The sequence below is a fragment of the Burkholderia sp. BCC1993 genome, assembly GCF_905339865.1.
Lineage (GTDB): Bacteria > Pseudomonadota > Gammaproteobacteria > Burkholderiales > Burkholderiaceae > Burkholderia.
Genome location: NZ_CAJPGZ010000002.1, coordinates 283,766 through 341,103 on the forward strand (window position 1 = coordinate 283,766; position 57,338 = coordinate 341,103).

A 57,338-nucleotide genomic window follows, 5' to 3' on the forward strand; every position below is an offset into this window, starting at 1 on the left:
TCGTCCGTCGTCAGTCCCAGCATGGTCGCCGTGTCGGTATCGGGCAACGCGCACGGCGCGGTTTTCGGCATACCCGCGTGCGGCGCGGTGAACGTCCATACGTCGCCGGCGGCACGCACGTCGACCACGGCGGCCTTGAATTCGAGCGCGAGCGCGTCGCCGGCCTTCAGCAGGTCGCGCACGACGTGCGCGGTGCCGAGCGTCGGATGGCCCGCGAACGCCATTTCATGGCCGGGCGTGAAGATGCGCACGCGTGCGTGCGCGCGCGTCGACGGCAGCACGAAGGTGGTTTCCGACAGATTGAACTGCCCGGCCAGCGCCTGCATGGTCGCGTCGTCCATGCCGTGCGCATCTTCGAATACGCATAGCGGGTTGCCGCCGAACATGGATTCGGCGAATACATTGAGCAGGCGGAACGCGTACTGGGTCATCGGGATCTCGCGTGAGTAGGGCTTGCGTATCGAGCGGCGCGGGCATCCGCCGCGTGGCGCGATGCGTCGGCACGATCCTCCATTCTGCCGGACACGGTGCGTCGAAGACGCGGCCGTTCCGAATTTCATTTTTCGTGCATCATCGGGGTGCTCCGATTCGTCGACCGAGATGCGGCCCCGGCATGCGTATTTCCGCAATGATCGCAGCAATTTTTGCGCCGGCGCAGGCAGTCGGCTGCGAACCCGGATGCGTCCGGCTCGATGACAGCGACGCCGCGCCCGTGCCGCACATGTCGGGTTCAGTGTCGCTCGGCCCTTGCGGGAGCGGGCGTGCAGGAGGACCACATGGCAACCGACGGAAGCGACCCGACACCCGACAGCGAGGTTGCGCATGCCCGTGCGGGCAGTGCGTCGCCGCCGCCGGCGCTGGCCGCGCTCGCACGCGGCGTCGAAGGCCTGCTGATTCCCGCCGACACGCCGTGGCCCACGGCGCAGCTCTACCTCGCGGACAACGACGGACAGTGGAAATTCTCGGCCGTCCTGGTCGCGATCGTGACGCGGCCCGAGCCCACGATCCTGTTGACCAAGCGCGCGTCGGGGCTCAGCGAATACTCGTCGCACGTGAGTTTCCCCGGCGGACGCCCGGCGGCGTCCGATCCCAGCATCGGCGCGACCGCGCTGCGCGAGGCGTTCGAGGAAATCGGCCTGGCGCCCGACACGGTCCGGATGATCGGCAGCCTGCCGATCCACAAGACCCGAAAGCGCAATCACGCGATCTTTCCCGTGATCGGCTTCGTGCCGGAAACGGCCGTGTGGGAAGCCGCGCCGGCCGAAGTCGAGGCGATCTTCGAGTTTCCGTTCTCGACGCTGCTGAATCCCGACCTGCCGCGGCAATACAGCGACGGCGAACGCGCCGGCGGCTGGTATTGGGCGGACCAGCCGCAGGACATCTGGGGCGTGACCGCGGTCATCCTGAAATCGATGGCCGGGCTGGTGCGCGATGCGACGCGCGGCGGGCACGCCGATGCCGGCATCGCGTCGGCGTCATGACACGTTCGCTGTTTTCCGCTACAACAGCAAGGTGCCGCATCGACCGGCGCGGTGTGCCGCCGCGCCGCAGTCCGTCACCGGCCCCCGCCCGGGCGGCCGGCCGGCACGTGACGTTCACCTACCCCAAAGGAGCCTGAAGCCATGCCTTACATCACCACGAAGGACAGCGTCGAGATCTTCTACAAGGACTGGGGCCCGAAGGATGCGCAGCCGATCATGTTCCACCATGGCTGGCCGTTGTCTTCCGACGACTGGGATGCCCAGATGCTGTTCTTCGTTCAGAAGGGCTATCGCGTGGTCGCGCACGATCGTCGCGGCCACGGCCGGTCGGCGCAGGTTTCCGACGGCCACGACATGGATCACTACGCGGCCGACGCGTTCGCGGTGGCCGAAGCGCTCGACCTGCGCAACGCGGTCCATATCGGCCACTCGACCGGCGGCGGCGAAGTCGCGCGCTACGTGGCCCGCCACGGCGAGCCGGCAGGCCGCGTCGCGAAGGCGGTGCTGGTCAGCGCGGTGCCGCCGCTGATGCTGAAGACCGACGCGAACCCGGAAGGCCTGCCGCTCGAGGTCTTCGACGGCTTCCGCAAGGCGCTTGCCGACAATCGCGCGCAGTTCTTCCTCGACGTGCCGTCGGGTCCGTTCTACGGCTTCAACCGGCCGGGCGCGACGGTGCATCAGGGCGTGATCCGGAACTGGTGGCGCCAGGGGATGGAAGGCAGCGCGAAGGCGCACTACGAAGGCATCAAGGCGTTCTCGGAAACGGACCAGACCGAAGACCTGCGGTCGATCTCGGTGCCGACGCTCGTGCTGCACGGCGAAGACGACCAGATCGTGCCGATCGCCGATTCGGCGCTGAAGTCGGTCAAGCTGCTGAAGAACGGCACGCTGAAGACGTATCCGGGCTATTCGCACGGCATGCTGACGGTCAACGCCGATGTGCTGAACGCCGATCTGCTGGCCTTCGTCCAGTCGTAACGCTGGCGGCGCAGGCCCGCTTTCGCGGGCTGCGCCGCGCTGGCCGGTGATGCCGGCCAGCCGCATCCCGCTTCGCCGGCGGGTTTGACCGGCCACGCAGAACGATGCTGCCGGCACGACACCGCGAAGTCGCCACGACGCCGCGCAGCGTCCGGCTCGCTACCGTCGATTCTCCCCTCGATGCATCGCACGATTGCAGCCGCCGCCCGCCACCCGCCGCCCGCCGCCTGCCGCCCAACGCCCACCGCCCACCGCCCACCGCCCACCGCCCACCGCCCACCGCCCACCGCCCACCGCCCACCGCCCACCGCCCACCGCCCACCGCCCAACGCCCAACGCCCAACGCCCACCGCCCACCGCCCACCGCCCACCGCCCACCGCCCACCGCCCACCGCCCACCGCCCACCGCCCACCGCCCACCGCCCACCGCGGCCGACGCGGCAATCCGTGTCCGCGCATCACCGGCTCATGCGCGTGCCGACACCCGGCGAAATGCATGTCCACTCACTGTAGACGCAACCCCACCTTGATTCCGGATCGTATGAATTAAGATGCAGCCGGCACTTCGGGGTGTCCGGCGTTGGTCGACAGAGGCAGTACGCAAGCCGTCGTCCGTACCGGAAGCAAAGGCCGTCCGCGCGATCGAACCGGGCGAGGCTCGACGAAAGCGCGGCATTCCATATCCATTGAATGGCACTGCTTATCAATATGCGCTGCGGGTTTGACCTGCTGCGTATGCAAGCACATGCCGTCGATCCAGAACAAGAGGATTGTGATGAAACCCGTTACCTGGACGGCCATGGCCGTCGTTCTCGCGTTGACCGCATGCGGCGGCGACGACGTCTCGACCAAGAGCGGTGCGTCGCAGTCGACGCCGACCTCTCCCGGATCGCCTTCCGGCACGACATCGCCCGGCGGCGGCTCGAATGGCGGGCCGACGGGCGGCGGAACCACGCAGCCGCAGGCCGGCTGGTCGACGGCCGTCGCGGTGGACGGCAAGGGGCCGGAAGGTGACCCCAGCGTGACGATCGACGCGAGCGGCAATGCGCTCGCCACCTGGATGACCGTCGACCCGGCCAGTCCGTACGGCAACGAAATGTGGGGCGCGCGTCATGTCCCCGGTTCGGGCTGGCAAAGCGCGACGCGGCTCGACACGAGCGACGGTACGCATTCGATGAACGGGTTGACCGGCGTTCCGCCGCAGCTGGTCGGCAATGCGAGCGGCCAGGCGGTCGCGTTCTGGACCGAATGGATGCCGGGCCCCAACACGTACGCATTGTGGGCGCGCCCGTACAGCCCGGGCGCCGGCTGGGGCACGGCGTCCGAACTGGCAGCGGACATGAGCGCGTCGTCCTATACGGCCGGGATCGACAGCCAGGGCAACGCGCTCGTCGCCTGGACGCAGTCGATCAGCCTGCTCGATACGCGCATCGCCTGGACGCGCTATACGCAGGCGGGACAGTGGTCGCCCACGGCGCTGATCCAGATGCCGGTGCAAACCGGGCCGGGTGCGGTGACCGGCGATACGGACAACGTGAGGCCGATGATGTCGGTCCTGTCGTCCGGCCGCGCGGTGCTCGCGTGGCGGCAGACCAACCATACGCATTCGGCGCTGTGGACGGCCACGTATGACGCGACCAACGGCTGGACCGACGTCAACCAGGCAGTATCGAACACGAGCCTGTTTACGACGATCATCTCGCCCGCGGCCGGCATGGACGCGAAGGGCAACATCACGCTTGTGTGGGGGCAGCTCGACGTGACCGGCGGGCATCTCGAGACGACCACGATGGCGCAACGCTTCGTCGCCGGCGCCGGGTGGCAGCCGGCCGCGCCGGTGGCGCCGGCGATCACGGAGCCGACCGGCTTCATCGCGACGCCGATGCTGACCGTCAACGACAACGGCATCGCGGCCGTGATGTGGGCGGAGGGCGGCGCGGTGCTGCAGGCGAGCGTGTCCGATGCCAGCGGAAACTGGGGCCCGCTGCAGCGGCTGACGGAACACCTGAACGGGGCGGCCGCCCAGTACCCGCCGCTGGTGATCGACGCGGCGGGCCACGTGACGGTCGCATGGCAGGACACAGGCTTGCCGGGCGCGTCGGCCGTCATCGCGGCCAGCTACCGGAACGGGGCGTGGAGCGCGTCGACGGTGGCGGCACAGAGCGCGTCGTGGCCGGCGCTGGCCGTCAACGCGACGGGGTCGATGGCACTCCTCTGGCAATCGTACGTCGCGAGTATCGGCAGCCAGCTGCAGTCCAGTTTCTATACCCCGGGCTCGTGATCGCGTTGCGCGGGAAACTGAAGGAGAAGCCATGAAGAAGACCTTGCATTGCACCGTACGGGCCGCGCTGGGCGCCGCCGTCGCTAGCCTCGCGCTGGCCGGCTGCGGCACGACGCAGATGAACATGACCGACGTGCAGACATCGACCGCGAAGACGATCGGCCTTGCGTCGTCGGACGAAATCACGATCGCCAACGTGCAGTACGGAAAGAAGAACGGGCTCGGCGGCCAGCAGGTGAGTTACGACGCGACCACCGGCAAGGGGCGGCGCTTCACCTGCACCGTGTTCATGATTCCCGGCCTCACGCCGATCGACCGGCCGACGTACAACGACTGGGAATGCCACCCGCGTCGCTGACGCCCGCGCTGCCCGCCGCGCGCATGTCGATCGACGGCGCGGCGGGCACTGCGACGAACCCGCTGTCCACCGCCGCATTTTGGTCCGATAATCGACGAACCGATCCCTTCCTTTCCTGTCGGCTCGAATGAAACCTGCCATGGATCAAGCGGATGCCATCCCCGTCTTCAAGTTTCGCACCACCGACTATCCCGTGCGGGACCGATTCCACGTGTGGGTCAAGGACATGCTCTGCGACTACCGGCTGGACGACCTCGGCGGCTACGGCGCGTTCAACGCGGAAGCGACCGGCGCGGCGCTCGGCCCGCTGATCTTCTCGAGCCGGCGCTGGCGGTCGCGCGCGCCGACCTACTCGGTGCACCGGACGACGCGGCGGATCCGGCTCGACGGCCAGGATTCGATCCGCTTCACGCTGCTGCTGGGCGGGCAGCTCACGTGCCGCACCGGCGGGCCGGAGCTGGTCAAGCGCGCGGGCGACCTGTTCGTCTATGACGTCGCGCAGGTCAACGACTGCCGGGTCGAGGCCGGCGACGTGATCAGCCTCGTGGTGCCGCGCTATCTGCTGCCGGCCCATGCGGCGAACGCGCACGGGCAGACGCTGGCGAGCGGTATCGGGCGGCTGCTCGGCGACCAGATGCTGTCGCTGCACCGCAACCTGCCGAACCTGCGCACGCACGAATTGCCGAGCGTCGTGCAATCGTTGCTGCTGCTCCTGAGCGCGGCGGTCGCCCCGAGCGCACAGGCGTTCGACGATGCGCGCGGCCCGATCGACAACGCGCTGATCGAGCGCGTGCGGCGCTATATCGACGCGCACCTGCTGGAGCCCGACCTCGCACCCGAGCGGATCTGCCGGGACATCGGCGTGTCGCGGGCGCGGCTTTATCAGTTGTTCAAGGAAGAGGGCGGCGTGATGCGGCAGATCACGCGCAGGCGGCTGCGTCACGCGTACCACGTGCTCGGCGATCCGCAGCGCCGGCACCAGCGCATCGCGGAGATTGCATGGGCGCACGGCTTTCCGGACGAGAAGTACTTCCATCGGCTGTTCAAGGCCGAGTTCGGCCATACGCCGAAGGAAACGCTGGCATGCGCGGCGGCGCCGGTTCTGCTGCCGTTCGGCGCGGACGATGAAAGCCGCTGGGGAGATGGCGGGCGACTGAAGGGCTGGACACTGCCGTTCGGGGTACTCAACAACTGAATGGATGACGCGTGACGATTCAACGCGGAAGTCGCGCAATTCGTGCGATTCGTGCCATTCGCGCTCGCACGTCACGCCTCGTTCGCAGCGCTGTCGCCCATGTCGCCTTCGATCGCGGCCATCAGATCGTCGACGCCCACCATCAGCGCCCGGACCTGCCGCAGTGATTCGTACTGGTGCAGCACCGTGCGCCATGACGGCAGTTCCAGCAGCGCTTGCCAGACGGCGCCGAGGCCGTGCGGATCGGCATCCGTGCACTGCGCCAGCGCGCTCGCGTATTCGAGGCTCGCCGGCGCCGACAGCAACTGCATCCGGCTTGCGGCACCCAGCAGGCGCGGCGCCGGGTCTGCCGACGCATCGCAGCAGTACAGCACTTCGCGCTGCAATGCCGCGTCGTCGATCGTCAGCGCGTGCAGCGACGCGCCGTGCAGGCGTACCGTGCCTTCGCGCGTGTCGAACGCATAGACGGTGTCCGGATCGGCTTGCGCGAGCAGGCTCAGGCCGCGCAGCAGGCGCGGCAGATCGGTCGTCGCGGCATCCGCGGACGCTTTCGCTTCGACGAGAAACACGACGTGCCACGCGGCCGACGGATCGTCGCCGCGCGCCCGCCCGAGCAGCACCGCATCCCACTCGGTTTTCGCGCGGTCGTGCTTGGCCGGTATCGAGGCCGGCACGCGCATCGACGTGACCACGCGATACGTGCGCTGCGCATCGCTCGCATCGAGCTGCGCGGCCAGGGCGTCGAGCGCCTGCGCGGCCAGCGCTTCGACGGCCGCGCCCCGCTGTTGCGACGTGGCACCTTGCGCGACGGCGAGCGCGCTGCCTTCGAGCGGACCCTGGCGGCTCCACAGCGTGCGGTACTGCCGGACGTCCGGATCCGGCGACAGCGCATCGAGACGCCGCAGCCGGGCGAGCGCGGCGCTGTCCTTCAGTCTGGCGACGTCCTGTTCGAACGCGGTGTCGGTCGCCATCTCCGGCTGCGCGAGCAGCTGCCGCAGCGCGGCGTCGAGATCGTCCCACGACGCGCCGGCCGCAGCCGCATGCAGCCGCGCGAGCGGTTCGCGTTGCCATGCCTGCGCATGCCGCTCGAGCCGGGCCGGATGCGCGATCGTGTTGACGGCCGAGCGCAGCGCGCGCCGGTCCTGCTCGGCATGCGCGGCGAGCGATGCGTATTCGCGCACGGCCGCCGCGCGATGCCGAAGCACCGCGGCCTGGAAGGCGGGGTCGCCGGATTGCGGGTCCATCGCGTCGCCGATCATCCGCGCGAGCGCATCGATGAAGCGGCGTTGCAATGCGGGGTCGGGCGTGCGGCCGTCGGCCTGCATCCGGCGCGCTTCCTCGATCGCGACGGCGATGACGACGGCCGGGTTCGCGGCGTCGGTCAGCGACGGCGCGCGCACGAGCGGCGGCAACCGGTAGCGGCGATCGACGGTGCGCAGGACTTCGTCCAGCAGGGCGGGCAACGGTGTCGGCGGCATGGCGAATGTCGGAAAGGCACGCGGTTCAAGCGTGACGGGCGTTGTGCAACGGTATCACGCAGCGTCGGCAGGCGGGGCGGGCGCCGCGTTCGTCGCGAGCCGCACGCGCCGCTGAACGTCAGGCCAACAGGCGCGTCAGCCCATCAGGCCGTCAGCGTCACCGACAGGCTGCCGAGTTCGCCGAAGCGCACCGTCAGCGCATCGCCGAGCGGCACGTCGATCGCGCCCGCATACGAACCGGTCGTCACGATCTGGCCGGCCCGCGCGCCGTCGCCGCGCGATGCGAGGAAATTGACCAGCCATACCAGCGGCTTGAGCGGATCGCCGTCCGGATGACGGCCGTCGATCGTGCGATTCAGCGCACCCTCGAACGACAGCGCGAGCGTCGCGAGCGGCGCGTTCAATCCGTCGGGCACGACGGGACCCACGCACAATCCCTGGTTGAACTGCCCGTCGGCGAGCAGTTCGAACTTCGATGCGCGCGCGGGCTCCGCATAGCGGCAACCCAGCACCTCGAGCACGATGCGCACTTCGCGGATCGCGCCGCGCACGTCGTGCTCGTCGTACGGCTGCGCGCGGGCGGGCAGGTCGCGATCGAGCACGAACGCGATTTCCGGCTCGATCCGCACGATCGGGCCGCCGACGACGCGGTACGGCGCATCGGCTGCGCGGATCGTCGACGCGAATATCGGCGCGACGATCACGCGGTCGGGCGGCGGCAGTGCACATTTCCATCCGCCGATGGATTCGCCGAGCAGGTCGGCGACGCGATGCTGGATCGCGAGCGCGGTGTCGACGTTCTCGGGGCGCAAGGCGTCGGGCAGCAGCGGGCCGGGCACGCCGGCATGGCGGGCGGCGACGAGATGCTGGGCGGCGCCGTCCACGCGTTCGGTAGTCGTTGTCATGTCGGTTGAGCGAGTTGAAAGTGAGCCGGCAAAAAGGGGCCGGACGAAGGTCGTAACGTCGATGATAGCGCCTTCGGCGGCATGGCCGCTCGGCAGCACGGTTCGGCCGCCGGGACGGCGCCCCGGCTTTCCCGCGTGGCGCTTTGCCGCACGACCCGCTTTCGGGGAATCTTGATCGCCATCAACCTTCGAACCGGCCGTCCGCCGATGATGGGTACATGGCCGCGCGCGACCGCGCCCGGCAACTCACCCCAGCGAGGTTCGCATGTACAAGAAGATCATGGTGGCCGTCGACGGCAGCGCTTCGTCGAAACAGGCGCTTGCCGAGGCAGTGAAGGTGGCACTGGCGGGCGACACGCACGTCAGCGTCGTCTATGTGGTCGACACGTCGGTGCTGTTCACGTACGCGGGCCGTTTCGACCCGCACGCGCTCATCGAGGAAATCCGCGACGACGGGCGCAAGGTGCTGCATGAAGCCGAACAGATCATCGCACTGGCCGGCGCGAAGGGCGAGGCCGAACTCGTCGAAACCGAGAGCATCGGCGAGGACGTAGCGGAACGCCTGCAGCGTTACGTGAAGGAGCACGGGATCGACCTCGCGGTAGTCGGCACGCACGGGCGGCGCGGCATCCGGCGCGTGCTGCTCGGGAGCGTCGCCGAGCGCTTCGTGCGCGGCTCGAAGTGCCCGGTGCTGCTGATTCGCGGCGACGATGCCGGCGAGCCGGCGTCCGCCGCGGCAGCCTGACGCGAGCGCGCGATGATACGTCGCCAGTACCGGATCGTCGTCGCGGCGATCGCCGTGTTCGTGTCGCTCGCGGGGATGATGGCCGTCGTGACCGGGCTGCTGTTCGACGCAACGACCGCGCTGCGCGGCGGCGCGATCGCGTTGATCGTCGGCGTGGCCTGCTTTGTCGTGATGCTCAACCCGGGGCCGAAGGGCGAGGGGTGACGCGCGGCCCGCGTCGGTTCTGCCCGTGCGGCGCACGCGTATGACAGGTTGACCGTTCCCGCGCGAAGCCGCAAACCCCTGCATCGCACACGTGTCTTGCAGCGCTCGAGACGTTTTCGAGCGTCGGCAGTTCTGTCAAACTGGCGCCCATGACACCGCGCCTCGCCTCACCGCCTTCCTCCGAATCCGCGCCTGCGCCCGCGGGCTTTCCCGACGCCGACGAACTGGCCGCGCTGCGTGCGTGGTATGCGGGCATGACCGTGCGCCAGGCCGTCGAGCGCTATCTGCCCGATCGTCTCGGCGAAGGGCGCTCGGCGCGCGGTGTGATCGGCGGAATTCGTCGCGGCCTCGTGCGCGTCGCGCGGCAGGCCGGGCGACCCGACCTCGCGGAGCAGCTCGGTCATGCCGACAGCGCGCGCATCCAGATGGCGAAGGCCGCGACCGATGCGATCGGCGTGCTGCGCCATGCGCGCGCGCCGGTGCCGCAGATCAGCGACGACGTCGGCTTGTGGCTGCCGGCGCGCGCCGTCGTCGCGCTGCGTGCGCACGGGATCGCGACGCTGGCCGACCTGACCGTGCGGATTCCGCGGCGGCGTCAGTGGTGGCGCGCGATCGCGGGGCTCGGCATGGCGAGCGCGCGGCATATCGAGGCGTTCTTTTCCGCGCATCCCGACCTGACCGAGCGGGCGCGCGCGCTGATCGCGGCGACGCCGCGCAGCGGCATCGTGCCGTGGGAGCAGCTGAAGCTGCCGCACGAAGTCGACGGATCGAACGGTACGTTCCGTGCGCCGCGCGCAACCAGCACGCTCGACGCGGACAACGATTACGCGGCCGTGCACGCGTGGCTGTCGCTGCACGAATCGGCCGCGACGCGCCGCGCGTACCGGAAGGAAGCCGAGCGGCTGATCCTGTGGGCGATCGTCGAGCGCGGGCGCGCGCTGTCGTCGCTGACCACCGAGGATGCGGTCGCGTATCGCGCATTCCTGCGCAACCCGGCGCCGCACGAGCGCTGGGTCGGGCCGGTGCGGCCGCGCGGCGCGCCGGACTGGCGGCCGTTTTCGGGCGGGCTGTCCGCGCGCTCGGCCGCGTACACGCTGTCGGTGCTCGGCGCGCTGTTCCGCTGGCTGATCGAGCAGCGCTACCTGCTCGCGAATCCGTTCGCGGGCGTCAAGGTGCGCGACACGCGCGGCGCGAATGCGCTCGACACGTCGCATGCGTTCACCGAAGGCGAATGGCTGCTCGTGCGCACGATCGCGGACGGGCTCGAGTTTCGCAAGGACAAACCGTCCGGCGCGCCGCAGTCCGGCTGGACGCCGGCCGCCGCGCAACGGCTGCGCTTCATCCTCGATTTCGGCTATGCGACCGGGCTGCGTGCGAGCGAGCTGGTCGGCGCGACGCTCGGCGACATCGAAACGGACCCGCACGGCGATGCATGGCTGAAGGTGATCGGCAAAGGCAGCAAGGCCGCGCGTGTCGCGCTGCCGCCGCTCGCGCGCACGGCGCTCGATCGGCATCTGGTCGCGCGGCGGCTGCCGGTGACGCCGGTGCGCTGGCGGCCGGATACGCCGCTGATTGCGAGCCTCGCGGAAGACGGCGCGGCCGGGATCACGAGCGTGCGGCTGTGGAAGGTGATGCAGCGGTTTTTCGCGCAGACGGCCGCGCTCGTCGATGACGACAATCCTGCGCTCGCGCAGAAGCTGCGGCAGGCCAGCCCGCACTGGATGCGCCATACGCACGCGACGCATGCGCTCGCGCGCGGCGCGGAGCTGACGACGGTGCGCGACAACCTGCGCCATGCGTCGATCTCGACGACGTCGATTTATCTGCATGGAGACGATGTGAAGCGGGCGCGGCAGATGTCGAGTGCGTTTTCGGCTGACAAATGAGCAAGCGGGGAGCAAGCGAGCCGGCGCACGGACGCTTGCATGCGAAACGAACGGAACGACAGGGCAGCGATGGCGGTCAGACGGTTTATTCGGTAACGCAACGGGCACGCAATCCGTGCGCGCCCTCGGCAGGAGCACAAGAATGGAGACATCCACCCCCCCGCAAGCCCCGCGCTACGCCCGCCGCGCCTGGCACGCGCTCGTCGCGGTGCTATGCGTCGGCTGGAGCGCGCTGTCGTTCGGCGCGGACGGTGCCGACGGCGCGGCGGCACTGCTCGACCGTTACCACAGCCTCGGCGAGCAACTGAAGAACAACCCGTTCCACCGCCCGCTGTACCTCGAATCGTCCGAGGCATCGTCATCGCTGAAGGGCGATATCTACGCGGTCGTCGACTATCCGTTTTCCGTCGTGAACGGCAGGCTCAACGATCCCGCACAAGGCCCCGCGAACTGGTGCGCGGTACTGATCCTGCACCTGAACACGAAGTACTGTCACGCGTCGACGGGCGGCAACGCCCCGGTGCTCGACGTGAACCTCGGCCGCAAGATCGAGCAGAAGCTGTCGGACACCTACCGCGTGCAGTTCCGCTACCGCGTGGCCGCCGCGACGCCCGACTACTTCCAGGTCGACCTGACCGCCGACAGCGGCCCGATGGGCACGAAGGATTACCGGATCGCGCTGGAGGCCGTGCCGGTCGGCGCGTCGCGCACGTTCCTGCACCTCACGTATTCGTACGGCTTCGGCACGGTCGGCCGCATGGCGATGAAGACCTACCTCGCGACGGTCGGCAGCGACAAGGTCGGGTTCACGGCCGCGAGCGGCGCGTCGGCTGCGCAGCCGCAATACATCGGAGGCGTGCGCGGATTGCTGGAGCGCAACACGATGCGCTACTACCTCGCGATCGACACGTATCTCGCGACGCTCGACAAGCCGCTCGACCAGCGCCTTGCGCGCTGGTTCGACGCGACCGAGCAGTATCCGCAGCAACTGCACGAAGTCGAGCGCGGCGCGTATCTGCAGATGAAGGCGCAGGAGGTGCAGCGGCAGCAGACGGCGCGGTAGGCGGCGCGCATGCGTGGAGCGCGGTGGAAGGATGCTTGGATGTGAGTTGTGGACTCAATCCGACACCGTTTTTCAAGAGTCTGCCGGAGCGATTATTCTCAACCACTATCCGGAAATCGCCCGGCTCGCGCACCACCTGTTCTTTTCAGTGCCGGAGGACCTTCTCCAGCATGACTTACCTCAGTGTGCGCATGGCTGCTTCCGTGCCAGACGTATGGTCCATGTCGGAAACAACCTTGAGCGGTACCTCGCCAACACCCATCGCGCGTTCGATCAGCAAGTCGTCGCCGTGCTGTGCCAGCAACGCCTGCAATCGACCGAACTCGCCACACCAGAGCGTTTCGACATCCTTGTCGCGGGCAACGTCACGATTCGCGACGAGGGATACGGCCCGAACCTGCAGGCGACCGGATTGCGCCTGACCGCCGACTTCGACACCATAATCCGGCACGGAAGGTTTCTTTACAACAACCCGGCCGTCCTTCGCCCATGCGGTCGTCATGCCCTCATGCACTTCATAGCCGAGTCGCGCCAAGCCGCTCAGAATTGCGTTGCGCCGAGCCTCCGCTGCTTGTTGCTGCCGCACCCGAACGATCAGGTCCTGCCCGGTTCGGGTCAGCTCGGCCACGACGTCAGGCGACGTGGCGATATCGCACTGTCGAGCGCGTTCGATAAAAATTGCCGCGTCTGCCGTATTGCAAGCCCGAATCTCCGCCGTCACTTCCTCCAGTACCGAGATAGCCGTGCGACGTGCGCGGGCCGCCTCGATTGCACTCGACAGGTCGAGGATCAGGCTGTCGAGCAACAGGCTTCTTCGCGCGTCGCTCTCCTCGTCTTCGAGGGCATCCAGTCGCGACAAGAATCCCTTGACCTCTTGCGGTTCCAGGAATACCCGTGCTTCGCCGATCCGTCGATCGAGACGCTCGATCGACGGATCACGAGACGCAGTCAGTTGCGTTGCTTTCCAGGTCTGGAAGTCCGCCGATGCTTCCGCTGGCAGCAGCCGATTCGCTAGCGCCCGTTGCGCATCGTTGAGTGTTCGTTCTACAGCAGGCGTTAGAAGGGCGAACCCTTGCGCTAGCAATGCATCGGCATTTTCGGGCATGTTGCCCGAGCGCAAGCGATCAAGCTGGCCATGGAGTTCAGCCGGAATTTCGATGCCTTTCGCTTTCAGTGCGCCGAGCAATGTCGTTGCGCTGTGCCGTCCTTGCCGTCGCCTTTTCGCTGCCTGCTCGGCCTGGTCTATCGCTTCCTGTTGGCGCCGGGCGAGATCCGTCTTCAGGAAAGCGATCTCGTCGGGCACTTGCTTCTGCAAATCCATAAACGCGTCGGCGGCGATCAATGCTCCCAGCGCGTTACGGCGTGCCTGGGTCGCCGCGACCTCTTCGTCTGACAGCTTGCCGGTACCTCGACCTTCGGCAATCCATGTGGCGATTGTCTGGTCAAGGCGCTGCAGATGTCCCTCGCAGATCGCGACGATTTCCTCGCGCGTCACGATCCGGACCACTTTCGGGCCGCTCATGCCATTACCTCCTGGCTCAGGGCTAGCTCTACGGCTGTTTTCAGGCGTGCCTTCTCTGACTCCGGTTCGTGGTACCAGGCCTGCGATGAGACGCGATGCAGTGTCGGAATGGCTCGTCCCAGCACGGACGGCCGCCAGATTTCCCGGGCACGCGCATGTTCGAGCAAGGGATGACGCGGCGCATCGCACTCGATGCCGATCGCATAAAGACCGGTTTCCGGATTTGCGATCGCAAAATCAAGCCCGAAAGCATCGCCTTCCTGGGCTGGCACCGGTGATAGACCGAGGCCCTGCAGATATGCAAGCACATCTGCCGCGAATCCGTCGGCGACACCGGTCTGCCGCAGCTTCGCGTGCGCTCGTTCGCTACTCATGCGGCCAAGCAATGCACGCCCGGTGGACAGCTCACCGTTCGACATTGCGCGTGCGTATTCCATATAACCCTGAAGATAATCGCGTGGAATCGCCGGCTTGCGCTGCGTCGTGAGCATATCGGAGATCTCGCGGATAGGCATCGACGTAATGAGCACAACTTTATGGCGGGCACGCGTCACTGCCACATTGAGCCGCCGCTCGCCACCGCTCTGGCCAAGCACGCCAAACATGCGCCGGAAGGTTCCCTGGCCGTTTCTCCCGAAGGTCGTGGAAAAGACGATGATGTCGCGTTCATCCCCTTGGACATTCTCGACGTTCTTCACGAATACGGCCATGTCCTCGCCACGATCGGTTCGGTCGAGTTCCTCGCGATAGGCATCGCGGAATGCTTCGTCCACTTCCGCCCGCTGCTCCAGGCGCTCGAGGATGAGGTCTGCTTGCTTGCGGTTGAACGTGACCACGCCGACGGAGGGGCGCTGATCGTAGGGCTGTTGCCACAGTTGCGCTAGATAGGCGACCACGCGATCTGCTTCGTCGCTGTTGGTCTGCTGCTCGTAAAGACCATTCACCTGAACGAGTTCTAGCGGCTTGATCTCGCGGACCGTGGCATCCGGATGGCGGACCGGCACGCTGAGGTTGTTCTCATAGAACGCGGCGTTTGAATAGCCGATCAACTCTCGATACGACGAACGATAGTGAATCTGCAGCGTCGACACGGGTAGTGCGCTACGTGCCAGCTGCAGCAGGTCGGGGCAGTCCTTGATTTCGCGTCGGTTCCAGGTTTCCTCGAAGCGCTCACGTTCGTCTTCCGTCGCCGCCTCGTCGGGTTGTTCGCCGTCGAAGATTTCCGTTTCGTCGCTATCCGTTCGGCTCGAAAAGAACGCCGTTGGCGGCATTTGCTTTTCGTCGCCGCTGACGATCGACAAGTTGCCGCGGAACAGGGTCGGAATTGCGTATTCCACCGGCATCTGCGATGCCTCGTCGTAGACGACGGAATCGAACAGCCCTGATTTCAGCGGCAGCACGCGGCTGGCGACATCGGGGTTCATCAGCCAGACCGGCCGCAGCGCCATCAGGCCTAGCCCCGTCCCGAGTTCGATGAATTCGCGCAGACGCCGGGAGCGCCGACCGGTCAAACGCGTCACGTCTTCCCAATCACGCGCTGAACCCAGTCTGCCGAGGTCGATACCGTTGCGAAGCGTCTCGCGGTTCAGACGACGCATTTCCGCGTCGGCAGCCGCGAGCGCGTCGATCTTTGCGGTCGTTTCGCTTTGGTCGAGCAGCAACTCGGGATTGTCCTGCTCCATGCGCCGCTTCCATCCTAGGCGTGCCTCGCGGTTGATCATGCGTCGCACTGCGTCGTCGAGATGTTCAGGAGGCAGGCACGTCAGAGCATCTTCCCGGTCGCGCATGATGGCAAACACGTCGAGTCCGTCGCTTGAGACGTGCCGTGCTCGGGTCCGGAATTGCTGATATGCGGCCAATGTCGGCAACGCATCGCTGATTCGGTTCAACGGCGCCTGATAGCTGATGTTCTCGGAAATCGCCTGCCGACAGGCGGCGACGAGTTCTGTCGAGAGCCACTCATCGAGCGGTCGCAATGCACGAAGACTATGCTGGCGTGCATTGTGCCGCACAAACGCGGTTTCAAAACCGTCGAGCAACTGTTCGACGGGCGCTCGATCTCCGGTCATCACGGCCGAGTCGAACTCGTCGCCGCGTGGCGCGATAGCAAGATGCTGCGCGAGTTCGCGGATTTCCTCGAACTGGCGCAAGCGCGTCAGGCAGGCATCGGCGAGTGCTGGCCCGCAGGTAGGCTCAACTGTCTCGAGATGCAATGCACGGCTGATCGTGTTCAAAGCGTCGCGCAGCGGCCTCCGGGCCTTTTCGAGCCGGGTAGCAGTCAATAGCTTGCGAAGCGTCTCGTCTGTCGCGGGAGCACCGCAGCCAGTGACGAACTTCATCAAGCGACCACGCCGCAGATACGTGACCGGGTTCAGGCGACGCAATAGAGACGGGGCGCGAGTTGCCAACGTCGCCTGAGTCTCGAGCTTGCGGAGCTCTGGATCCGGCAAGCGCGCAACGGTATCAGACAGTACGGCATCGAAGCCGCTGGCCTCGACGGTCAACAGATCGCGATGCAGGGCGCCGAGCGCCGTGTAGTACCGATGGCCTTCAGCATCGGCATGATCGGCCGGTCGAAACAACGGCAGCCATTGTGCAAGCCGCTTGCGTTGCGTGTCGTCCAGCGCGACAAGGCGGGCGGCATTGGCATCGAGCCAAGCCCGATACGGGGCAGGGTCGTCGACATCGAATCGCGCGGGATGCGCGGCGAGCGTCTCGATTCGCAGTCGCTCCGCCTCGCAGAAATCCGCGAAAATCGCATTGAACGTTTCGAGCGTGGCAGCATCTGTCGCGAAGGACTTCAATTGCACCAGCGCACTGCCCTCGAACTTCGATGGTAACCAGTAGCGGGCGAGCGGTGCGCATTGTTCTTCCAGCGTTGTCAGCGCCGAAATATCCAGCGTGGCAAGCCGTGTACGCAATCGCGGCATGTTGACAGGCGGTGTGCCGGCTTCGAGCTGGATCAGCTCGCCGAGCAGTGCCCGATAACTGAGACCGGTTGACTCATCGGCGCGATGCAGTGCTGCATGCTGGCGATCGAGTTCGCCCTCGAGGGTCTCGATTCTCGCAGCCATGCGTTCACGCTGGCGTGCCAATCCGTGGTCGAACAAGGTGCTGCGATAGATCGCATCCAGTTGCTCGCGGACTGCTCGGATGGTTGGCTCGCGGTCCTTGTTGACGTCGTTGAGCATCACGATGCGATCGCCCAGGCCTTCCGCGACGAGACGCTTGCGAACGACTTCCAGTGCGGCATGCTTCTGGCAGACGATCAGCAGGCTTCGCCCTTGTCCGATCGCGTCGGCGACCATGTTGACGATTGTCTGACTCTTGCCGGTACCGGGCGGCCCTTCGACCAGCAGTCCGGGGCCCTGACGTGCCTGCAGGATTGCTGCTTCCTGCGATGGATCGCTTGCCACCGTCAGGAATCGGTCGAGTTCGATCGGGGCCGCCTCTGATGCCTGGTAGGCGGATTTGTCCTTGAGCCGCAGCATCGATTCGAGCGCCGTGCCGGAAGGCGACAATTGCTTGAGCTGGCGCAGATCCTCGCCGATGGCTTGGCCGGCGAAGTCGACGTGAAAGAGCACGCCGGCGCAGGCGATACGCGCCGCGCCGACGGGGACGTCGACGGTCGGCAACGGTAGCGCACCGAGTTTCCGACTTTCCACATCGGCCAGCAGACCGAACGCATCGACCACGTCGGCCGCTTTCAACGCGGAACGTCCGAGCACTTCGTCGGCTGCGACACGCCATGCCTTGACGGCCTCGCGTCCCAGCAGGCCCTCGAGTGCCGGATTCAGGCGAACCTCCTCACGCTCGCCGTCGAAGGCCATCGCGACCTGGCCTCGCGTGCCGAGTTCCATCAGCAGTTTGACCGGCCACAACAGGACGGGGGCGATACGAGGGCGTGTCGTGCTGCGATGATCCTTGTAAAGCAGGAATGGGAAGCCGAGATAGAGGCCGTCGATGCCGGTATCCCGCTTGTAGAGCGAGGTCTGCCGGTACAGCGTGTTCAATCGGCCTTCGAGTGTTCCGCTTGTACCAAACACGGCCGGGTCCACCGATACCGCCTGTACATTGCGCTGGAGCAGATGGTCGAGTAGCGCGGTGCTGGCGAATCGTTCGCCGTTCAGTTCGTGAAGATCGACCCGACCCGTGGTTTTGCCGATGGTCATCCGTACCAACGGACCACGCAAAACAGCTGTGGCGACTTTCTTCTCGAAGAAGTCGAGGATTTGCGACACGTATTGCTGCTTCTGCGGCTCAAGCCACTGCTCTGCGGGCACGGACAAGAGAACGACCACTTCGTGCAGTGGCAAGCGACGTTCTAATCGGAACTGCTCCGCCCATTCATCGACTGTCTGGTTTCCGGTCCGCGCAAATCCGGCGATTCGGTCATCGATCGCGTGGAACAGATCGACGCGTGGCAGTACAAGCGCGGTCCGGGCAGCCTGGCGGTCGAACACCAGAATCTGCTCTCGCTCTGCGATGGCCGCCGCTTGTTCGAGGATCTCGTCGACCGAACGAAACTGTGAAATTGCCGCGCTCAGCAGAACGATCAGGTCTTCCTCGCTGAGGACGCGGCGCTCCGACAGCGACAACAGACCGTGATGGTCCGAATCCGGCAACAGCAGGCGTCGCTCTTCCCATTGCGCGGCCAATTGAGCACGTGAGGTGGAAAGCAGCGCGATGCGCACCATGTCCTCGTCCAGTTCGATGCCAAGATGAGCGGCACGGTGTCGTACTTCATCGGCTCGAGAGCGTAGCCTGGACAGCCAGCTTTCCGTACCCAGCCGTTCCAGGAGCGTTGGTACCGGCCCGGTCACCAGGTCGTAACCCTCCAGCGGGTTTTGCAGCAACCAACCGGGCGTGACAATGTCGCCGCGCAGAATAAGCGGCATGTCAGGATTCAACAGCTTGAGCGCGATCATCAGACGGCAATCATCATCAACGCCGTCGAGTTGAGCAACCTGACGCAGGCCGGCCAGCGCTTTCGCACTGGCGCCGGCTTGTTCTGCCCATGTCAGCACAACGCCGCGATGCAGGTGGTCGCGTGCCGCTTCCCAATTCTCACGCTCCGCAGCGGCGAGCGCGAAGACCGCCGGCTTGCGATATTGCCTGGCGCCCAATGCGATGCTGGCACCTTCGTTGCCATCTGAATCAACCATCACTGCCGACGGCGCATCTACCGGTTGGCCGTCCAGCCAGGCTTTGACTTGGGACCATTGCCAGCGTTGATGTCGGTCACGCGCCAGCAGGCCTCGCAGTAAGAGGTGAAGCGACGGATCCAGATCGTCCGGTAGAGTGACGCCGTTGGCCAGCACGTGAATCAGAAACGCGCGCGGGTTGATGCCCTCGAAGCAGCGGCCATCGGTCAGTTGCTCGAGCAGGATCATGCCGAGGCTCCACCAGTCGGACGCTGCAGCAACACCACCTGCAATGGCTTCGGGCGCCATATAGCGCGTCGTTTCGAGCGGTGAGACGATATCGAGATCGAATTCGGACAGCCGTGCCGAACCGAAGCCGCTGATGACGAGGTCCAGAGGTTCGCGACTGCGCACGAGCAGCGTTCCGGGCCGCAGGTCCCGATGCCGAAGACCTACGTCCGAAAACGCTTGCAGGGCCTGGCCAAGTTCATCGACCACGTGGCGGATCGTCTCGATATCGCGTACTGCTATGCCGAGATCCGCCAGCGTCCCGCCACTCATCTCTTCAGAAACTTCGTAAGCACGTTGATCCCAGCGTCCGGTAGCGATGATGTCCGGCACGTGCTCGCGCGGTAGGCGGCGGACCACATCGTAGACCGCCGGATCCGGTTCCGCGCCCGGTCGATAAAGCGTCAGGACTGCCGTCCGGCCGGTCTCGTCCTGCTGGGCCACGTAGCGTTCGCGCACACCGTCCGTGCTGGAAATCTGACGCAATAATCGCCAGCCGTCGATCCGCGTTTCTTCGACGGGCGCCGGAGGTGAACTCTCTGTCGAGCGATCTGCGGAAACCTCAACGTCGATACCGAGAAGCTCCGCGTCAATTGGCACGGCCGGATCCGCGCCACATTCGAGGCACATGAGGTCGCCGTCGTTCATCGGATGGCCGTTCGTGCACGACAACAATGTCCGCACGGTGGATTCGGATGTCTCCGAAGCCACTTGCTGGCTGACAGTCTCGACCGTGATCACGTCCTGGGGGCGCCAGCCGGTCGCCCGGATCGGGACGCTTGACAAGTCCCAGTTGCACATGGCCTCGCCGACAGAGCCGGCACAGAACCACTCGTCGACTGATCGCTCGGTTCGGCAATTCGGGCAAAAACGCATCATGGCTGACATTTCCTGTCTTATCTATTTCTCGCCTTGTCGGCACTGGTCAGGACGTGATGGCCCTGATCGTTCAATAGGTCTCTCAATCGGTGAAAATCGTCACGGTCCGGTATCCCCGCGAACCAGACGCTACCATCCTCGTCGAACATGACATCCAGTGCCTTGCCGTCGTTCCGTGGCATATGTTCGTACTGTGCAAAACGCGTGTGGCCGAGTGCCGTAAGGCAATGCAGCCGCTGATTGTCGCTGCCGCGCAGCGGGCGCGTCTGCGGGGCGTCGATGTCGAACGGATCAGAGATCAGCGCATCGATGAGGCCGTCGGCACGGGCCAGCGTGTCGGCCAAGGATTCGATCGTGTGGCCGCTATAGACGAGTATGTCGCCTGCCGATAGCTGCCGTAGGCCATGCAGAAGTGTAATCAGCGCATCGGCTTGATCGAACGGTTCCCCACCCGAGATCGTGATGCCGGTGGATTCGGGCAACCAGATTCGGACCTGCGCCAATATGGCGTCTACAGTCGTTTCGCCTCCGGCGTTTACCCAGGTATCCATCGAAATACAGCCTGGGCATCGGATCGTGCAACCCTGAAACCAGATGCCGATCCGCTGCCCCGGCCCGAGCGTCGTCACGGGATAGTGCAGGCGCGAAACGCGGATTTCCATGGCCTAGCGCTTTTGCAACTGGAACGAACCCGAGCCGATACCCGAGATGACAAACCGATCGCCGGCGTTCGCATCCTGATCGAACAGGCCACGTGCCAGCGGGTTGAGCAGGTGCGCTTCGATCTGGTTTCGGATGCCGCGGCCGCCGTTGGATAGATCGCTGAGGCATTTCGCTTGCAGCGCTATCTTGGAACTGGCGTCCAGATCGACGGCGATGCCCTGGGAGGCGACGTCGTCGAGCACGGCGCGGACCATCTGCTCGAAAATTTCCGTCGCGATATCCTCGCGGATGAAGTCGAACACGATGATGTTTTCGCCGATGCGGTTCAGGATTTCGGGCCGGTTCAGGATCAGCTTGAAATGCTGCTGGATTTCCCCGAGTACTTTCTTCTGGATTTCCGCAAAGTCGTTTCCTGGTTGGACGTTCGCCACGCGTTGACCTGATTCGTCCTGGCGGTAAATGCCGAGGTTCGATGTGAAAACGATCAAGGCTTCGGAAAAGTACACGCGGTCGCCGCGCCCCGACGTCAGCACACCGTCATCCAGGATTTGCAGAAACTTGTCGAGAATGCGCGGATGCGCCTTTTCGATTTCGTCGAAGAGCACCACGCTGAACGGGCGTTCTCGAATCGCATTCGTCAATTCTCCGCCTACGTCGTAGCCAACGTAGCCGGGCGGAGCGCCGATGAGCCGCTGGTCGGCGTGTTCCGCGCTGAATTCAGACATGTCGAAGCGGATGTAGGCACTTTCGTCACCGAACAATAGGCTCGTGATTGTCTTGGCGAGTTCCGTTTTCCCGACGCCGGTCGGGCCGGCGAGGAATGCGACACCGCGCGGCCGGTTTCCTTTCCGCTGAGAACCCACACCGGTCATGGCACGCTTGACGAGGTCAAGCATGTGCGTGACTGCGTGCGCTTGCCCTTTAACACGTCGGCGGATGAAGGCGTCGGCGTGACGGATCTTGTCGCGGTCGATTTGCTGCCACGGATCCTCGGTGACGCCCACTTTATAACGACGCACGGCGTCGGCAATTTTATCGAGGGGAACTTGCTCGACGCGGGCGAGCGTGGCGATTGCATTCATGTCGGCGAGCAGCAATCCCTCGGAACCGTCGACGAATGCGGATTCTGCCTCGGAAAGACTTTCCGGCGTAGCGGCCTGGGCACCGGGTACGCCACGCAGCAATGCGCCGGCCAACGCCCGACGCGCGGCGCTATCGGGTTTTGACACGGGAATATGCCGTATGCGCGGATTGTCGATCAGCAACCAGTCTGGCAGATCGCCTTCCTTATCGACGATCCAGATCACGGTATTGAAAAACGGACGTCGCAGTTCTCCCGCGGGGCGCGGTGCTGCCATATGCGCCAGCACCAGTGCGCGCGTGAACAGTGTGTGCTCGGCAGGGTTCAGCGTTTCGGTGCGAATCGCCAGTCGAGAAGCAAAATCAACGACGATAGCAATTGGCGGGCCGGGCAGCGTTACATGTCGTTCAAGGCATGCAGTGAGCACGTCGATGCCGCCTGGAACCTTGCCATCGACTGGTGTCAAACCAAGACGTCGTAGGGTTTCATCGGCAGGCTCTGTTGGTGGCACGCGACTGTCGGGTACCGTGAAGCCTGAAATCGGGTTCCAGACGACCAACTGCGCATAGCCCGTCTCCCGGAGATTATCGCCGAGCGTACTCACCAAAGGCTGCGCTGTAACAACTTCGGGGGCAACTTCACATGCCTGTAAATCGCGTACGTTTCCTGATAGCACGAACTGGCTTTTCAACGGAAGGAAACGAAGCAGATCCCGTAACCATCTTGGTTTGACGTAGGCAGGCATGTCGTGAAGGCTTGCAAAGAATGCGAAAGCAAAACGTTATCACAGCCGCCCAGCCGATATATGCCGAATGAATAGGGGTACCGGAAACGAATCGCCATATTTTTACCCCACGAGAAATGAATATCGATGGTCACGCTTATTTTTCTGTTCAGCGCCCAACAAGTTCGCGACGACATCGACGAACTGCAGCAGCAGTGCTTTGACGTAAGGCAGTCGCGGTACGCGCGCAGCGGCAATGGTGATGGCTCGCCTAGCGCGAGTTCGGTAGGTTTCAGGTTGCTTGCACGCTGGTTCGACGCGACCGAGCAGTATCCGCAGCAACTGCACGAAGTCGAGCGCGGCGCGTATCTGCAGATGAAGGCGCAGGAGGTGCAGCGGCAGCAGACGGCGCGATGACGCCGCCTGCCGCGCGCTGCTCGGCGTCGATCAGTTCGACGCGCCGCCGACCGTGCGAATGCTGTGCCACTGCCCCTGTTCGACGCGGAACAGCGTGTAGGGCGGCTTGATCAGGTCGCCGCGCTCGTCGAACGAGATCTTGCCGGTCACGCCCGTGACCGACACGCCCGGCAGGCTCGCGACGATCTTGCTGCGGTCGAGCGAATCGGCCTTGCGGATTGCCGCGATCATCGCGAGCGTCGCGTCGTACGCAAACGGCGCATACAGCTCGACGTCCTGGTTGAAGCGCGCCTTGTAGCGCTGCGCGAACGCGATCGCCGACGGCAGCTTGTCGAGCGCCGGCCCCGGCTCGAGATCCTGCGTGCCTTCGCCCGCGTTGCCGGCGATCTTCAGGAACGCATTGCTTTTCAGCGCGCCGGCGCCGAACAGCTGCGCGCGGATGCCGAGCGAGCGCATCTGCTTGACGAGCATCGCGCCCTGTTCGTCGAGGCCGCCGAAGAACAGCAGGTCGATGTTGTTGCTCTTCATCGTGGTCAGGATGCCGCGGAAATCGACCGCCTTGTCGTTCGTGTATTCGCGGCCGACGATGGTGCCGTGCGCGTCCTTCACGCCTTTCTCGAATGCGTCCGCGAGCCCCTGGCCGAATGCGGTGCGGTCGTCGATGATGCCGATCCGCTTCGCCTTCAGCTGCTCGACCGCGAAGCGTCCGGCGACCACGCCGCCGACGCCGTCGTGCCCCATCGTGCGGAACACGTTCTTGAAGCCCTGCATCGTCAGCTGCGGATTGGTCGAGCCGGGCGTGATCATCGCGACGTTCGCCTGCTTGTAGACGGCCGACGCGGGGATGCTGCAGCCCGAGTTGTAGTGGCCGACCACGCCGACCACGCCGTCGTCGACGAGCTTCTGCCCGACCTGGATCGCGATGCGCGGATCGGCCTGGTCGTCCTGCACGTCGAGCACGAAGCGCACGGGCTTGCCGCCGATGGTCGGATGTTTCGCGTTCTCCTCGTCGAGCGCGAGCTGCGCGCCGTATTGCAGGTCCTTGCCGACGCGCGCGACCGGGCCCGTCAGCGGGCCGGCGAAGCCGATCTTGACGGTTTCCGGGTCCGCGGCCTGCGCGGACGCGGTGACCGTGCCGATCGAGCAGACGGCCAGCCATGCCAGCCAGTTACGACGATTCATGATGCCTCCTTGCAGTGGTGGAAGTCGCGGCGCGCGTCAGAATCGCGCGGCCCGGTAGGGGGTGAGATCCAGCGGCGGCGCGCGTTGCGCGACGAGATCGGCGACGATCCGCCCGGTGATGCCGGCGAGCGTGACGCCGAGATGCTGGTGGCCGAACGCGTGGATCACGCGCTCGCTGCGCCGCGCGCGGCCGATCACGGGCACGCCGTCCGGCAGCGTGGGCCGAAAGCCGAGCCAGCTGCGCGTCGGCGCGCCGAGCGATGGCAGTGCTTCGCGCGCGGAGCGGGTGAGCAGCGCGACCAGCGAGCGGTTCATGCCGGCGTCGAAGCCGCCGAGTTCGACGGTGCCGGCCGCGCGCAATCCTTCGTCGAGCGGCGTCATGTAGAACCCGCGTTCGGCCCAGCCGACCGGCCGCGTGACGATCTGCTCGTGCGCGGCGAACTGCACGTGGTAGCCGCGCTCGGTGTCGAGCGGCACGGTGTCGCCGCACGCGGCGGCGAATGCGCGCGAGCGGGCGCCGGCGGCAATCACCACATGATCGAAGCGGCGCACGGTGCCGCCCGCATGCAGGCTCACGCCGTCGCCGACGGGCTCGATCCGTTCGACCTGCGCGCGTTCGAGCGTCGCGCCGCCGGTTGCCAGGTGCGCGAACAGTTCGCCGAGAAACCCGCAGGGATCGGAGAAATGCCAGCTGCCGTGGAACAGCACGCCGCGCGTGAAGATCGGCGCGAGCGCGGGCTCGAGCCGGCGGATCGCGTCCGCGTCGAGCGTGTCGAACGGCACGCCGAGCCGGCGCCGCAGCGCGAGCGACGGCTGCGCGGCGTCGAACGACGCCTGCCGCGCATACAGGTACAGGCATTCGCGCGGCCGCACGAATGCCGCGAGCCGCGACGGCGCGAGCAGCGGCGCATAGCCGTCGGCGGCGCGCGTCAGCAGCGCGGCCAGCGCGCTCGCGCTGCGCGCGTGATGCGCGGGTGTCGACGCGACGAGGAACCGTGCGAGCCACGGCGCGCCGCGCAGCAGGTAAGGCCAGCGAATGCGCAGCGGGCTGTCGGCGGCGAACAGGAAGTGCGGCATGTCGCGGAACACGGACGGGCCGTTGACGGGCACGCAGCCATACGGCGCGAACGTCGCGGCGTTGCCGAACGACGCGCCATGGCCGACGCCGGCCGGATCGAACAGCGTGACGCGGTGCCCGTCGCGCTGCAGCCAGGCCGCCGCGCCGAGTCCGATGAAGCCTGCTCCCACGATGGCGATGTTCGCCATGACACCTCTCCTTCGCCGCACCTGATTCACACAAAGATGGGATCAAGAATCACACAGTAAATTTTTGTGTGCAATCAAAAATCGATTGTGTGGTGCTAGCGTTTACCCGGTTCCAATCGCCTGATTCGGCAGACTTTTCGGCAGACGTTTGACCGGAAGGGGATGTCATATACAATCGCTGGACAGGTTTAAACGGCAGACAAACGCTTTTTGTGTGGGCACAGGCGACAGATGGCAGCAGACAAATTTTCCGGTGAGCACGACGGCGACGCGCCGGCGCAGGCGAAGCGGCCGACCTATGTCGAGGTATCGAGCTCGATCGAGGCGGAAATCCGCAACGGCATGTACCCGCCGGGCAGCCGCCTGCCGCCGCAGCGCCAGCTCGCGACCGAACTCGGCATCAACGTGTCGACCGTGTCGCGCGCGTACAAGGAGCTGCAGCTGCGCGGCCTCGTGATCGGCAGCAAGCGGCGCGGGTCGCTCGTCACCGGCGGCGCGATGCCGAGCATCGAGCCGGCCCGTGCGTCGCTCGCGGCGGGCAACGGGGTGATCGACCTGACGGTGAACCGGCCGGCGACCGGCGAGTTTCTGGCGAGCCTCGCGCAGACGTTCGGCACGCTGCCGGCCGATCCACGGTTCGCCTCGCTGCAGGAATACCAGCCGCCGCAGGGCCCCGACTGGGCGCGCGCCGCGGGCGCGCAGTGGCTGGCCGCGCCGGGCTTCACGCCGTCGCGCGACCAGGTGGTCGTCACGAGCGGCGCGCAGCACGGGCTTTATGCGGTGCTGAACAGCCTGATCGGCACCGACGGCGTGATCGTCGCCGACCGGCTCACGTATTACGGCCTGAAGGCGCTCGCGCCGGTGTTCCAGTTCGAGATCGTCAGCGCGCCGGCCGACGACGACGGCCTGCTGCCCGACGAGATCGAGCGGATCTGCCAGCGCATGCCCGTCAAGGCGATCTTCGTCGTGCCGAACCTGCAGAACCCGACCGTGACGACGATGAGCCTCGCGCGCCGCATGGCGCTCGTCGACGTCGCGCGCCGCCATCACGTGACGATCATCGAGGACGACGTGTACGGGCCGCTCGTGCGCGACCGGCTGCCGGCGATCGCGGGCTTGTGTCCCGAGCTCACGTTCCATATCGGCGCGACGTCGAAGATCCTCGCGCCCGGGCTGCGCCTCGGCTACCTGAGCTGCCCGCGCGACAGCGTCGCGCTGTGCGCGGAAGCGGTGCGCACCACCGCGTGGATGCCCGCGCCGACGTCGATGCTGATCGCGACGGTGTGGATCGAGAACGGCACCGCCGAGCGGATCATGAGCGCGCAACTGGCGGAGATCCGCGCGCGCGTCGATCTTGCGCGGGAACTGCTGCCGGCCGGTCACCTGAAGTCGGATCCCGCGTGCATGTTCGTGTGGCTGCGGCTGCCGCCGCCGTGGCGCGCCGACGACTTCGCCGCGAACGCGAAGGCGCGCGGCGTGATCGTGATGCCGTCGTCGACGTTCGCGGTCGATCGCGCGGAAATCGAGCACGGCGTGCGCATCAATCTCGCGTGTCCGGCGACCCGCGACGAGCTCGTGAACGGGCTGCGGATTCTGGCCGGCACGCTGAAGGACCGGCCGCGCGCGCTGTTCGGGTCGATCTGACGCGCGCCGCCCGGCCGGGCCAACCCGCGACGACTTCGACGATCCGCCGCGGCAGCGGCGCTGTGCCGTCACGCAGGCGCGATATCGCGTGCAGCGGTGGCGGCTAGCGGCTGGCGGTTCGCTGCCTGTATCGGGCCGGCCGATGGTGATCCTCACGCCGGGGCGTCGGCGAACGGCCCGAGTGCCTTGTCCTCACCGGCGCGCGGCCGCACCTCGTCCGGGCCCGATTCCTCGACCATCGAGACACGCGCTGACGCGCGTGCCAATCGCCGCGGCGTTCTGGCGTGATTTTCACGGCGGGACGATCGCAGGTCGGCGCGACCCATCCCTGCTGGGCCAGTACTGCATTGCCGGATGCCGCAGACGCAACTGCGAACTGCGCGATCACGCGGTACCGCCCTCGAATCCCCAGCCACCGTATCAATTTCCCGGCCTCTGCGCCAATTCATAAGACGTACAGTTCGCCCGAAATCGCCGATTCGCGCCGAACTGTACTCTTGTGTGCGTATCCGATGTGTGTACTCCGCGCCAACTGTTCTGCTTTTAAGATTCGACCATCAAGTGCACAGTGCCGCAGGCCCAGACGTCACGGGCCGCCCGGCGCATCTTCAAAAGCGAGCCACTGCGATGGAAAAGGCAAAACCGGAGGGAGCAATCAGGCATCACGACAGCCCGGTCGGCGGGCGGCACACGCGCGTATCGGACGCGCACGGGGCGGCGGCGCGCATGCGCAGGCCGGCGGGGAGCATGCGATGAAGCTCTACGAAAAACTCGCGGACGACATCGAACGCCTGATCCGCCAGGGCGTGTACCGGCACGGCGACCGGATTCCGTCGGTGCGGCAGGCGAGCCAGCAGCACCGGATCAGCATCACGACCGTGCTGCACGCATACCTGCTGCTCGAAAGCCGCGGGCTGCTGGAAAGCCGCCCGCAGTCGGGCTACTTCGTGAACCTGCGGCGCGACGACAACCATGCGCCGGTGCGCGAGCTGCGGCCGTCGAAGCCGATCGCGATCTCGTCGTCGGTCGACATGAGCCGGCTCGTGCTGTCGACGCTGCGCTCGATCGGTACCGACGACGCGGTGCCGCTCGGCTCGCCATATCCGGACCCGAGCCTGTTTCCGTTCGAGAAGCTGAACCGCTACGCGTATGCGGCCGGCCGCGACAAGTCGCTGTGGGGCGTGACCGACGGGCTGCCGCCGGGCCATCCGCGCCTGATCCGGCAGATCGCACGGCGCTACCTGGAAAACGGGATGTCGGTCGACCCGAACGAGATCATCGTGACGGTCGGCGCGACGGAGGCGATCAACCTGTGCCTGCAGGCGGTCGCGAAACCGGGCGACACGATCGCGGTGGAGTCGCCGACGTTCTACGCGATGCTGCACGCGATCGAGCGGATGGGGATGAAGGCGATCGAGGTCGCCACGCATCCGGAATACGGAATCGACATCGCGGCGCTGGCGGCGATCGCGAAGTCGCAACCGATCGCCGCATGCATGGTGATGCCGAACTTCCAGAACCCGCTCGGCTTCCAGATGCCCGACGAGCGCAAGCGCGAACTGGTGGAGTTCGCGACCCGCGTCGACATGCCGATCATCGAGAACGGTGTGTATAACGAACTGTATTTCGGCGAGTCGCATCCGAGCACGCTGAAGTCCTACGACCGCAGCGGGATCGTGCTGCACTGCGCGTCGTTCTCGAAGAGCCTGACGGCAGCCTACCGGATCGGCTGGGCGTTGCCGGGCCGCTATCGCGATCAGGTCGAGAAGCTGAAGTTCCTGAACACGCTGGCGACGCCGTCACTGCCGCAGCTGGCGATTGCCGAGTTCCTCGAGCGCGACGGTTACGAGCATCACCTGCGGCGCTTGCGCAAGGCGTATGCGCAGCAGGCGAACCTGATGCGCGCGATGGTGTCGCGGTTCTTCCCGGAAGGCACGCGCATCTCGAGCCCGGCGGGCGGCTACGTGCTGTGGGTCGAGTTGCCGGCGCAGGTCGATGCGATGCGCTTGTACCAGCTCGCGCTGGAGCAGGGCATCACGATCGGGCCCGGCTACATGTTCTCGATCACCGACAACTACCGCAATTTCATCCGGCTGAACTACAGCAGCCCGTGGTCGCCGGAGATCGAGCAGGCGGTGATCGCGGTCGGAAAGCTCGCGGCCTCGTGCATGCGGTGAAGCGCAGGCCGGTGCGCGTCGCATGCGCCGGCCTGCTCGATGCCGATATCCGGGCTGAACTGCGCGCCCGGGCGTCGGCGTGCGGCGATCAGCGGCTGCCGCGCGCGATGGCCAGCATCACGCCGAAGCTGACGAGCAACACACCAAACGTGCGATCGATCCAGTGACGCAGGGACAGCAGGCGATCGCGGACGGCGTCGGCGGAGAAACAGAGCGCCACGAGACTGAACCACCCCGCGTGCGCCAGCGCGATGAACAGGCCGTAGCCGATCTGCACCGGTAATGGCGTGTCGGGGCGGACCGCCTGCATGAACAGGCTGACGATGAACACGGTGGTTTTCGGATTCAGCGCATTCGTCAGAAAGCCGGTGCGCAGCGCCGCCAGATCCGACAGGGGCGCGGCCTGCGTCGCGGGGCGGCCGTCCACGGGTTTCGCCGCGAGCATCTTCGCACCGAGGTAGATCAGGTAGAGCGCGCCGACGAGCTTCACGGCATTGAAGAGCCACAGCGACTGGCGGATCAAGAGGCCGACGCCGAGCAGCGTGTAGCTCACGTGAACCGTCACGCCCAGCCCGATTCCCCACGCGGTGAGCAGGCCCGAGCGGCGCGACAGCATCAGGCTGTTGCGCGTGACCATCGCGAAATCCGGCCCCGGGCTGATGACGGCCAGCAGCGTGATGGTGACTACGACTATCCATTCCGTCATTGCATCGTCCTTTTGAAATTCATCGTGATGAGCGAATATTAGGGATCACGATTCGCGAGGAAAAGCGATGTTTTCTGACCAGGATGGTGAGCCTGACTCACATGAGGTTCGAGCCAATCTGCCGTCGTTGATGGCCCTGCGCTGCTTCGAAGCGGCGGCGCGCCACGAGCATTTCAGCCGTGCGGCCGATGAACTGCATCTGACGCACGGCGCCGTCAGTCGCGCGGTGCGTCTGCTCGAGGACGATCTGGGCACGGCGTTGTTCGAGCGGCGCAGTCGTCGTGTCTTCCTGACCGATGCGGGCCGAAAGCTGGCGCAGGCCGTTCATGACGGCCTGCATCTGATGAAACAGGCCGCGCATGAATTGCGGACCGAGTCGGCTCGCGCGCAGCGTTGGGTGCTGTCGTGCGAACCGACGCTGCTGATGCGCTGGCTGATTCCGCGCTGGCCGGATTTCCAGGCAGCTTACCCGGGTGTCGATATCCATCTCGCCGCGGCGGGCGGCCCGTTCTCGTTCGACAACGGCATCGACATGGCGATTCGCCGCAATGACTTTGCGTGGCCCGCCGGCTATCACGCGGCGCGACTGTTCGCGGAGCAGGTCGGTCCGGTGTGCCGACCCGACAAGGTCGATACGTGGTTTTCAGGCAGTCGGCATGACCGCGCGTTGAAGCGGGGCGCGCCGCGACTGCATACCCGGACGCGGCCGGACGCATGGAAGGAATGGGCGGCGGCCGCGCATCAGCCGGCGGGAAGCGGACGCGGGCAGGTATTCGACCATTTCTATTTCAGCCTTCAGGCGGCCGTCGCGGGGCTGGGTGTCGCGATCGGGCCGTGGCATCTCGTTCGCGACGACCTCGAAAGCGGCGTGCTGGTCGCGCCGATGGGGTTCGTCGAAGACGGCTCGCACTATTGCCTGCTGACGCCGGAGCCCGTGAAGGACGGAAGCGCGCAGTCGGATCTGCTCGGCTGGCTGAAGGCGATGGCCTGACGTGTGAGCCGGACCGTTTTATGGCGCCGGCGACATCCAAAAAAAATGGCGCCGCGGCCATTCAGCCCGCGGCGCCATTGCGTGTTGCCACGACGGGCATCACCCGCCGTAGCGCGACAGCATGCTTAGATCTGCACGGTGTCGGCGACTTCCTTGAAGTCTTCGATCTGGTCGAAGTTCATGTACTGGTAGATCTTGTCGCCGTTTGCCGTGAGCACGCCCATGTCGGCCATGTACTCTTCCTTGGTCGGGATCTTGCCGAGACGCGAGCAGATCGCCGCCAGTTCCGCCGAGCCGAGGTACACGTTCGTGTTCTTGCCCAGGCGGTTCGGGAAGTTGCGGGTCGACGTCGACATCACCGTCGCGCCTTCACGCACCTGTGCCTGGTTACCCATGCACAGCGAGCAGCCCGGCATTTCGGTGCGGGCGCCGGCCGTGCCGAACACGCCGTAGTGACCTTCTTCCGTCAGCTGCTTCTGGTCCATCTTGGTCGGCGGCGCGACCCACAGCTTGACCGGGATGTCGCGCTTGCCTTCCAGCAGCTTCGACGCGGCACGGAAGTGACCGATGTTGGTCATGCACGAGCCGATGAACACTTCGTCGATCGTGGCGCCGGCGACCTCCGACAGCGTCTTCACGTCGTCCGGGTCGTTCGGGCAGGCGACGATCGGCTCGTGGATGTCGGCCAGGTCGATTTCGATCACGGCCGCGTATTCGGCGTCGGCATCCGGCGACAGCAGTTGCGGGTCGGCCAGCCACTGCTCCATCGCCGCGATACGGCGCTGCAGGCTGCGCGGATCCTGATAGCCCTGCGCGATCATCCACTTCAGCAGCGTGACGTTGCTGTTCAGGTACTCGATGATCGGTTCCTTGTTCAGGTGCACCGTGCAACCGGCTGCCGAACGCTCGGCCGACGCATCCGACAGCTCGAACGCTTGCTCGACCTTCAGGTCGGGCAGGCCTTCGATTTCGAGGATGCGGCCCGAGAAGATGTTCTTCTTGCCTTGCTTGGCGACCGTGAGCATGCCCTGCTTGATCGCGACCAGCGGAATCGCGTTGACCAGGTCACGCAGCGTGACGCCCGGCTGCATCTTGCCCTTGAAGCGGACCAGCACCGATTCCGGCATGTCCAGCGGCATCGTGCCGGTGGCGGCCGCGAACGCGACCAGGCCCGAGCCTGCCGGGAAGCTGATGCCGATCGGGAAGCGCGTGTGCGAGTCGCCGCCGGTGCCGACGGTGTCGGGCAGCAGCATGCGGTTCAGCCACGAGTGGATCACGCCGTCGCCCGGACGCAGCGCGATGCCGCCACGGGTGCTGATGAAGTTCGGCAGCGTCTGGTGCGTCTTCACGTCGACCGGCTTCGGATAGGCGGCGGTGTGGCAGAACGACTGCATCACGAGATCGGCCGAGAAGCCGAGGCACGCCAGATCCTTCAGTTCGTCGCGGGTCATCGGGCCCGTGGTGTCCTGCGAGCCGACCGAGGTCATCTTCGGTTCGCAGTACGTGCCCGGGCGCACGCCCTGGCCTTCCGGCAGGCCGCATGCGCGGCCGACCATCTTCTGTGCGAGCGAGAAGCCCTTGCCGCTGTCGGCCGGCTGGTGCGGCAGGCGGAACAGCGTCGACGGCGCGAGGCCGAGCGCTTCACGTGCCTTCGCGGTCAGGCCGCGGCCGATGATCAGCGGAATGCGGCCGCCGGCGCGCACTTCGTCGAACAGCACGTCGGACTTGACCTGGAATTCGGCGATCACGTTGCCGTCCTTCAGTGCCTTGCCTTCGTACGGGCGCAGTTCGACCACGTCGCCCATTTCCATCTGCGACACGTCGAGCTCGATCGGCAGCGCGCCGGCATCTTCCATCGTGTTGTAGAAGATCGGGGCGATCTTGCCGCCGAGGCACACGCCGCCGAAGCGCTTGTTCGGGACGAACGGGATGTCTTCGCCGGTGAACCACAGCACCGAGTTGGTGGCCGACTTGCGCGAGGAGCCGGTGCCGACCACGTCGCCGACGTAGGCGACCAGGTGACCCTTTTCCTTCAGCGATTCGATGAACTTGACCGGGCCGCGCTTGCCGTCTTCTTCCGGCGTGATGCCGGGGCGCGCGTTCTTCAGCATCGCCAGCGCGTGCATCGGGATGTCCGGGCGGGTGGTGGCGTCCGGGGCCGGCGACAGGTCGTCGGTGTTGGTTTCGCCCGTGACCTTGAACACGGTGATGGTCAGGCTTTCCGGCACTTCCGGACGGCTCGTGAACCATTCGGCGTCGGCCCAGCTCTGCAGCACGGCCTTCGCGTGTGCGTTGCCCTGGTCGGCGAGTTCCTTCACGTCATGGAACTGGTCGAACATCAGCAGGGTTTTCTTCAGCGCGTCGGCAGCGACGGCCGCGACCGCTTCGTCGGACAGCAGCTCGATCAGCGGCTGGATGTTGTAGCCGCCGAGCATCGTGCCGAGCAGCTCGGTCGCGCGCTCGCGCGAGATCAGCGGGCAGGCCGTCTCACCCTTCGCGACGGCGGCCAGGAAGCCGGCCTTCACGCGAGCGGCTTCGTCGACGCCGGCGGGCACGCGGTGGGTGATCAGGTCGAGCAGCGTCTGCTCTTCGCCTGCGGGCGGGTGCGCCAGCAGTTCCACCAGTTCGGCGGTTTGCTGGGCCGTCAGCGGCAGGGGGGGAATACCGAGCGCGGCGCGGGCGGCCACGTGAGCACGAAAGTTTTCAAGCATGGGGGGACCTGCTGAGATTGCGTTTCAGGGGAAGGGCTTTCCAGGCACGCCGAGGCTGCTGTTCCGGACACTGCTTCACTGCTTGGACGGGATTCTAGTCGCAATATGGTGAGGCGTCAAATGTCTTATGTCTTATATAAGAGTTGAGGAGGGCGCCTGACCGCGCATCGGACACAGGGGGCATCCGGCAAGGGGATTTCGGGGAACGATGGTGGGGCGTGGCGGGCTCGTCAGGCTGTTGCGCGTGTCGGATGCGGCGCGGCCATTCACCGGACAAACAGGGGCGACGACCGCCGCAGACTCGGGCGGCCGACATGCCGTGAGACCGTTGTTTCAGTGGCCAACCCGATAGACGCGCCCGCTATGCACACCCTCCACGCTGCGTCGATAGGCCATTGCCACGCGTGTCGCCGGCACGCCCTCGTAGCCGGGAAAGAACGGACCAAACCGGTCCATGGATTCGATCAGCATGGACGGACTGACGGCATTGATCCGGATGCCCCGGCGGAAATCGCATGCGGCGGCACGCACGAACCCTTCGATCCCGGCATTCGACGCCGCGGCATGGGCGCCCTGCGCAATCGGATCGTCGACGGCGATCCCGGAGGTCAGCGTGATCGAGCCGCCGTCGCTCAGGTAATGCTGACCGATCAACGCGACGCGCACCTGACCGAGCAGTTTGTCCTGCAAGCCGCTATGGAAATCGGCTGCCGTCATTGTCTCGACCGGAGCCAGAATGACATTGCCTGCTGCAACGACGATGGCATCGACGGGGCCGATCTGCTCGAACAGCGCGCTCACGCTGTCATCGCGGGTGATGTCGACTTGATGGTCACCCCGGGTCCGACCGACGCGAATGACCTGGTGTTTGGCGTCACGCGCAAGCTCCTCCACCACGGAACGACCCACGTCCCCACCGGCACCGATTACGACGATCTTCATGGAACACTCCTTTTCGAATTCAGGTTGAAACGTCGCCATTCTTCCCCGAACCGAAGCTCCCATAAATGTGCTCTAATTTTCGACACTGCTAACCCACAGTTCGCAATATGGACAGACTGCGTGCCATGGAAACCTTCATTGCCGTCGTGGAGGGAGGCAACTTCACCGAAGCGGCGCAACGGCTGCACCTATCGGCGGTCATGGTCGGCAAATATGTGCGCGAACTGGAAGAGCGTCTCGGTGCGCGCTTGCTTGAGCGCACGACACGGCGCCAGAGTCTGACTGATGCCGGCCGCGTTTTCTATGAAGATGCAAAGCGTGCGCTCGAATACATGCGTATCGCCGAAACGTCGGTCGAGCGGCTACGCGCGTCACCGTCCGGCACGTTGCGCATCAGCGCGCCGCTCACCTTTGGCGCTTGTGTCGTTGCCCCGCTGGCCGCGACGTTCCGGCGGATGTATCCGCTTGTGCGCGTGGAACTGGAATTGAGCAATCGCAACGTCGACTTGATCGACGAGGGATTCGATCTGGCGATCCGCATTGGTGAATTGGGCGATGCCGACCTGGTCGCGAAGCCGTTGACCCTGTACCGCATGGTGATCTGCGCGTCGCCGGGCTATCTCGCTCAATACGGGTGTCCGGAGACGCCGCAGGATCTGAGCGCCCATCATTGCCTGTCTCATACGGTATGGAACAGCCGTGGCGGCTGGCAGCTCGATGAGGGGGACAGCCCGCGCTTCGCGACGGAATCGGTGTTCACGTGCAATGACGGCAACGGCTTGCGCATGGCTGCAATCGCGGGAGCGGGATTATTGCTGCAACCGGAGGTCCTGGTGGCCCACGATCTGGCAAGCGGAACGCTGATACAAGTGCTGCACGCCTACTCGCCTCAACCACACCCGGTCCACATCGTGTATCGACACGACCGGCGCCCGCTGCCGAAGCTCACCCGATTTGTTGAGCATTTGCTCGAGCATGTGCCGCAACGAGAGGCGTCCTCGCGCGCTTTTTCCGCTTGACGAGCATGCGGATCATCCGCCCGTCACCGGCGGGAAAAACGCCACCTCGCTATCCTCCCGCACGACGAACCCGCCGGTCACCATCTCGAGATTCACGGCCGCCCGCACGGGCCGGTCCATCCGCAGCGCTTCGCCGCTGCGCGCGTCGCGTGCGGCGAGCATGCCGCGCAGCGCGTCGACGGTGACCTCGTGCGCATCGATCTCGACGACTTCCTGATCGATATGCAGCTGTTCGCGAATGCTCGCAAAGTATTTGATCGTCAGTTTCATTGAAATGTCCCGGGCGAAATCGGCGAAATCGGCGAAATCGGCAAAATGGGCGGAATCGGCAACGCATTGACCGGCACGCTCAACCCCATCGCCGCATCGCCTGATCGTCATGCGCCTTCGGCTCGACCCAGCCGGCCACGCCGTCGTGCCGGATCTCCTTCTTCCAGAACGGCGCATGCGTCTTCAGGAAGTCCATGATGAATTCACACGCATCGAACGCCGACGCACGATGCGCGGCGGCCACCACGACGATCACGACCGGCTGGCCGAGCGGAATGCGCCCGACGCGATGCACGATCCTGACCGCTTCGAGCCGCCAGCGCGCGCTGGCTTCCTCGACGATGCTCCAGAGCGCCTGCTCGGTCATCGTCGGATAGTGCTCGACTTCGAGCGCGATCACGTCGTCGACGTCGCCTTCGTTGCGCACGACACCGAGGAAATTCACGACCGCGCCGACATTCGGATTACGAACGATCGGTGCGATCTCGGTGCCGGCATCGATCGCCGCGTACTGCACACGCACCTCGAAGCCGGCGGCAATCGCCGGCGGCGGCTCGGCGTGCGGGTCGGCGGGTTCGGCATGGGTGGCGTCACGCAACGGATCGTCGGGTGACGCGGCACGGGATTCGGTGAAACTCGTCATGACGGTTCTCCAGTAAGCGGTGCGCGCAGCCAAGCGCGGCAGCCGTCAGCCGCCGACGAGCGACATGCGCACGGTCGGATAGGTCTTGCCCGACGGCCGGGCCGCACGCGTGGCGCGCCGCTCGGAATAGCGGTCGTCGCGGCGCGTCCATCGCGCGCGCACGGTGTCGGCGAGGTGGTCGACCGATGCGCCGTCGTCGAGCCATGGCCGCAGGTCGGTGCCCTGCGTCGCGAACAGGCACGTATAGAGCTGGCCGTCGGCCGACACGCGGGCGCGCGAGCACGTGCCGCAGAACGGATGCGAGACGCTCGCGATGAAACCGACCTCGCCCGCGCCGTCGATGTGCCGGCAGCGGATTGCGGTGGCGTCGTGACCAGGTTCGCCGACGAGCAAGAGCGGATAGCTCGCGTCGATGCGTTCGCGCATCCGCGCGGCCGGCACGACCTTGTCGCCGGACCACGCGCTCGCGCCGCCGACGTCCATGTATTCGATGAAGCGCACGGCCACGCCGCTATGACGGAAGTGGCGCACGAGCGGCAGGATCTGGTCGTCGTTCGCGCCGCGCTCGATCACGGCGTTGACCTTCACGGGCGCGAGCCCGGCCGCCTGCGCAGCCTCGATGCCGGCCAGCACGCGCGCGACCGGCACGTCGGTGTCGGTCATCCGGCGGAACACGGCGTCGTCGATCGCGTCGAGGCTCACGGTCACGCGAGACAGGCCCGCATCGCGCAGCGCGCGCGCCTTCGCGGCGAGCAGCGAGCCGTTGGTCGTCAGCGCGATTTCGACGGGCTTGCCGTCGACGGTCGTCAGCGTCGCGAGCCGTTCGATCAGCGCTTCGAGGTTGCGGCGCAGCAGCGGCTCGCCGCCGGTGAGGCGGATCTTCTCGACGCCGAGCGAGACGAACGCGCGCGCGATCTTCTCCAGTTGCGCGAACGACAGCCGCTCGGACGACGGCATGAACGCATAGTCGGGCCCGAAGCTGTCGCGCGGCATGCAATAGCCGCAGCGGAAGTTGCACTGGTCGATGACGGACAGCCGCAGATCGCGCAGCGGCCGTGCGAGCGTGTCGAGCGGGCGGGAGAAGGCGCCGGGCGATGCGCCGCCGGATGCAGTGGCGGCCGGTGCGGAAGCGATGGCATTCACGATCGGTTTTTCGACCTGCATGAAGTGAGCGGAACGGCGTCGCCGATCGGCCGCCTATGTGCCGACGTGTCGGCGCACAGGTCGTGACGAGCCTCTTCGTGAGGATAGTCCGCCGGATTTTCCCGACAGAGACACAATCCCGCCCGAAATGCAGGAATACAGTTCGTGATCCTGCCTGCACGCAAGGCGGACATGACGCGCATGGGCATGCTCACGCGAGCCAGTGCGCGAAATCGTAATACGGCACCGCGTCGCCGCGCGCGATGCGTCGGCCGGCCGGCAGCCGCGCGAGCCCGCTCGCCTGAACGAGCGATTGCAGCGTGCCGGCGCCTTGTTGCCGCAGCGTATCGAGTACGGGCGCGCCGTTGGCGTCGAGGGTGCGGCGCACGCGGACGAAGCGCTCGCGCTGGGCATCGGGTTCGACGTCGATGTCGATCGGCAGCGACGGTGCGGCCGGCAGGCAGTCGTCGCGCCCCTGCAGGCAGCGGATCAGCGGCGCGACGAACAGCGCGAACGCGATCGTCGCGGCGCCCGGATTGCCGGGCAGCAGTACCACGGGCCGATCGTCGAGCCGCGCGAGCGCGACCGGCTTGCCGGGTTTCATCCGCACGCCCGACACCACGAACGACGCGCCGAGCGCGGTCAGCGCGGGACGCAGCAGGTCCTTGTCGCCGACGGATGCGCCGCCGACGCAGACGACCAGGTCGCAGCGCGCGGCCATGCCGCGCAGCGCCTGATCGACGGCGGCCGGCGTGTCGGCGGCGTGCTCGCTCGCCGCGACGCCGGCACCGGTTCCCGACACCAGCGCGGCGAGCATCGGCGCGTTGCTGTTGTAGATCTGCTGCGGCGCACGCGGCTGGCCGCACGGGACGAGCTCGTCGCCGGTCGTCAGGATGCCGACCCGCAGTGGCGGCCGCACGTCGATGCGCGCGCAACCCTGCGCGGCGGCGACGCCGACGTGCATCGCGCCGAGCCGCACGCCGGCAGGCATCAGCAGGTCGCCCGCGCGCGCTTCCTCGCCGCGGCGGCGGATATGCGATCCGCGGCGCTGCGGTGCGTCGAACCTGGCCCAGCCGTCCTGTTCGTGCGCGTGCTCCTGCATCACGACGGTGTCGGCGCCGGGCGGAATCAGGCTGCCGGTGAAGATCCGTGCCGCCGTGCGCGGTGCCAGCGGCGCCGGCGCGTCGCCCGCATAGCAGCGCTGCGCGACGCGCAGCGGCTCGCCGTGTTCGAGGTCCGCGTGACGGACGGCGTAGCCGTCCATCGCGCTCTGGTCGGCGGGCGGCTGGTCGAGCACGGCGGTGAGCGGCGTGGCGAGCACGTGGCCGGCCGCCTGCGCGACCGGGATGGAGACAGCCGCATGCGGCGGCGCGAACACGCTGGCGAACTGCCGTTGGGCGGTGTCGAAATCGGTCAGGGGTTTCATCAAGCGGTGAGCGCCTGCGGTTGCGCAGGCGCCGGTTCGGGTAACGGGAGCGGGTCGGGCGACACGTATTCGACGAAGCCGTCGTTGCGGCAGAAGCCGAGCAGCCGCACGCCGGCTTCGCGGGCGACGTCGATCGCGAGCGAGGTCGGCGCCGAGATCGTCGCGATCATCGGGATGCCGACGCGTGCCGCCTTGCGCACGAGCTCGTAGCTCGCGCGGCTGGACAGGAACACGAAGCCCGCGCCCAGGTCGGCGCGGCGCCGCGCGAGCCGGCCGATCAGCTTGTCGAGCGCGTTGTGGCGGCCGACGTCCTCGAAGACTTCCAGCACCGTGCCGTCGCGTTCGCACCACGCGGCCGCGTGGATGCCGCCGGTCGCGCGCATCAGCGGCTGCCGCTCCGGCAGCGCGCGGGCGGCGCGCGCGACGGCGTCGGCGCCGATGCCGGCCGCCGCGCCCGCGGCCGCGATGCGCGGCGGATGCAGGTCGAGCTGCGCGATGCTCTCGATCCCGCAGACGCCGCAGCCGGTGCGGCCGGCCAGCGCGCGCCGGTGCGCCTTCAGCGCCATGAACGCCTGCTGCGCCACGGTGAGCCGCACTTCGGCGCTGCCGGGCCGGCATTCGCTTTCGATATCGAAGACGTCCGACGCGCGCTCGACGATCCCTTCGCTCAGCGCGAAGCCGAGGCCGAACGCGTCGAGGTCGATCGGCGTCGCCATCATCACCGTGTGCGCGATGCCGTTGAATACGAGTGCAACCGGCGTTTCGTCGACCACGCGATCGACGGTGGCCCGCGCGTCGCCGGCACGATGACGCGTCACATGACACGCTCGGGTGCCGGCCGGATCGTCGGGGCGGTCGCTGGGTTCCATGCGGGTTTCTCCAGGGGGATCGGCCGGCGCGGGCGCCGGGCGATCGAAACGGATTCTGCGGGGGTGGTGCGCGGGGTCGCGCTCGCTCGCCACGGGCAGGCTAGGAGCCGATGGTACGGGCGTTCGGCCGTGCCGCGGATGCACAGCGTTGCAGTGCGGAAAGCAGTACAGCTGACGCCCTCCGGCACGCGAATCGACTTTTCCGTGCACACATCTCCGGCCCCCGGAAAAGCACAGTTTCAGCGCACGTTCGCGCGATTGCGAGTATCGTCTGAAACGCGATATCGTCATTCACGCTTCGTTGCCGTGCACTGCGATCCGTCGTTGTGTGCACGTGCCGTCGCGAAGCCGTCGCGCGATTTCCTGCTTCGAGCTGACGTCCTCACAACCACGAGCAAATTACGGTCATGGAAATCTTCGATGCGTTCCATCTCGCCCGATTGCAATTCGCGTTCACGGTGTCGTTCCACATCGTGTTTCCGGCGATCAGCATCGGCATGGCGAGCTTCCTGGCGGTGCTGGAATGGCGCTATCTCGTCACCGGCGACGCCGCCTACAAATCCATGTTCCAGTTCTGGTCGAAGATCTTCGCGATCGGCTTCGGGATGGGTGTCGTCTCCGGCGTCGTGATGGCCTACGAGTTCGGCACGAACTGGGCGGGCTTCTCGCGCGTCGCGGGCAACATCACCGGCCCGCTGCTCACTTACGAAGTCCTGACGGCCTTCTTCCTCGAAGCCGGCTTCCTCGGCGTGATGCTGTTCGGCTGGCAGCGCGTCAGCCCGCGTGCGCACTTCTTCGCGACGCTGATGGTCGCGGTCGGCACGCTGATCTCGACGTTCTGGATCCTCGCGTCGAACAGCTTCATGCAGACGCCGCAGGGCTACAAGATCGAGAACGGGCTCGTCGTGCCGGTCGACTGGTTCAAGATCATCTTCAACCCGTCGTTCCCGTATCGCCTCGTGCACATGACGATCGCCGCGTTCATCGTCGCGGGCTTCATCGTCGCCGCGTGCGGCGCGTGGCACCTGCTGAAGGGGCGCCGCGACGAGCCGGTGAAGCGCAGCTTCTCGATGGCGCTGTGGATGCTGCTGCTGCTCGCACCGATCCAGATCGTCGTCGGCGACGCGCACGGGCTGAACACGCGCGAATACCAGCCGGCGAAGATCGCGGCGATCGAGGGGCTGTGGGAAACCGAGAAGGGCGGCACCGCGCTGAACCTCGTCGGCCTGCCCGACATGCAGGCTGAGACGACGCGCTATGCGATCCAGGTGCCGCACCTCGGCAGCCTGATCCTTACGCACAGCTGGAGCGGCGAGATTCGCGGGCTGAAGGAATTCCCGGCGCAGGACCGTCCGTATTCGCCGATCGTGTTCTGGACCTTCCGGATCATGGCCGGCCTCGGGATGCTGATGCTGCTCACCGCGCTGCTCGGCCTGCTGCTGAGAAAGGGCGGACGCCTGTATGAAACGCGCTGGTTCCAGTGGTTCGTCGTGTGCATGGGGCCGTCGGGCATCGTCGCGCTGCTGGCCGGCTGGATCACGACCGAGGTCGGGCGGCAGCCGTGGACCGTATACGGCGTGCTGCGCACCGTCGATTCGGTCGCGCCGCTCAGCGCGCAGCAGGTCGGCGTGTCGCTGCTGATCTTCGTGGTCGTGTATTTCCTGGTGTTCGGGACGGGTATCTACTACATGCTGAACCTGATGAAGCGCGGACCGGCTGCCCATGCCGGATACATCGAGCTGCACCGGCATCCGGGGCTGCGCAAGAGCGCGCTGTCCACGCCGCTGAACGTCACCGAAGCGGAGTAAGCCATGCAGATCGATCTTCCTGTCGTGTGGGCCGCGATCATCGGCCTCGGCGTGTTCATCTACGTGATGCTGGACGGCTTCGACCTCGGCATCGGCCTGCTGTTTCCGTTCTTCGACGCCAAGGTCGAACGCGAAGTCATGCTGAATACCGTCGCGCCGGTGTGGGACGGCAACGAGACCTTTCTGGTGCTCGGCGGCGCGGGCCTGTACGGCGCATTCCCGGTCGTCTACTCGACCCTGTTGCCGGCGAACTACCTGCCGCTGATCCTGATGGTGGTCGGGCTGATCTTCCGCGGCGCGGCGTTCGAGTTGCGCGCGAAGGCGAACCGCACGCAACACCTGTGGGATCTCGCGTTCATCGGCGGCTCCGCGCTGGCCGCGTTCTGCCAGGGCGTCACGCTGGGTTCGCTGCTGCAGGGCATCCGGATCGTGAACAACCAGTTCGCGGGCGAGCCGTTCGACTGGCTGTCGCCGTTCAGCCTGTTCTGCGGGATCGGCGTGCTCGTCACCTATGCGACGCTCGGCTGCGGCTGGCTGATCCTGAAGGTCGACGGCGAGCTGCAGCGCAAGATGCGCGTGCTGATGAAGCCGCTCGCGGGCGTGCTGCTCGCCGTGATGGGCGTGGTCAGCCTGTGGACCGTGATCGGGCTGCCGGCCGTCGCGCACCGCTGGTTCGGCAGCGGCTACCTCGGCTGGTTCCTGCCGGTGCCGGTCCTCGTCGTCGCATGCGTGTGGGGCATCTTCCACACGGTGAAGCGCCGGCACGAGGCAACGCCGTTCCTGCTGACGCTCGCGCTCGTGTTCCTCGGCTATACCGGGCTCGTGATCAGCATCTGGCCGAACATCGTGCCGCCGTCGCTGACGATCTGGGATGCGTCGTCGAGCCATTCGAGCCAGCTGTTCGCGCTCGTCGGCACCGTGATCGTGCTGCCGATCATCCTCGTGTACAACGCGATGCAGTACCGCGTGTTCCGCGGCAAGGTGCGCGAGGGCGACGCCGGCTATCACTGACCGGCGCGGCCGGTGACGGCGCGCGACGTGCGCGGGCGTATCATCTCGCGCAGCCGCCGTGCGTCTCGTCACCCGGCCCGGTATCGATCGGACAGCGGCCCGCCACGCGCGGGCCGTCGCACATCGGGCGGCGGCACTCCGCATTGCGTATTCCCTTGGCAGTCGAGACAACACCATGATCGTCAGACCACGACAAAACTGGCTCAGGATGCTGTTCGTATGGAACGGCTCCGTGCTGCAGTCGATCATTCCGCAACTCGTGTTCATGGCGATCGTCAGCACGCTGGCGGTCTTCACGAACGGGCGCATCTTCGGCGAGAAGATTCCGCTGAACACCGCGCCGTTCACGCTGTTCGGGCTCGCGCTCGCGATCTTTCTCGCGTTTCGCAACAACGCGAGCTTCGAGCGCTTCAAGGAGGCGCGGCTTCTGTGGGGCAACCTGCTGATCGCCGCGCGCACGGTCACGTCGCAACTGCGGCGCTACCTGCCCGACAGCGTCGGCGACGCGGAGCGCAACCGGCTCGCCGATCTGCTGATCGCGTTCACGTATGCGCTGAAGCATCAACTGCGCCATACCGATCCGGCGCAAGACCTGCAGCGCATCCTCGGCGCCGAGCGCGCCGCCGCGTTCGCGCACAAGTGCTACCAGCCCGTCGCGATTCTCGACGAACTGCGCGGCGGGATCGTCCGCGCGCTGGGGCGCGCGCCCGGCAGCGACGCGACGTGCTGGATGTTCGATGCGCAGCTGGTCGAGCTGGGCAAGGCGGTGGGCGGTTGCGAGCGGATCCTCACGACGCCGATTCCGTTCTCGTACAGCGTGCTGCTGCATCGCACCGTCTATGCTTATTGCGTGCTGCTGCCGTTCGGCCTCGTCGATTCGACGGAGTTTTTCACGCCGCTGATTTGTGTGTTCATTTCGTACACGCTGATCGCGCTCGAAGCGATCGCGAACGAGGTCGCCGAGCCGTTCGGCCTCGCGCCGAACGCGCTCGCGCTCGATGCGATGGCGCGCACGATCGAACGGTCGGTGCTCGAACTGGGCGATCGCGCGATGCCGGAGGAATTCGTGCCGGCGTCGACGTATCAGATCACGTGAGCGGCACGGCGACGCGCGCGGCGGCACGTTTGATTCGGAGAACATCACATGCGCATCTACGTGACGAGCATCTTTGTCGACGATCAGGACAAGGCGCTCGCGTTCTATACCGACATCCTCGGCTTCCGGTTGAAGAACAACGTGCCGGTGGGCGAGTACCGCTGGCTGACGGTCGTGTCGAAGGACCAGCCTGACGGCACCGAGCTGATGCTCGAGCCGAGCCATCATCGCGCGGTCGGGCCTTATCGTCAGGCGCTCTACGAGGACGGCATTCCGGCGGCGTCGTTCCAAGTCGACGATCTCGACGCGGAGTTCGCGCGGCTCGACGCGCTCGGCGTGCGCTTCACGCTGGCGCCGATGGACGCGGGGCCCGTGCGGGTCGCGGTGCTCGACGATACGTGCGGCAACCTCGTGCAGCTGATGCAGATGAAGTGACGCGTGGACGGCGTGATGCTCGACGCGCCGTTTTAAAGCACCGCGACGGGAGGCGCGTGCTGCGTCCAGCTGCGCTCCTGCATGCGGCTCTGGATGCGCCAGCCGCATTCGGTCCTGACCAGCAGGTCGCGATACCACAGCCCGACGAAGTGCACGCGGTCGTCGCCGGATTCGTCGGCCGCGATCATCATTACTTGGCCGGCGGTGCGTGCCGTTGCGGCGTTGCCGTCGACGACCAGCAGCGACGGCGAGATCGTGTGCTGCGTGCCGCGCATCGCCGACGTCGCCTGTTTCAGATAGCGCGCGATGTCCGCACGGTCGCCGACCGGGCCGCCGAATGCGGCGTAGTCGAGCATCGCGTTGTCGGCGAACAGGCGTTCGAACTCGTTCCAGTCGCGCCGGTCGACGGCGTGGCAGTAACGCGTGAGCAGATCCTGGATTTCCAGCCGGTCGATCGTTTCCTGGGGTGTCATGATGGCGCGGACGGTGGGGATGACGGGGAAACGATAGCGGGCGGGGGCGAGTGCGACATCGGCGGAGTGGACTAATCGAGCGCGAGTGTCGGGCTCGCACGTGATGTGTCGGTGACGCTGCGTGAGGATCAGTTCCTGATCTCCGCGGTGTCCCACACACCCAGCGCTATGGCTTTGCCGAGCATGCCGACGGTCAGCGCGTCTCGATCGAACGTATGGGACTTCCTGAGAATGAACTTGCGAACCATGTGATACAGGAGCCCTTCACCCTCCATCAGGAAATAACGCCCGAAATCGTAGTCGCCGCGATCCACACCGAATCGCGCGAAGAAGCGCTCCATGAAGATGTCCGCGTCGTCTCCGGTTTGTCCGAGATCGTCGGCGATCGAGGTCTCCGCGGTAATCCGCTGTTTGCTCGATACTGCCGCCTCCTCGCGAACGAATGCTTCCAGTGCTTCCCAAATGTGGCGGTCGTCCGTCATGGAATCCTGTCCTCCGGTTTTGCAATCTGGTTGTACCGGTAAACAGTGTTCCGGACAATATGGAATGCATCCTTTGCGAGCAATACCCAACCGACGCCTGGAATGGTCCGGCCGACAAATACCGCAAGCCTGTGAGTCAGGATCACGCGCAGACGCTTGATGCTTTTCAGCGTGACGGTCGGTAGTAGCTTGCGCCTGAATTCATACCGGAATATGGATCGTGCCATGACCGATGCAACAGACGTACCTTGAGTTGCCCCGAGCGGCTTGGTACGGGTCGGGAGAATCGGTAGGCCGGAAAGTATCAAAATGACCGCTTCCACGTCGTCTATATCGACCTGCTTGCAGGTTTCGTCTGCGGCAATGAGGAAGAATAATTCGACGGGACTCAGGTTCTGCTGGTTCTGGTAGCGGTAGGTATTCACTCGGCGCCCTCTCGGTGCAGACGAAACGACGCGGATCTACCGCACGTCACGCTCGCGTTGGTTGCAATTTGCGAGGCACGTTAATGAAACCGCCGTTGCGGATCAATGCGTGTGAGGCTGTACCGCCGGCTTTCGATGGACTGATTGGCCGAGCGAGGGATGCTGGGTGGCCTGCGTTTGCCCCCGTCGTTGTTGACGCGCCGCCCAGCAGCGGGCGAGGCATGGACCATGAAGATGGCGACGGGTGGCTCCAATCGAAGTGTTTCCGAGTGTTGCCGGCAGTGTGCCAGGCCGAGATTCGCCTTGGCCGCGAGAGTCGGCCGTCCGACATGACGGCGCGTCGATCTGTTGATCGCGATGCAGCACGCGGATTGCGTTGCACTTGATGTGGACGGTCGGCCGGTTCGAAGTGACATGTTTGTGTAGACTCGTACTCGTTCAACGGAGCCAATCCCATGCAACTTCTCGATCACGTGTCCATCGGAGTTCCTGATATCGACCGGGCACGCCCGTTCTACGACGGTGTCATGGCCGCACTGGGCGCGGCCAAGGTCTACGACCGGCCCAACGCGCTCGGTTATGGCGAACGCTGCAATGCGAACGACATCGCGTCGACCTTCCTGGCGGTGTATCTCGATCCCGCCGAAGTCGGGACGAGCAAGCGGCACTGGTGCTTCAAGGCCGGTTCTCGCGAGCAGGTACATGCATTTTTCGAGGCAGGGCTCTCCGCGGGCGGCCAGTCCGACGGCGATCCCGGATTGAGGCCGCATTATCACGCCGACTACTACGCGGCGTTTCTCGCCGACCCTGCCGGCAACCGGATCGAGGCCGTGTGCCACGCAGCGCCGTCGGCGCACGAGCGGCCGTGACGGTGCTTGCGGACGACTGACCGCGGCTTCGCGGTGTGCCGGTGGGCATCGGGGTAAGCGCGGCGCCGGCAGTGCGCCACGCCACGCCGCCCGGCCGCGTTTGCCGTGCACGGCTCAATCGAAATACGTGAGCCCCATCGCGCCTTTCACCTCGGCCAGCGTCGCGCCGGCCACCTCGCGCGCATGCGTCGTGCCGCGCTTCAGGATCGCCATCACCTCCGCCTTGTCCGCCTCGAATTCGCGGCGGCGCGCACGGATCGGCTCGATCAGCGCCTGCAGCCGCTCGTTCAGCACGCGCTTGACGACGCTGTCGCCGAGGCCGCCGCGGCGATAGTGCGCCTTCAGTTCGTCGACCTTCTGCACGTCGGGCTCGAACGCGTCGAGGAACGTGAACACGACGTTGCCTTCGACCTGGCCGGGATCGCTGACGCGCAGGTGGTTCGGGTCCGTGTACATGTCCTTCACGGCTCGCGTGATCTCGTCCGGCGTCGAGCCGAGCGTGATCGCGTTGCCGAGCGACTTGCTCATCTTCGCCTTGCCGTCGATGCCCGGCAGCCGCGTCACCGCCGACAGCACGGCCTCGCATTCGACCAGCACCGGTTTGTCGACCGTCGCGTTGAAGCGGCGCACGAGTTCGTTGGTCTGTTCGATCATCGGCAGTTGGTCGTCGCCGACCGGCACGTGCGTCGCCTTGAAGGCGGTGATGTCGGCGGCCTGGCTGACGGGGTAGGTCAGGAAGCCGGCCGGGATGTCGCGCTCGAAGCCGCGCAGGCGGATTTCTTCCTTGATGGTCGGATTGCGCTCGAGGCGCGCGACCGTGACGAGGTTGAGCAGGTATTGCGACAGCTCGGCGAGCTCGGGCACCTGCGACTGGACGACGATCGTCGAGATCGCCGGGTCGATGCCGACGGCCAGGTAGTCGAGCGCGACCTCGATCACGTTCTCGGTGACGCGCTGGCGACGGCCCATGTTGTCGGTCAGCGCCTGCGTGTCGGCGAGCAGCAGGAACTGCGTCGCGTCGTGCTGCATCTGCACGCGCGCGCGCAGCGAGCCGATGTAGTGGCCGAGATGCAGCGGGCCGGTCGTGCGGTCGCCGGTGAGGATGGTCGGTCGGGTCGGGGGCGTCATGGTGTGGATTGGCTCCGGGTTATCGAAGCCACCAGCCATGATTCGGGCGCAGAAACGACAATGCCGCCATGGCTGGCGGCATCACGTTCGGGACATGCAAAAGGAAACGGGCCGCCTGGGTCAGGCGCGCCACCAGCGATGCACGTTCGGCGAGGCAGGTTTGGTTTCCATTGCGCGAGTATAGCGTAGTGCGGGGATGGGCGTGCTGCGTCAGCGTATGACCGACTCCATCGCGAGGTAGGCGGTTTCGGCCGACGGCCACAGCAGGTACAGCAGGCCGGCCATCAACAGCAGCGCGCCGGCGCGTACCAGCGGCGTGCGGTCGATCTCGCCCAAGATGCGGATGTGCTGCTTCAGTTTCTTCATGCTTGCAGGCGCAACGTGCGCTACTCCAACGGTTGCTGCAACGGGTCGGGTGGGGCCGACGCCGGGTGTTGCGGGGTTCGACGGGGGGCCGAGCCGGCGGCTCGGCGCGGCAAGGGGATCGCGTGCGGGAGATCGAAAAGGGGAACGATCAGACGCGCCGGATGCGTCTCGCCTGGTGACGCGCATCGTACCAGTTCGACGGCATGCGCATAGTCAAGAATTGTCGGGTGGGGACGGATTAAAGGGACTCAACGTAAAATCAGCGGCGTATGAACGGAGATGCTTTTCCCGACTGCGGGCCATTGCCGACGGCCCATGAGATTGCCGGACGAAGGCCTTGTCACCGGGCCGTTTGTACCGTTCCATACTGCCCACGTGACAGTGCATTTATTTCTTCTCGTGCAAGGTATTCGATATCGTGCGAATTCGATTGCGTCTGATCGCCGCCGACCGTATCCGGGTGATCCGATTGGCTTCCGTTCTTCTGATGGTTGGATGTGCCGCCTGTGCAAGGAACGATTCGCTTCCTCGCAACATGTCGCTGACTGCGTTCAATCCACACCGCGAAGCGTTCGAATGCAAGCATGAAGCCGACGTTGTTCCTCGGATCGATCGAGAGGCAGATCGTTGGAATACGCGAGCGATCGCACTCACCAGTTCGTTGCTGTGGCCGGATCAGCGCGACTATAGGGGGGCCGTCGAGTTATGGGCGAAGGCCGCCGAACGCAAACACTGGAAGGCGATGTTGAATCTGGCGAATGCGTATGCTCGAGGCGAAGGCGTGGATCGTGATTCCGAACATGCCGTTCAGATCACTGAACAGGCGATGAAACTCGGCATTCCGGCGGCCTACGATCTAATGGGCACGTATTACATGGACGGGATCGGGGTGAAGCAGGATGCGAGCAGAGCCTATGCATTCTGGCAACTGGCTGCCGATATGGGGAGTCCGAATGCGATGGCATATTTGGGCAGCAAGATGGACGCGATTTATGACGATCCCAAAGCGGGCTTTTGGGGGAATCGGAAGATTGCGCTTCAAATGCTGGAATGCGGTGTCGCGCAGGGAAACGGGCGTGCAGCATATGAACTGGGGACGACGATCGTCGGTGATCGCGCGGAATTGGGCGAGAACAACGAACACGCACTCGAAACCTTGCATGCGGGTGTGCAATTCGGGAGCGCCGAGAGTGCCGGATGGTTGAGCGCTTCGTTCGGCAAGGGTGATGCGTTGGTCGGCCATGTCAAGGACGAGGCGCGCGCCGAACGCTACGGAATTCTCGCCGACCGCCTCGAACGCGATCCGGACCTTCGTCTGCCGAATCTTGACAAGGTCGTGCCGCTGCCGCCGGCCAAGTTGCCCAAGTGGGACGGCAACAAAACGACATTGATCGATGCGGCGAAACCGGCGCTGCCGGTTTCGGACACGCTCCCCGCTTTCTCCGGGCATCGCCTCGACCACGCACATACGCAGGGGGCGCGGTGATCGCGTCGGTGCAGACCTTCGCGTACAAGTGGACTCCGACCGCGAAGACGCGCGCGGTGGTGTCGGTGGCGAGCTTCGTTGCATGCCGCTACGCAGCGATCGGCGCATCGACGAATTTCGTCGGCGATCTCGTCGATCTCGTGCGCGCTGCTCGTCCTGGCTCGTCGGCCTCGCACTGACGTCGCCGCTGTACTACTGGCTCGCGACGCGCGACAGCGCGTACCGTCGCCGGCAGACGGGCGCGCCTCTGCCGCCGTCGGCGGCGCGGTAAGCGGATCGTCGTTCGTCGCGATTGAATGAAGCGGCGGCCGCATCGGTTGCGATGCGGCCGCCGGGAGATGGGAAAGGAGAGGGAGGGCAGGTTCGGATTCGCGGCATGTCCTAGCGTGCCACGCGTCGCGAACCTGCCCGCCCGCGGATCACACGACCGCGGAACGCGCGACCCGCACCGGCACCGACTTGTACGACGGCGTGCCGCTTTCCTTGTCGATGTAGTCGAGCGGCACGAGCACGTTCGCTTCCGGGTAGTACGCGCCGACCGACCCCGGCGCGATGTCGTACTCGATCGCGGTGATCTTCTCGAGGCGCAGCGTGCGGCCCGATGCGGTGATCGTCTCGATGTCGACGAGGTCGCCGTGTTCGAGCCCGTACTTCGCGAGATCGGCCGGGTTCATGAACAGCACGTCGCGCCGCCCGAACACGCCGCGATAGCGGTCGTCGAGTCCGTAGATCGTCGTGTTGTACTGGTCGTGGCTGCGCAGCGTGATCAGCCGCAGCACCTGCTCGGCGCCGAGCACGTCCGCGTCTTCCTTCACGCCCGTGTAGACCGAGAACATCGCCTTGCCGGTCGGCGTGGGCCACACGCGCTCGGTGGGCGGCAGCGGCAGGCGGAAGCCGCCCGGCGTGCGGATCCGCTCGTTGAACGCCTCGAAGCCGGGCACCGTCTTGTCGATCAGGTCGCGGATGCGGTCGTAGTCGGCGATCAGGTCGAGCCACGCGACCTTGCTGTTCGGCAGCGTCGCATGCGCGATCCCCGCGACGATCGCGGGCTCCGAGCGCAACGCGTCGGACGCCGGCTTGAGCTTGCCGGCCGATGCGTGAACCATCGACATCGAATCCTCGACGGTGATCGATTGCCGGCCGCTCGCCTGCACGTCGAGCTCGGTGCGGCCGAGCACGGGCAAGACATAGGTTTCCTTCGCAACCAGCAGATGCGAGCGGTTCAGCTTCGTGCCGAGATGCACGCTGAGATCGAGCTTCGCCATCGCGGGGAACGACAGCTCGGGATCGGGCAGCGCGACCGCGAAGTTGCCGCCGAGGCACAGCAGCGCCTTGGCCTGGCCGTCGACCATCGCCTGCATGGCCTGCACGGCGTCGTGCCCGTGATGCGCGGGCGGCTTGAAGCCGCACACGTCCTCGATCTTCTGCAGGAACTCGGCCGACGGCTTCTCGGTGATGCCGACCGTGCGGTTGCCCTGCACGTTGGAGTGGCCGCGCAGCGGGCACACGCCCGCGCCGGGCTTGCCGAAGTTGCCGCGCATCAGCAGCAGGTCGGCGATCAGGCGCACGGTCGCGGTGCCCTTGTTGTGCTGCGTGACACCCATCCCGTATGTGACGATCGTCGCGTTCGACTTCGCATAGGCGAGCGCGACCTGTTCGAGCTGCGCCTGGCTCAGGCCGCTCGCGCGCTCGATGTCGTCCCACGAGGTGGCCTGCAGGTCGGTGGAGAACGCGTCGAAGCCGCTGGTGTGCTGCGCGATGAAATCGCGGTCGAGCACGTCGCCGCGCTCGGCCTCGAGCTGCAGCAGCGCCTTCATGATGCCCTTCAGCGCGGCCGCGTCGCCGCCCGCGTCGACCTGGTAGTAGGTCGATGCGATCCGCGTCGAGCCGAACGACGCCATCTCGATCATGTCCTGAGGATCCGCGAAGCGTTCGAGCGCTCGCTCGCGGAGCGGATTGAATACGATGATCGGTACGTGGCGGCGGGAGCACTCGTGCAGCGTGCCCATCATCCGCGGGTGGTTCGTGCCGGGGTTGTGGCCGATCGAGATGATCAGCTCGCAGTGGTCGAAATCCTCCAGCGACACCGTGCCCTTGCCGATCCCGATCGATTGCGGCAGGCCGACGCTGGTCGGCTCGTGGCACATGTTCGAGCAGTCGGGGAAGTTGTTGGTGCCGAGCTCGCGCGCGAACAGCTGATACAGGTACGCGGCTTCGTTCGACGCGCGCCCCGACGTATAGAACTCGACCTGCTCGGGCGGCAGCGCACGCAGCACCTCGCCGATGCGCGCGAACGCATCGTCCCATTCGACCGCGCGGAACGTGTCGGTCGCGCGATCGTAGACGAGCGGATGCGTGAGCCGGCCCATGTTCTCCAGCTCGTAGTCGGACATCCGCAGCAGCGACGACACGGTGTTCGCCGCGAAGAACTCGGGCGTCACGCGCTTGGTCGTTGCCTCCCACGTGACGGCCTTCGCGCCGTTCTCGCAGAACTGGAACGTCGATTTGTGTTCCTTGTCGGGCCACGCGCAGCCGGGACAGTCGAAACCGTCGGGCTGGTTGGTCCGCATCAGCACGATCGGCGCCTCGATGGCATCCATCTGCGTTCGCACCGCGTCGGCTGTGGCGCGAAGCGCGCCCCAACCGCCGGCGGGCCCGTCGTACTTCCTGATGCCTGGCACTTCGCGTCGATTTGTCATGTGAATCTCCGTGAACCGGTCCCGCTGCGGGGTGGCTCGAGTTGCGCCGCGTGGCGGCGTGGGGCGGCTCCGTCCGGTGGACGGAGCCGGTCATGCGGGCCCGTGCGTGCGGGCCCGCGTGGTATCACTGCGCGTCCTTCTTCGCACCGGACGCCTTCTTGCCGGATGCCTTTGCTACAGGTGGCGGTGCGTCGGCCTTCGCTTCGTCATCCTTTTCATCGGCCGATGCCTTCGCGGCCTTGCCGTTCGGCCTGGCCTTGCCGTCGGCGTCCTGCTTCGCGTCCTTGACTTCAGGCGGCGCCAGCTTGTTGAACTTCACTTCGTCGCTGGCCTTGTCGTAGTCGACCTCGACGCGATCGCCGGACGTCAGCTTGTCCGCCAGGATTTCCTTCGCGAGCTTCGTCTCGATGATCTGTCGCACCTGGCGTTTCAGTTCGCGCGCGCCGAACTCCGGCTGGTAGCCGGCTTCGGTCAGGTGTTCGACGAGCGAATCGCCCATCACGAGCGTGATGTCCTGCGCGGCGGCGGTGCGCACCACGCGGTCGAGCTGGATCTGCACGATCGAGCGGATGTTCTCCTTCGACAGCGCATGGAACACGATCACCTCGTCGATCCGGTTCAGGAACTCGGGGCGGAAATGGCCCTTCAGCACCTGCATCAGCTGCTCGCGGATCGCCTTGTCGGTCTTGCGCGCGGCTTCCGGCTGCGTGAGGTTGTCCATGATGATCGCGGCGCCGAGGTTGCTCGTCGCGATGATGATCGTGTTGCTGAAGTCGACCACGCGGCCCTTGCCGTCGGTCAGCCGGCCGTCGTCGAACACCTGCAGCAGCACGTTGTAGACGTCCGGATGGGCCTTCTCGATCTCGTCGAGCAGGATCACGCTGTACGGGCGGCGCCGCACGCGCTCGGTGAGCTGGCCGCCTTCGTCGTAGCCGACGTAGCCGGGCGGCGCGCCGATCAGCCGCGCGACCGCGTGCCGCTCCATATACTCGGACATGTCGATGCGGATGATCGCCTGCTCGTCGCCGAACACGGTCTCGGCCAGCGCCTTCGCGAGCTCGGTCTTGCCGACGCCGGTCGGCCCGAGGAACAGGAACGTCGCGATCGGCCGGTGCGTCTGGCCGAGCCCGGCGCGCGACAGCCGCACCGCGTCGCTGACGGCGACCACCGCGTCGTTCTGGCCGACCACGCGCTCGCGCAGCTGCTCTTCCATCTTCAGCAGCTTCTGGCGTTCTTCCTGCGTGAGCTCCGACACCGGAATGCCGGTCAGCCGCGACACGACTTCGGCGACCGATTCGACGGTCACCTCGAGCGTCTCGGAACCGGTCTTGCGCTGCCACGCTTCCATCTTTTCATCGAGCGACTTCTGCTTCTCGTTGATCTGTTCTTCGAACTGCTTCGCTTCGTCGAAGCGCTTGCGCGACGTCGCGTAGTCCTGCTCGCGCTTCAACTGCGCGATCTGCGCTTCGCCTTCCTGGATGTCGACGGGGCGCGACGTCGCGCCGATCCGCACGCGCGCGGCGGCCTGGTCGATCAGGTCGATCGCCTTGTCGGGCAGGAAGCGCGCGGTGATGTAGCGGTCGGCGAACTCGGCGGCCGCGACGAACGCGTCGTCGGCGAACGTCACCTGATGGTGCGCCTCGAGGCTGTCGCGCAGCCCGCGCAGGATCACGATCGTCTGCTCGACGCTCGGCTCCGGCACGAACACCGGCTGGAAGCGCCGCTCCAGCGCTGCGTCCTTCTCGATGTGCTTCTGGTATTCGTTCAGCGTGGTCGCGCCGATCAGGCTCAGCTCGCCGCGCGCGAGCGCCGGCTTCAGCACGTTCGCGATGTCGAGCCCGCCTTCGCCGCCGCCCTGGCCCGCGCCGACGATCGTATGCAGCTCGTCGATGAACAGGATCAGTTCGTCATGCTTAGCGGTCACTTCGTCGATCAGCTGCTTCGCGCGCTCCTCGAATTCGCCGCGATACTTCGCGCCGGCGACCATCGAGTTGATGTTGACTTCGACGAGCCGCTTGCCGCGCAGCACTTCGGGCACGTCGCCGTTCACGATCCGCTGCGCGAGGCCTTCGACGATCGCGGTCTTGCCGACGCCCGGCTCGCCTATCAGCACCGGGTTGTTCTTCTTGCGGCGCGCGAGCACCTCGATCGTGCTTTCGATTTCCTGCGCGCGGCCGAGCACCGGGTCGAGCTTGCCCTGGCGCGCGATCGCGGTGAGGTCGCGGCCGAACTTGTCGAGATTCGGCGTGCCGGTCGGCGCATCGACGCGGCCGTCTTCCGCACCCTTGCCGACGACCTTCACGACCTTCTGGCGCAGCGCTTCAGGCGTCACGCCGTATTTCTTCAGCAGCGTGCCGGCGATGCTGTCCGGTACCGACGCGAGACCGATCAGCAGGTGCTCGGGGCCGATGTACGAGTGACCGAGGTCGCGCGACGCCTGGAACGCGTACTGCACGGCCTTCTTCACGCGCGGCGAGATCGACAGCTTGTCGAGCGACGCATCGGGGGAGGCCGTGCCGGTGTGCGCGTGCTCGTCGATGTACGACTTGATGTCCTGTGGCGACAGCTTCAGTTCCTTCAGCAGCGCGGCGCAGACGTCGGTGTCCGCGAGTGCGTACAGCAGGTGTTCGCTGTCGAGTTCGCTGCGGCGCAGCTCGTGCGCCTTCTCGGCCGCGCGCTGCAGCAGTTCGAGCGTCTGCTCGCTGAACGCGTCGGTCGGGTCGACCGATTCGCGCGGAATCTCCGCGGCAAGCGGCGACGCGTCGCCGGACTCGCCGAACAGCGACGACGTGCCGCCGCCCAGCAGCGAGTCGAACGGGTTCAGCATGCTCTGATGGCGCATCAGCTGACGGAAGTGGTAGTCGCAGATCGAGATCGTCTTGCGCTCGCCGTCCTGCATCACGGTGGCGCGCGCGACGGCCGGCCGGGCGTGACAGATGTCGCAAAGTGCGGGCATGGTGGTCTGGCTCCTGTCAATGAACGTGAATCGAAAGGGAAGTCCCGATGCGCGATGGCGCCGGGGCGTGCCTGCCGCACGACGCGGCCGGCGGCGCGCGCGCCATGCCGGCGCCCTCGCGCAGCGCGCGCCGGCATGGCGACCGGCCGTGCTCGACGCCGGCAACACCGGTGCTTCGCGGCGCCTGCGCCATCACGTCGACTGCGTTCAAAATAGCGAATCGGCCCAGGGCCTCCAAGACACAGTTCCGCATCGGCCCGGCCGGGAATTGCACCCTCACAAGCGTGCGAGCATGAGACGCAAGGAGTACAGACGAGCGCGCATGCGGGTGCGGCGCGCGGGATGCGCAAACGTGGCGGCGTGCGACGCGCGCGAAGCGCGGTGCGACATCGGCGCGCAGGGCGCCGGCAGGGAGTAAACGGGAAGGGGCGCGCGCGACGAAACGCGGCGCGCGCGCATCTGCGCGAGCGCGCCGGACGGCAGCGTGCGCGGACGGGGCAGGCTGGGCCTCGCGCGCACCGCAACCGGTGCGTGGCGCGAGGCCGCTGGCGAAGCGGGCGGGTTGCACGGTGCGGGCCGGACATGGCCCAACCGTGGCGAGGCGGCGTCAGTCGGAGAGTGTCATCGCAAGTTTCTGCCGTGCGATCTGCTTCACGTCGGTTGACAGTGCCGCATTCTGCAGACCATTGGCCCAGACGGAGAATGAATCCTCGATCAGGTTGCGCGTGTCGGGCGGCAGTTCGGCCAGCATCAGCGACACCACGGTGAACAATACGGCGGTGTCGCCGGCCTGGCGGCTCGCGTTCGCGTCGACGGCCTGCTTCAGGCCGTCGATCGACGCTTGCAGTGCCTGTAATGCTTCATTCGATTCGCTCATTTCTCGCTCCATGCAGGATGGTTCGATCGGCGACGAACGTGCGGCCGGCCATGCGGCCGGTGTACGCGATGCCCGTCGGGCATCGCGCGGGCGGAACGTCAGGTCGCCGGGTTGCCCTGCGGCGCCACGGCCACCGATGCCTCGCTCGTCAGCATCAGGAACGTGAAGGTTTCGCGCAGGTAAAGGCGAACGACCTTGTCGGTATGGCTCGTGTAGCCGATCGACACGTCTTCGCCGAGGTGCAGTTCATAGTCGCCGCCGCGGGTGGACAGCACGCAGCCGCCGCTGATCGCCGGCGCCCAGATGATCTCGCCGCTGACGATGCGCTTGATGTGGCCGAGGACCGGATAGCCCTGGTCGCGCGCCTCGCTGAGCGCCGTGTAGGCGTCCGAGCCGAGCACGACCGAGTACGGGCCGTCGACGCCGGCGAGCCGCAGCGCTTCCAGCGCGTCGCTGATCGCGTCCGGATACGCGCTGACGTCGGCCGGCAGCGTGAGCTTGCGGTTCGACGTGCCTTCGCGGATGCCGACGATGTCCGCGGCCAGATAGCCGTCGAAGATCGCGCCGTCTTCCGCGAACGCGAGGCGTTGCGCGGCGTCCTTCGCCGGCTGCCAGTCGGCATCGCGCGCGCCGCGCTCGACGCTGTCGATCGCATCGCGGCTCAACTCGAACGGCACCGTCAGCTCGACGATCGTGCGGACTTCGCGCAGCCGTGCGCCCACCAGCTCGCGCGGCGCCGCGACCTCGCGCAGATGCCCGGTGCCGACGGCCGACAGCTCGGGGCCGGCCGGGCCCTCGACGTCGACCACGCGGCGCCCGGCCACCGAGCGCTTGAAGGTGCGTGCCACCTCTTCCTCGATCTGCTCCCAGGCGGACGAGGAAATCGGCGCGAGTTCGCGGTGCAGGTTATTCATAGGCTTTGGCTCCTTTCAGCGATCCGATGTTC

General features: G+C 66.1%; 47 protein-coding genes and 1 pseudogene (2 of these 48 running past the window's edge). 21 read left to right on the forward strand and 27 right to left on the reverse strand.

Going from position 1 to position 57,338, the window contains the following annotated elements:
• Positions 1–431, reverse strand: partial view of a PhzF family phenazine biosynthesis protein gene (locus tag U4Y91_RS04105; protein WP_321803490.1) — the 5' portion only. 430 nt of this gene lie to the left of the window's left edge; only the first 431 of its 861 coding nucleotides appear in the window; it begins with the start codon at positions 429–431; its stop codon lies beyond the left edge, outside the window.
• Positions 432–776: 345 nt separating this feature from the next.
• Between U4Y91_RS04105 and U4Y91_RS04110 the strand changes: the two genes are divergently transcribed.
• The 5 genes from U4Y91_RS04110 to U4Y91_RS04130 all read left to right on the forward strand — a co-directional run bounded on the left by U4Y91_RS04110 (position 777) and on the right by U4Y91_RS04130 (position 6,293).
• A complete protein-coding gene (locus tag U4Y91_RS04110; RefSeq protein WP_321803492.1) occupies positions 777–1,481 on the forward strand; it encodes a CoA pyrophosphatase in 705 nt (234 codons plus the stop codon).
• Positions 1,482–1,622: 141 nt separating this feature from the next.
• Positions 1,623–2,459: an alpha/beta hydrolase gene (locus U4Y91_RS04115; RefSeq protein ID WP_321803494.1), complete on the forward strand. Its 837-nt coding sequence runs from the start codon at positions 1,623–1,625 to the stop codon at positions 2,457–2,459.
• Positions 2,460–3,234: 775 nt separating this feature from the next.
• Positions 3,235–4,740: a hypothetical protein gene (locus U4Y91_RS04120; protein ID WP_321803496.1), complete on the forward strand. Its 1,506-nt coding sequence runs from the start codon at positions 3,235–3,237 to the stop codon at positions 4,738–4,740.
• Between the two features lie 31 nt (positions 4,741–4,771).
• Positions 4,772–5,098, forward strand: coding sequence for a hypothetical protein (locus U4Y91_RS04125; RefSeq protein WP_321803498.1), 327 nt, complete (start codon positions 4,772–4,774; stop codon positions 5,096–5,098).
• 139 nt (positions 5,099–5,237) lie between these two features.
• Positions 5,238–6,293, forward strand: coding sequence for an AraC family transcriptional regulator (locus U4Y91_RS04130; RefSeq protein ID WP_321803500.1), 1,056 nt, complete (start codon positions 5,238–5,240; stop codon positions 6,291–6,293).
• A 71-nt stretch (positions 6,294–6,364) separates the two neighbouring features.
• On the opposite strand, the gene U4Y91_RS04135 is transcribed toward U4Y91_RS04130, so the two are convergent.
• Both U4Y91_RS04135 and U4Y91_RS04140 read right to left on the reverse strand, forming a co-directional pair.
• Complete coding sequence (locus U4Y91_RS04135; RefSeq protein ID WP_321803502.1) at positions 6,365–7,771, reverse strand: 3-deoxy-D-arabino-heptulosonate 7-phosphate synthase; 1,407 nt, start codon at positions 7,769–7,771, stop codon at positions 6,365–6,367.
• A 143-nt stretch (positions 7,772–7,914) separates the two neighbouring features.
• Complete coding sequence (locus U4Y91_RS04140; protein WP_321803504.1) at positions 7,915–8,676, reverse strand: 2-keto-4-pentenoate hydratase; 762 nt, start codon at positions 8,674–8,676, stop codon at positions 7,915–7,917.
• A 265-nt stretch (positions 8,677–8,941) separates the two neighbouring features.
• Between U4Y91_RS04140 and U4Y91_RS04145 the strand changes: the two genes are divergently transcribed.
• The 4 genes from U4Y91_RS04145 to U4Y91_RS04160 all read left to right on the forward strand — a co-directional run bounded on the left by U4Y91_RS04145 (position 8,942) and on the right by U4Y91_RS04160 (position 12,574).
• Positions 8,942–9,421 carry a universal stress protein gene (locus U4Y91_RS04145; protein WP_321803506.1) on the forward strand — a complete coding sequence of 160 codons (480 nt, stop codon included), beginning with the start codon at positions 8,942–8,944 and terminating at the stop codon, positions 9,419–9,421.
• Positions 9,422–9,433: 12 nt separating this feature from the next.
• Positions 9,434–9,625 carry a DUF2964 family protein gene (locus U4Y91_RS04150; protein ID WP_321803508.1) on the forward strand — a complete coding sequence of 64 codons (192 nt, stop codon included), beginning with the start codon at positions 9,434–9,436 and terminating at the stop codon, positions 9,623–9,625.
• A 149-nt stretch (positions 9,626–9,774) separates the two neighbouring features.
• On the forward strand, positions 9,775–11,511 hold the full coding sequence (locus U4Y91_RS04155) for a site-specific integrase (protein WP_321803510.1): 1,737 nt from the start codon (positions 9,775–9,777) through the stop codon (positions 11,509–11,511).
• Between the two features lie 142 nt (positions 11,512–11,653).
• Positions 11,654–12,574, forward strand: coding sequence for a hypothetical protein (locus U4Y91_RS04160; protein ID WP_321803512.1), 921 nt, complete (start codon positions 11,654–11,656; stop codon positions 12,572–12,574).
• 175 nt (positions 12,575–12,749) lie between these two features.
• Here U4Y91_RS04160 and U4Y91_RS04165 read toward each other — a convergent pair whose 3' ends face one another.
• From U4Y91_RS04165 to U4Y91_RS04180, 4 genes are read right to left on the reverse strand one after another with little or no spacing between them, the layout of a single operon-like run.
• On the reverse strand, positions 12,750–14,096 hold the full coding sequence (locus tag U4Y91_RS04165) for a hypothetical protein (protein ID WP_321803514.1): 1,347 nt from the start codon (positions 14,094–14,096) through the stop codon (positions 12,750–12,752).
• Positions 14,093–20,407, reverse strand: coding sequence for an AAA domain-containing protein (locus U4Y91_RS04170; protein ID WP_321803778.1), 6,315 nt, complete (start codon positions 20,405–20,407; stop codon positions 14,093–14,095). The genes U4Y91_RS04165 and U4Y91_RS04170 overlap by 4 nt, the downstream gene beginning before the upstream one ends.
• A 17-nt stretch (positions 20,408–20,424) precedes the next feature.
• The gene (locus tag U4Y91_RS04175) at positions 20,425–21,069 is read right to left on the reverse strand and encodes a 4Fe-4S single cluster domain-containing protein (protein ID WP_321803516.1); all 645 of its coding nucleotides are present in this window, start codon (positions 21,067–21,069) and stop codon (positions 20,425–20,427) included.
• A 3-nt stretch (positions 21,070–21,072) separates the two neighbouring features.
• Positions 21,073–22,896 carry an AAA family ATPase gene (locus tag U4Y91_RS04180; RefSeq protein ID WP_321803517.1) on the reverse strand — a complete coding sequence of 608 codons (1,824 nt, stop codon included), beginning with the start codon at positions 22,894–22,896 and terminating at the stop codon, positions 21,073–21,075.
• A gap of 126 nt (positions 22,897–23,022) precedes the next feature.
• Between U4Y91_RS04180 and U4Y91_RS04185 the strand changes: the two genes are divergently transcribed.
• Positions 23,023–23,292: a hypothetical protein gene (locus tag U4Y91_RS04185; protein WP_321803792.1), complete on the forward strand. Its 270-nt coding sequence runs from the start codon at positions 23,023–23,025 to the stop codon at positions 23,290–23,292.
• Between the two features lie 30 nt (positions 23,293–23,322).
• Here the strand turns inward: U4Y91_RS04185 and U4Y91_RS04190 are convergent, their stop codons facing one another.
• Together U4Y91_RS04190 and U4Y91_RS04195 are read right to left on the reverse strand one after the other, a co-directional pair.
• Complete coding sequence (locus tag U4Y91_RS04190) at positions 23,323–24,474, reverse strand: branched-chain amino acid ABC transporter substrate-binding protein (protein ID WP_321803519.1); 1,152 nt, start codon at positions 24,472–24,474, stop codon at positions 23,323–23,325.
• Positions 24,475–24,510: 36 nt separating this feature from the next.
• Entirely contained in the window at positions 24,511–25,740 is a 1,230-nt protein-coding gene (locus U4Y91_RS04195) for an NAD(P)/FAD-dependent oxidoreductase (RefSeq protein WP_321803521.1), read from the reverse strand.
• 231 nt (positions 25,741–25,971) lie between these two features.
• On the opposite strand from U4Y91_RS04195, the gene U4Y91_RS04200 reads away from it, so the two are divergent.
• Positions 25,972–27,384, forward strand: coding sequence for a PLP-dependent aminotransferase family protein (locus tag U4Y91_RS04200; RefSeq protein WP_321803523.1), 1,413 nt, complete (start codon positions 25,972–25,974; stop codon positions 27,382–27,384).
• A 752-nt stretch (positions 27,385–28,136) separates the two neighbouring features.
• On the forward strand, positions 28,137–29,561 hold the full coding sequence (locus tag U4Y91_RS04205; RefSeq protein ID WP_321803525.1) for a PLP-dependent aminotransferase family protein: 1,425 nt from the start codon (positions 28,137–28,139) through the stop codon (positions 29,559–29,561).
• An 88-nt stretch (positions 29,562–29,649) separates the two neighbouring features.
• On the opposite strand, the gene U4Y91_RS04210 is transcribed toward U4Y91_RS04205, so the two are convergent.
• The gene (locus U4Y91_RS04210; RefSeq protein ID WP_321803526.1) at positions 29,650–30,267 is read right to left on the reverse strand and encodes a LysE family translocator; all 618 of its coding nucleotides are present in this window, start codon (positions 30,265–30,267) and stop codon (positions 29,650–29,652) included.
• A gap of 67 nt (positions 30,268–30,334) precedes the next feature.
• On the opposite strand from U4Y91_RS04210, the gene U4Y91_RS04215 reads away from it, so the two are divergent.
• Entirely contained in the window at positions 30,335–31,258 is a 924-nt protein-coding gene (locus tag U4Y91_RS04215; RefSeq protein WP_321803528.1) for a LysR family transcriptional regulator, read from the forward strand.
• Between the two features lie 125 nt (positions 31,259–31,383).
• Here U4Y91_RS04215 and acnB read toward each other — a convergent pair whose 3' ends face one another.
• On the reverse strand, positions 31,384–33,969 hold the full coding sequence (gene acnB / locus U4Y91_RS04220; RefSeq protein ID WP_321803530.1) for a bifunctional aconitate hydratase 2/2-methylisocitrate dehydratase: 2,586 nt from the start codon (positions 33,967–33,969) through the stop codon (positions 31,384–31,386).
• Positions 33,970–34,302: 333 nt separating this feature from the next.
• Positions 34,303–34,911, reverse strand: coding sequence for a short chain dehydrogenase (locus tag U4Y91_RS04225; RefSeq protein WP_321803532.1), 609 nt, complete (start codon positions 34,909–34,911; stop codon positions 34,303–34,305).
• A gap of 107 nt (positions 34,912–35,018) precedes the next feature.
• On the opposite strand from U4Y91_RS04225, the gene U4Y91_RS04230 reads away from it, so the two are divergent.
• Positions 35,019–35,930: a LysR family transcriptional regulator gene (locus U4Y91_RS04230; RefSeq protein ID WP_321803534.1), complete on the forward strand. Its 912-nt coding sequence runs from the start codon at positions 35,019–35,021 to the stop codon at positions 35,928–35,930.
• Between the two features lie 12 nt (positions 35,931–35,942).
• Here U4Y91_RS04230 and U4Y91_RS04235 read toward each other — a convergent pair whose 3' ends face one another.
• From U4Y91_RS04235 to fdhD, 5 genes are all read right to left on the reverse strand, one after another.
• A complete protein-coding gene (locus U4Y91_RS04235; RefSeq protein WP_321803780.1) occupies positions 35,943–36,200 on the reverse strand; it encodes a MoaD/ThiS family protein in 258 nt (85 codons plus the stop codon).
• A 79-nt stretch (positions 36,201–36,279) separates the two neighbouring features.
• Positions 36,280–36,843 (reverse strand): molybdenum cofactor biosynthesis protein MoaE, encoded by a 564-nt coding sequence (locus U4Y91_RS04240; RefSeq protein ID WP_321803536.1) that lies wholly within the window; start codon positions 36,841–36,843, stop codon positions 36,280–36,282.
• Between the two features lie 45 nt (positions 36,844–36,888).
• Positions 36,889–38,007, reverse strand: a complete 1,119-nt coding sequence (moaA, locus tag U4Y91_RS04245) for a GTP 3',8-cyclase MoaA (RefSeq protein WP_321803538.1) — start codon at positions 38,005–38,007, stop codon at positions 36,889–36,891.
• A 190-nt stretch (positions 38,008–38,197) separates the two neighbouring features.
• On the reverse strand, positions 38,198–39,412 hold the full coding sequence (gene glp, locus U4Y91_RS04250) for a gephyrin-like molybdotransferase Glp (protein WP_321803539.1): 1,215 nt from the start codon (positions 39,410–39,412) through the stop codon (positions 38,198–38,200).
• Positions 39,412–40,281, reverse strand: coding sequence for a formate dehydrogenase accessory sulfurtransferase FdhD (gene fdhD, locus U4Y91_RS04255; RefSeq protein ID WP_321803540.1), 870 nt, complete (start codon positions 40,279–40,281; stop codon positions 39,412–39,414). The genes glp and fdhD overlap by 1 nt, the downstream gene beginning before the upstream one ends.
• Positions 40,282–40,688: 407 nt before the next feature.
• Here fdhD and U4Y91_RS04260 point away from each other — a divergent pair, with 407 nt between their 5' ends.
• From U4Y91_RS04260 to U4Y91_RS04275, 4 genes are all read left to right on the forward strand, one after another.
• A complete protein-coding gene (locus U4Y91_RS04260) occupies positions 40,689–42,089 on the forward strand; it encodes a cytochrome ubiquinol oxidase subunit I (protein ID WP_044848141.1) in 1,401 nt (466 codons plus the stop codon).
• A gap of 3 nt (positions 42,090–42,092) precedes the next feature.
• Positions 42,093–43,100, forward strand: a complete 1,008-nt coding sequence (gene cydB, locus U4Y91_RS04265; protein WP_321803542.1) for a cytochrome d ubiquinol oxidase subunit II — start codon at positions 42,093–42,095, stop codon at positions 43,098–43,100.
• A 175-nt stretch (positions 43,101–43,275) separates the two neighbouring features.
• Complete coding sequence (locus tag U4Y91_RS04270) at positions 43,276–44,196, forward strand: bestrophin family protein (RefSeq protein ID WP_321803544.1); 921 nt, start codon at positions 43,276–43,278, stop codon at positions 44,194–44,196.
• 48 nt (positions 44,197–44,244) lie between these two features.
• Positions 44,245–44,631, forward strand: a complete 387-nt coding sequence (locus U4Y91_RS04275) for a VOC family protein (protein WP_321803546.1) — start codon at positions 44,245–44,247, stop codon at positions 44,629–44,631.
• A gap of 32 nt (positions 44,632–44,663) precedes the next feature.
• Here U4Y91_RS04275 and U4Y91_RS04280 read toward each other — a convergent pair whose 3' ends face one another.
• From U4Y91_RS04280 to U4Y91_RS04290, 3 genes are all read right to left on the reverse strand, one after another.
• Positions 44,664–45,104, reverse strand: a complete 441-nt coding sequence (locus tag U4Y91_RS04280; protein ID WP_321803547.1) for a nuclear transport factor 2 family protein — start codon at positions 45,102–45,104, stop codon at positions 44,664–44,666.
• Between the two features lie 128 nt (positions 45,105–45,232).
• Positions 45,233–45,586 (reverse strand): DUF1493 family protein, encoded by a 354-nt coding sequence (locus U4Y91_RS04285; RefSeq protein WP_321803549.1) that lies wholly within the window; start codon positions 45,584–45,586, stop codon positions 45,233–45,235.
• A complete protein-coding gene (locus U4Y91_RS04290; RefSeq protein WP_321803551.1) occupies positions 45,583–46,011 on the reverse strand; it encodes an STM2901 family protein in 429 nt (142 codons plus the stop codon). Before U4Y91_RS04290 ends, U4Y91_RS04285 begins: the two co-directional genes overlap by 4 nt.
• A 455-nt stretch (positions 46,012–46,466) precedes the next feature.
• Between U4Y91_RS04290 and U4Y91_RS04295 the strand changes: the two genes are divergently transcribed.
• Positions 46,467–46,880, forward strand: a complete 414-nt coding sequence (locus tag U4Y91_RS04295; protein ID WP_321803552.1) for a VOC family protein — start codon at positions 46,467–46,469, stop codon at positions 46,878–46,880.
• A 114-nt stretch (positions 46,881–46,994) separates the two neighbouring features.
• Here U4Y91_RS04295 and trpS read toward each other — a convergent pair whose 3' ends face one another.
• Both trpS and U4Y91_RS04305 read right to left on the reverse strand, forming a co-directional pair.
• Entirely contained in the window at positions 46,995–48,008 is a 1,014-nt protein-coding gene (gene trpS, locus U4Y91_RS04300) for a tryptophan--tRNA ligase (RefSeq protein ID WP_321803554.1), read from the reverse strand.
• Between the two features lie 210 nt (positions 48,009–48,218).
• Positions 48,219–48,374 (reverse strand): hypothetical protein, encoded by a 156-nt coding sequence (locus U4Y91_RS04305; RefSeq protein WP_185715783.1) that lies wholly within the window; start codon positions 48,372–48,374, stop codon positions 48,219–48,221.
• Positions 48,375–48,804: 430 nt separating this feature from the next.
• On the opposite strand from U4Y91_RS04305, the gene U4Y91_RS04310 reads away from it, so the two are divergent.
• Positions 48,805–49,860 (forward strand): DUF6396 domain-containing protein, encoded by a 1,056-nt coding sequence (locus U4Y91_RS04310; RefSeq protein WP_321803556.1) that lies wholly within the window; start codon positions 48,805–48,807, stop codon positions 49,858–49,860.
• Positions 49,854–50,131: pseudogene (locus tag U4Y91_RS04315) on the forward strand (cytosine permease); the annotation flags it as partial. The gene U4Y91_RS04310 and the pseudogene U4Y91_RS04315, both read left to right, overlap by 7 nt.
• A gap of 148 nt (positions 50,132–50,279) precedes the next feature.
• On the opposite strand, the gene U4Y91_RS04320 reads toward U4Y91_RS04315, so the two are convergent.
• The 5 genes from U4Y91_RS04320 to U4Y91_RS04340 form a co-directional block, all read right to left on the reverse strand.
• Positions 50,280–52,559: an FdhF/YdeP family oxidoreductase gene (locus U4Y91_RS04320; protein ID WP_321803558.1), complete on the reverse strand. Its 2,280-nt coding sequence runs from the start codon at positions 52,557–52,559 to the stop codon at positions 50,280–50,282.
• 124 nt (positions 52,560–52,683) lie between these two features.
• Positions 52,684–55,515, reverse strand: a complete 2,832-nt coding sequence (locus U4Y91_RS04325) for an ATP-dependent Clp protease ATP-binding subunit (RefSeq protein ID WP_321803560.1) — start codon at positions 55,513–55,515, stop codon at positions 52,684–52,686.
• Between the two features lie 607 nt (positions 55,516–56,122).
• Positions 56,123–56,392 (reverse strand): hypothetical protein, encoded by a 270-nt coding sequence (locus tag U4Y91_RS04330; RefSeq protein WP_321803562.1) that lies wholly within the window; start codon positions 56,390–56,392, stop codon positions 56,123–56,125.
• 98 nt (positions 56,393–56,490) lie between these two features.
• Positions 56,491–57,306, reverse strand: coding sequence for a family 1 encapsulin nanocompartment shell protein (locus tag U4Y91_RS04335; protein ID WP_044848156.1), 816 nt, complete (start codon positions 57,304–57,306; stop codon positions 56,491–56,493).
• A protein-coding gene (locus U4Y91_RS04340) for a Dyp-type peroxidase (protein WP_321803564.1) crosses the window boundary here: on the reverse strand, positions 57,299–57,338 show its 3' end. The gene runs 1,040 nt beyond the window's last position; the window shows 40 of its 1,080 coding nt (coding positions 1,041–1,080); the start codon falls outside the window, past its right edge; the stop codon is at positions 57,299–57,301. The genes U4Y91_RS04335 and U4Y91_RS04340 overlap by 8 nt, the downstream gene beginning before the upstream one ends.

What these genes read in the sequence shown, in the direction of transcription:
- U4Y91_RS04155 (WP_321803510.1), top strand. Translation starts at nt 9,775, where the DNA reads ATGACACCGCGCCTCGCCTCACCGCCTTCCTCCGAATCCGCGCCTGCG.
- fdhD (WP_321803540.1), bottom strand. Translation starts at nt 40,281, where the DNA reads ATGGAACCCAGCGACCGCCCCGACGATCCGGCCGGCACCCGAGCGTGT.
- U4Y91_RS04270 (WP_321803544.1), top strand. Translation starts at nt 43,276, where the DNA reads ATGATCGTCAGACCACGACAAAACTGGCTCAGGATGCTGTTCGTATGG.
- U4Y91_RS04165 (WP_321803514.1), bottom strand. Translation starts at nt 14,096, where the DNA reads ATGAGCGGCCCGAAAGTGGTCCGGATCGTGACGCGCGAGGAAATCGTC.
- glp (WP_321803539.1), bottom strand. Translation starts at nt 39,412, where the DNA reads ATGAAACCCCTGACCGATTTCGACACCGCCCAACGGCAGTTCGCCAGC.
- U4Y91_RS04150 (WP_321803508.1), top strand. Translation starts at nt 9,434, where the DNA reads ATGATACGTCGCCAGTACCGGATCGTCGTCGCGGCGATCGCCGTGTTC.
- U4Y91_RS04115 (WP_321803494.1), top strand. Translation starts at nt 1,623, where the DNA reads ATGCCTTACATCACCACGAAGGACAGCGTCGAGATCTTCTACAAGGAC.
- U4Y91_RS04200 (WP_321803523.1), top strand. Translation starts at nt 25,972, where the DNA reads ATGGCAGCAGACAAATTTTCCGGTGAGCACGACGGCGACGCGCCGGCG.
- U4Y91_RS04295 (WP_321803552.1), top strand. Translation starts at nt 46,467, where the DNA reads ATGCAACTTCTCGATCACGTGTCCATCGGAGTTCCTGATATCGACCGG.
- trpS (WP_321803554.1), bottom strand. Translation starts at nt 48,008, where the DNA reads ATGACGCCCCCGACCCGACCGACCATCCTCACCGGCGACCGCACGACC.
- U4Y91_RS04275 (WP_321803546.1), top strand. Translation starts at nt 44,245, where the DNA reads ATGCGCATCTACGTGACGAGCATCTTTGTCGACGATCAGGACAAGGCG.
- U4Y91_RS04205 (WP_321803525.1), top strand. Translation starts at nt 28,137, where the DNA reads ATGAAGCTCTACGAAAAACTCGCGGACGACATCGAACGCCTGATCCGC.
- U4Y91_RS04170 (WP_321803778.1), bottom strand. Translation starts at nt 20,407, where the DNA reads ATGATGCGTTTTTGCCCGAATTGCCGAACCGAGCGATCAGTCGACGAG.
- U4Y91_RS04230 (WP_321803534.1), top strand. Translation starts at nt 35,019, where the DNA reads ATGGACAGACTGCGTGCCATGGAAACCTTCATTGCCGTCGTGGAGGGA.
- U4Y91_RS04145 (WP_321803506.1), top strand. Translation starts at nt 8,942, where the DNA reads ATGTACAAGAAGATCATGGTGGCCGTCGACGGCAGCGCTTCGTCGAAA.
- U4Y91_RS04140 (WP_321803504.1), bottom strand. Translation starts at nt 8,676, where the DNA reads ATGACAACGACTACCGAACGCGTGGACGGCGCCGCCCAGCATCTCGTC.
- U4Y91_RS04225 (WP_321803532.1), bottom strand. Translation starts at nt 34,911, where the DNA reads ATGAAGATCGTCGTAATCGGTGCCGGTGGGGACGTGGGTCGTTCCGTG.
- U4Y91_RS04240 (WP_321803536.1), bottom strand. Translation starts at nt 36,843, where the DNA reads ATGACGAGTTTCACCGAATCCCGTGCCGCGTCACCCGACGATCCGTTG.
- U4Y91_RS04125 (WP_321803498.1), top strand. Translation starts at nt 4,772, where the DNA reads ATGAAGAAGACCTTGCATTGCACCGTACGGGCCGCGCTGGGCGCCGCC.
- U4Y91_RS04185 (WP_321803792.1), top strand. Translation starts at nt 23,023, where the DNA reads ATGGTCACGCTTATTTTTCTGTTCAGCGCCCAACAAGTTCGCGACGAC.
- U4Y91_RS04335 (WP_044848156.1), bottom strand. Translation starts at nt 57,306, where the DNA reads ATGAATAACCTGCACCGCGAACTCGCGCCGATTTCCTCGTCCGCCTGG.
- moaA (WP_321803538.1), bottom strand. Translation starts at nt 38,007, where the DNA reads ATGCAGGTCGAAAAACCGATCGTGAATGCCATCGCTTCCGCACCGGCC.
- U4Y91_RS04285 (WP_321803549.1), bottom strand. Translation starts at nt 45,586, where the DNA reads ATGACGGACGACCGCCACATTTGGGAAGCACTGGAAGCATTCGTTCGC.
- U4Y91_RS04235 (WP_321803780.1), bottom strand. Translation starts at nt 36,200, where the DNA reads ATGAAACTGACGATCAAATACTTTGCGAGCATTCGCGAACAGCTGCAT.
- U4Y91_RS04260 (WP_044848141.1), top strand. Translation starts at nt 40,689, where the DNA reads ATGGAAATCTTCGATGCGTTCCATCTCGCCCGATTGCAATTCGCGTTC.
- cydB (WP_321803542.1), top strand. Translation starts at nt 42,093, where the DNA reads ATGCAGATCGATCTTCCTGTCGTGTGGGCCGCGATCATCGGCCTCGGC.
- U4Y91_RS04215 (WP_321803528.1), top strand. Translation starts at nt 30,335, where the DNA reads ATGTTTTCTGACCAGGATGGTGAGCCTGACTCACATGAGGTTCGAGCC.
- U4Y91_RS04320 (WP_321803558.1), bottom strand. Translation starts at nt 52,559, where the DNA reads ATGACAAATCGACGCGAAGTGCCAGGCATCAGGAAGTACGACGGGCCC.
- U4Y91_RS04190 (WP_321803519.1), bottom strand. Translation starts at nt 24,474, where the DNA reads ATGAATCGTCGTAACTGGCTGGCATGGCTGGCCGTCTGCTCGATCGGC.
- U4Y91_RS04135 (WP_321803502.1), bottom strand. Translation starts at nt 7,771, where the DNA reads ATGCCGCCGACACCGTTGCCCGCCCTGCTGGACGAAGTCCTGCGCACC.
- U4Y91_RS04210 (WP_321803526.1), bottom strand. Translation starts at nt 30,267, where the DNA reads ATGACGGAATGGATAGTCGTAGTCACCATCACGCTGCTGGCCGTCATC.
- U4Y91_RS04325 (WP_321803560.1), bottom strand. Translation starts at nt 55,515, where the DNA reads ATGCCCGCACTTTGCGACATCTGTCACGCCCGGCCGGCCGTCGCGCGC.
- acnB (WP_321803530.1), bottom strand. Translation starts at nt 33,969, where the DNA reads ATGCTTGAAAACTTTCGTGCTCACGTGGCCGCCCGCGCCGCGCTCGGT.
- U4Y91_RS04130 (WP_321803500.1), top strand. Translation starts at nt 5,238, where the DNA reads ATGGATCAAGCGGATGCCATCCCCGTCTTCAAGTTTCGCACCACCGAC.
- U4Y91_RS04175 (WP_321803516.1), bottom strand. Translation starts at nt 21,069, where the DNA reads ATGGAAATCCGCGTTTCGCGCCTGCACTATCCCGTGACGACGCTCGGG.
- U4Y91_RS04195 (WP_321803521.1), bottom strand. Translation starts at nt 25,740, where the DNA reads ATGGCGAACATCGCCATCGTGGGAGCAGGCTTCATCGGACTCGGCGCG.
- U4Y91_RS04180 (WP_321803517.1), bottom strand. Translation starts at nt 22,896, where the DNA reads ATGCCTGCCTACGTCAAACCAAGATGGTTACGGGATCTGCTTCGTTTC.
- U4Y91_RS04110 (WP_321803492.1), top strand. Translation starts at nt 777, where the DNA reads ATGGCAACCGACGGAAGCGACCCGACACCCGACAGCGAGGTTGCGCAT.
- U4Y91_RS04120 (WP_321803496.1), top strand. Translation starts at nt 3,235, where the DNA reads ATGAAACCCGTTACCTGGACGGCCATGGCCGTCGTTCTCGCGTTGACC.
- U4Y91_RS04330 (WP_321803562.1), bottom strand. Translation starts at nt 56,392, where the DNA reads ATGAGCGAATCGAATGAAGCATTACAGGCACTGCAAGCGTCGATCGAC.
- U4Y91_RS04160 (WP_321803512.1), top strand. Translation starts at nt 11,654, where the DNA reads ATGGAGACATCCACCCCCCCGCAAGCCCCGCGCTACGCCCGCCGCGCC.
- U4Y91_RS04305 (WP_185715783.1), bottom strand. Translation starts at nt 48,374, where the DNA reads ATGAAGAAACTGAAGCAGCACATCCGCATCTTGGGCGAGATCGACCGC.
- U4Y91_RS04280 (WP_321803547.1), bottom strand. Translation starts at nt 45,104, where the DNA reads ATGACACCCCAGGAAACGATCGACCGGCTGGAAATCCAGGATCTGCTC.